This window comes from Epilithonimonas hispanica (genome assembly GCF_003385395.1).
In the GTDB taxonomy this organism is placed as follows: Bacteria; Bacteroidota; Bacteroidia; order Flavobacteriales; family Weeksellaceae; genus Epilithonimonas; species Epilithonimonas hispanica.
The window spans coordinates 1-50,188 of sequence record NZ_QNUG01000027.1 but is presented as its reverse complement, the minus strand read 5'-3'; the positions used below and the strand labels follow the sequence as shown (position 1 = coordinate 50,188).

The 50,188-nt window shown below is 35.2% G+C and carries 51 protein-coding genes; 27 read left to right on the top strand and 24 right to left on the bottom strand.

Annotation, left to right across the window (positions count from 1 at the left end):
• Positions 1-531: 531 nt before the first annotated feature.
• Together DRF58_RS12520 and DRF58_RS12515 are read left to right on the top strand one after the other, a co-directional pair.
• The gene (locus DRF58_RS12520; protein WP_116035917.1) at positions 532-936 is read left to right on the top strand and encodes a hypothetical protein; all 405 of its coding nucleotides are present in this window, start codon (positions 532-534) and stop codon (positions 934-936) included.
• 215 nt (positions 937-1,151) lie between these two features.
• Complete coding sequence (locus DRF58_RS12515) at positions 1,152-2,696, top strand: IS1182 family transposase (protein WP_116035916.1); 1,545 nt, start codon at positions 1,152-1,154, stop codon at positions 2,694-2,696.
• Positions 2,697-2,825: 129 nt separating this feature from the next.
• Here DRF58_RS12515 and DRF58_RS12510 read toward each other — a convergent pair whose 3' ends face one another.
• A complete protein-coding gene (locus tag DRF58_RS12510; RefSeq protein ID WP_116035914.1) occupies positions 2,826-3,866 on the bottom strand; it encodes a PA0069 family radical SAM protein in 1,041 nt (346 codons plus the stop codon).
• A 204-nt stretch (positions 3,867-4,070) separates the two neighbouring features.
• Positions 4,071-4,265 carry a hypothetical protein gene (locus DRF58_RS12505; protein ID WP_116035913.1) on the bottom strand — a complete coding sequence of 65 codons (195 nt, stop codon included), beginning with the start codon at positions 4,263-4,265 and terminating at the stop codon, positions 4,071-4,073.
• Positions 4,266-4,422: 157 nt separating this feature from the next.
• Here DRF58_RS12505 and DRF58_RS12500 point away from each other — a divergent pair, with 157 nt between their 5' ends.
• From DRF58_RS12500 to DRF58_RS12480, 5 genes are read left to right on the top strand one after another with little or no spacing between them, the layout of a single operon-like run.
• On the top strand, positions 4,423-5,751 hold the full coding sequence (locus tag DRF58_RS12500) for a 2TM domain-containing protein (RefSeq protein WP_116035911.1): 1,329 nt from the start codon (positions 4,423-4,425) through the stop codon (positions 5,749-5,751).
• Positions 5,752-5,756: 5 nt separating this feature from the next.
• Positions 5,757-6,056: a 2TM domain-containing protein gene (locus tag DRF58_RS12495; RefSeq protein WP_116035910.1), complete on the top strand. Its 300-nt coding sequence runs from the start codon at positions 5,757-5,759 to the stop codon at positions 6,054-6,056.
• Complete coding sequence (locus DRF58_RS12490) at positions 6,043-6,345, top strand: 2TM domain-containing protein (RefSeq protein WP_116035908.1); 303 nt, start codon at positions 6,043-6,045, stop codon at positions 6,343-6,345. Before DRF58_RS12495 ends, DRF58_RS12490 begins: the two co-directional genes overlap by 14 nt.
• Positions 6,346-6,351: 6 nt before the next feature.
• Entirely contained in the window at positions 6,352-6,651 is a 300-nt protein-coding gene (locus tag DRF58_RS12485) for a 2TM domain-containing protein (protein ID WP_116035906.1), read from the top strand.
• Between the two features lie 42 nt (positions 6,652-6,693).
• Positions 6,694-7,440, top strand: a complete 747-nt coding sequence (locus DRF58_RS12480; protein ID WP_116035905.1) for a LytR/AlgR family response regulator transcription factor — start codon at positions 6,694-6,696, stop codon at positions 7,438-7,440.
• A gap of 53 nt (positions 7,441-7,493) precedes the next feature.
• On the opposite strand, the gene DRF58_RS12475 is transcribed toward DRF58_RS12480, so the two are convergent.
• A complete protein-coding gene (locus DRF58_RS12475) occupies positions 7,494-7,802 on the bottom strand; it encodes a hypothetical protein (protein ID WP_123902409.1) in 309 nt (102 codons plus the stop codon).
• A gap of 196 nt (positions 7,803-7,998) precedes the next feature.
• Positions 7,999-9,186, bottom strand: a complete 1,188-nt coding sequence (gene mnmA / locus DRF58_RS12470) for a tRNA 2-thiouridine(34) synthase MnmA (RefSeq protein ID WP_116035901.1) — start codon at positions 9,184-9,186, stop codon at positions 7,999-8,001.
• 295 nt (positions 9,187-9,481) lie between these two features.
• Between mnmA and DRF58_RS12460 the strand changes: the two genes are divergently transcribed.
• Positions 9,482-10,006 carry a hypothetical protein gene (locus DRF58_RS12460; protein WP_116035898.1) on the top strand — a complete coding sequence of 175 codons (525 nt, stop codon included), beginning with the start codon at positions 9,482-9,484 and terminating at the stop codon, positions 10,004-10,006.
• A 115-nt stretch (positions 10,007-10,121) separates the two neighbouring features.
• Here the strand turns inward: DRF58_RS12460 and DRF58_RS12455 are convergent, their stop codons facing one another.
• Positions 10,122-10,700 (bottom strand): Crp/Fnr family transcriptional regulator, encoded by a 579-nt coding sequence (locus DRF58_RS12455; protein ID WP_116035896.1) that lies wholly within the window; start codon positions 10,698-10,700, stop codon positions 10,122-10,124.
• 48 nt (positions 10,701-10,748) lie between these two features.
• Complete coding sequence (locus tag DRF58_RS12450) at positions 10,749-13,283, bottom strand: ATP-dependent Clp protease ATP-binding subunit (protein WP_116035895.1); 2,535 nt, start codon at positions 13,281-13,283, stop codon at positions 10,749-10,751.
• A gap of 169 nt (positions 13,284-13,452) precedes the next feature.
• Here DRF58_RS12450 and DRF58_RS12445 point away from each other — a divergent pair, with 169 nt between their 5' ends.
• From DRF58_RS12445 to DRF58_RS12435, 3 genes are all read left to right on the top strand, one after another.
• On the top strand, positions 13,453-13,668 hold the full coding sequence (locus tag DRF58_RS12445) for a uroporphyrinogen decarboxylase (RefSeq protein WP_116035893.1): 216 nt from the start codon (positions 13,453-13,455) through the stop codon (positions 13,666-13,668).
• Positions 13,669-13,670: 2 nt separating this feature from the next.
• On the top strand, positions 13,671-14,777 hold the full coding sequence (locus tag DRF58_RS12440) for a glycosyltransferase (protein ID WP_116035892.1): 1,107 nt from the start codon (positions 13,671-13,673) through the stop codon (positions 14,775-14,777).
• A gap of 70 nt (positions 14,778-14,847) precedes the next feature.
• On the top strand, positions 14,848-15,363 hold the full coding sequence (locus DRF58_RS12435) for a DUF4251 domain-containing protein (protein WP_116035890.1): 516 nt from the start codon (positions 14,848-14,850) through the stop codon (positions 15,361-15,363).
• Here the strand turns inward: DRF58_RS12435 and meaB are convergent, their stop codons facing one another.
• The gene (gene meaB, locus DRF58_RS12430) at positions 15,364-16,350 is read right to left on the bottom strand and encodes a methylmalonyl Co-A mutase-associated GTPase MeaB (protein ID WP_116035889.1); all 987 of its coding nucleotides are present in this window, start codon (positions 16,348-16,350) and stop codon (positions 15,364-15,366) included.
• 88 nt (positions 16,351-16,438) lie between these two features.
• On the opposite strand from meaB, the gene DRF58_RS12425 reads away from it, so the two are divergent.
• Positions 16,439-16,747, top strand: coding sequence for a c-type cytochrome (locus tag DRF58_RS12425; RefSeq protein ID WP_116035887.1), 309 nt, complete (start codon positions 16,439-16,441; stop codon positions 16,745-16,747).
• A gap of 23 nt (positions 16,748-16,770) precedes the next feature.
• Here the strand turns inward: DRF58_RS12425 and rnhA are convergent, their stop codons facing one another.
• Positions 16,771-17,247, bottom strand: a complete 477-nt coding sequence (gene rnhA / locus DRF58_RS12420; RefSeq protein WP_116035886.1) for a ribonuclease HI — start codon at positions 17,245-17,247, stop codon at positions 16,771-16,773.
• Between the two features lie 75 nt (positions 17,248-17,322).
• A complete protein-coding gene (gene dnaB, locus DRF58_RS12415; protein ID WP_116035884.1) occupies positions 17,323-18,894 on the bottom strand; it encodes a replicative DNA helicase in 1,572 nt (523 codons plus the stop codon).
• A 183-nt stretch (positions 18,895-19,077) separates the two neighbouring features.
• Between dnaB and DRF58_RS12410 the strand changes: the two genes are divergently transcribed.
• Together DRF58_RS12410 and DRF58_RS12405 are read left to right on the top strand one after the other, a co-directional pair.
• Positions 19,078-20,541 carry a DUF5687 family protein gene (locus tag DRF58_RS12410; RefSeq protein ID WP_116035882.1) on the top strand — a complete coding sequence of 488 codons (1,464 nt, stop codon included), beginning with the start codon at positions 19,078-19,080 and terminating at the stop codon, positions 20,539-20,541.
• A gap of 42 nt (positions 20,542-20,583) precedes the next feature.
• Positions 20,584-21,294, top strand: coding sequence for an ABC transporter ATP-binding protein (locus DRF58_RS12405; protein ID WP_116035881.1), 711 nt, complete (start codon positions 20,584-20,586; stop codon positions 21,292-21,294).
• 71 nt (positions 21,295-21,365) lie between these two features.
• Here the strand turns inward: DRF58_RS12405 and DRF58_RS12400 are convergent, their stop codons facing one another.
• From DRF58_RS12400 to fumC, 3 genes are all read right to left on the bottom strand, one after another.
• The gene (locus tag DRF58_RS12400; RefSeq protein ID WP_116035879.1) at positions 21,366-21,695 is read right to left on the bottom strand and encodes a DMT family transporter; all 330 of its coding nucleotides are present in this window, start codon (positions 21,693-21,695) and stop codon (positions 21,366-21,368) included.
• A gap of 72 nt (positions 21,696-21,767) precedes the next feature.
• Positions 21,768-22,328 carry a Crp/Fnr family transcriptional regulator gene (locus DRF58_RS12395; RefSeq protein ID WP_116035877.1) on the bottom strand — a complete coding sequence of 187 codons (561 nt, stop codon included), beginning with the start codon at positions 22,326-22,328 and terminating at the stop codon, positions 21,768-21,770.
• 79 nt (positions 22,329-22,407) lie between these two features.
• Positions 22,408-23,802, bottom strand: a complete 1,395-nt coding sequence (gene fumC / locus DRF58_RS12390; protein WP_116035876.1) for a class II fumarate hydratase — start codon at positions 23,800-23,802, stop codon at positions 22,408-22,410.
• Positions 23,803-24,087: 285 nt separating this feature from the next.
• On the opposite strand from fumC, the gene DRF58_RS12385 reads away from it, so the two are divergent.
• Complete coding sequence (locus tag DRF58_RS12385; protein ID WP_116035874.1) at positions 24,088-24,363, top strand: hypothetical protein; 276 nt, start codon at positions 24,088-24,090, stop codon at positions 24,361-24,363.
• 394 nt (positions 24,364-24,757) lie between these two features.
• Positions 24,758-25,846: a peptide chain release factor 1 gene (gene prfA, locus DRF58_RS12380; RefSeq protein WP_116035873.1), complete on the top strand. Its 1,089-nt coding sequence runs from the start codon at positions 24,758-24,760 to the stop codon at positions 25,844-25,846.
• 137 nt (positions 25,847-25,983) lie between these two features.
• Here the strand turns inward: prfA and DRF58_RS18750 are convergent, their stop codons facing one another.
• From DRF58_RS18750 to DRF58_RS12350, 7 genes are all read right to left on the bottom strand, one after another.
• The gene (locus DRF58_RS18750; RefSeq protein WP_245955440.1) at positions 25,984-26,583 is read right to left on the bottom strand and encodes a RagB/SusD family nutrient uptake outer membrane protein; all 600 of its coding nucleotides are present in this window, start codon (positions 26,581-26,583) and stop codon (positions 25,984-25,986) included.
• Complete coding sequence (locus DRF58_RS18745) at positions 26,577-27,563, bottom strand: RagB/SusD family nutrient uptake outer membrane protein (RefSeq protein WP_245955438.1); 987 nt, start codon at positions 27,561-27,563, stop codon at positions 26,577-26,579. The genes DRF58_RS18750 and DRF58_RS18745 overlap by 7 nt, the downstream gene beginning before the upstream one ends.
• 62 nt (positions 27,564-27,625) lie before the next feature.
• A complete protein-coding gene (locus tag DRF58_RS12370; protein WP_245955430.1) occupies positions 27,626-28,201 on the bottom strand; it encodes a hypothetical protein in 576 nt (191 codons plus the stop codon).
• A gap of 267 nt (positions 28,202-28,468) precedes the next feature.
• Complete coding sequence (locus DRF58_RS12365; protein ID WP_116035871.1) at positions 28,469-28,891, bottom strand: DUF6646 family protein; 423 nt, start codon at positions 28,889-28,891, stop codon at positions 28,469-28,471.
• Between the two features lie 88 nt (positions 28,892-28,979).
• A complete protein-coding gene (locus DRF58_RS12360) occupies positions 28,980-29,990 on the bottom strand; it encodes a cytochrome d ubiquinol oxidase subunit II (RefSeq protein WP_116035870.1) in 1,011 nt (336 codons plus the stop codon).
• Entirely contained in the window at positions 29,990-31,330 is a 1,341-nt protein-coding gene (locus DRF58_RS12355; RefSeq protein ID WP_116035868.1) for a cytochrome ubiquinol oxidase subunit I, read from the bottom strand. Before DRF58_RS12355 ends, DRF58_RS12360 begins: the two co-directional genes overlap by 1 nt.
• 125 nt (positions 31,331-31,455) lie before the next feature.
• A complete protein-coding gene (locus DRF58_RS12350) occupies positions 31,456-32,463 on the bottom strand; it encodes a quinone-dependent dihydroorotate dehydrogenase (RefSeq protein ID WP_116035867.1) in 1,008 nt (335 codons plus the stop codon).
• Positions 32,464-32,762: 299 nt separating this feature from the next.
• Here DRF58_RS12350 and DRF58_RS12345 point away from each other — a divergent pair, with 299 nt between their 5' ends.
• The 3 genes from DRF58_RS12345 to DRF58_RS12335 all read left to right on the top strand — a co-directional run bounded on the left by DRF58_RS12345 (position 32,763) and on the right by DRF58_RS12335 (position 36,816).
• The gene (locus DRF58_RS12345; protein ID WP_157966730.1) at positions 32,763-34,343 is read left to right on the top strand and encodes a tetratricopeptide repeat protein; all 1,581 of its coding nucleotides are present in this window, start codon (positions 32,763-32,765) and stop codon (positions 34,341-34,343) included.
• A gap of 185 nt (positions 34,344-34,528) precedes the next feature.
• Positions 34,529-36,121, top strand: coding sequence for a sialidase family protein (locus DRF58_RS12340; RefSeq protein WP_116035863.1), 1,593 nt, complete (start codon positions 34,529-34,531; stop codon positions 36,119-36,121).
• A 185-nt stretch (positions 36,122-36,306) separates the two neighbouring features.
• Positions 36,307-36,816, top strand: a complete 510-nt coding sequence (locus DRF58_RS12335) for a T9SS type A sorting domain-containing protein (protein ID WP_116035861.1) — start codon at positions 36,307-36,309, stop codon at positions 36,814-36,816.
• Between the two features lie 85 nt (positions 36,817-36,901).
• Here DRF58_RS12335 and DRF58_RS12330 read toward each other — a convergent pair whose 3' ends face one another.
• On the bottom strand, positions 36,902-37,603 hold the full coding sequence (locus DRF58_RS12330) for a pseudouridine synthase (protein ID WP_116035860.1): 702 nt from the start codon (positions 37,601-37,603) through the stop codon (positions 36,902-36,904).
• Positions 37,604-37,791: 188 nt separating this feature from the next.
• On the opposite strand from DRF58_RS12330, the gene DRF58_RS12325 reads away from it, so the two are divergent.
• Both DRF58_RS12325 and DRF58_RS12320 read left to right on the top strand, forming a co-directional pair.
• Entirely contained in the window at positions 37,792-39,333 is a 1,542-nt protein-coding gene (locus DRF58_RS12325; RefSeq protein ID WP_116035858.1) for a glycine--tRNA ligase, read from the top strand.
• Positions 39,334-39,412: 79 nt separating this feature from the next.
• Positions 39,413-39,886, top strand: coding sequence for a YdeI/OmpD-associated family protein (locus DRF58_RS12320; RefSeq protein ID WP_116035856.1), 474 nt, complete (start codon positions 39,413-39,415; stop codon positions 39,884-39,886).
• Between the two features lie 38 nt (positions 39,887-39,924).
• On the opposite strand, the gene DRF58_RS12315 is transcribed toward DRF58_RS12320, so the two are convergent.
• Positions 39,925-42,045: a carboxy terminal-processing peptidase gene (locus tag DRF58_RS12315; protein ID WP_116035855.1), complete on the bottom strand. Its 2,121-nt coding sequence runs from the start codon at positions 42,043-42,045 to the stop codon at positions 39,925-39,927.
• A gap of 170 nt (positions 42,046-42,215) precedes the next feature.
• Here DRF58_RS12315 and surE point away from each other — a divergent pair, with 170 nt between their 5' ends.
• Positions 42,216-42,980 carry a 5'/3'-nucleotidase SurE gene (gene surE, locus DRF58_RS12310; RefSeq protein WP_116035853.1) on the top strand — a complete coding sequence of 255 codons (765 nt, stop codon included), beginning with the start codon at positions 42,216-42,218 and terminating at the stop codon, positions 42,978-42,980.
• 9 nt (positions 42,981-42,989) lie between these two features.
• The gene (locus DRF58_RS12305) at positions 42,990-43,559 is read left to right on the top strand and encodes a Crp/Fnr family transcriptional regulator (RefSeq protein ID WP_116035852.1); all 570 of its coding nucleotides are present in this window, start codon (positions 42,990-42,992) and stop codon (positions 43,557-43,559) included.
• Between the two features lie 133 nt (positions 43,560-43,692).
• On the opposite strand, the gene DRF58_RS12300 is transcribed toward DRF58_RS12305, so the two are convergent.
• The 3 genes from DRF58_RS12300 to lysA all read right to left on the bottom strand — a co-directional run bounded on the left by DRF58_RS12300 (position 43,693) and on the right by lysA (position 46,253).
• Positions 43,693-44,202 (bottom strand): hypothetical protein, encoded by a 510-nt coding sequence (locus DRF58_RS12300; protein ID WP_123902408.1) that lies wholly within the window; start codon positions 44,200-44,202, stop codon positions 43,693-43,695.
• Between the two features lie 49 nt (positions 44,203-44,251).
• Positions 44,252-44,989 (bottom strand): energy transducer TonB, encoded by a 738-nt coding sequence (locus tag DRF58_RS12295; RefSeq protein ID WP_116035848.1) that lies wholly within the window; start codon positions 44,987-44,989, stop codon positions 44,252-44,254.
• A 64-nt stretch (positions 44,990-45,053) separates the two neighbouring features.
• The gene (gene lysA, locus DRF58_RS12290) at positions 45,054-46,253 is read right to left on the bottom strand and encodes a diaminopimelate decarboxylase (RefSeq protein ID WP_116035847.1); all 1,200 of its coding nucleotides are present in this window, start codon (positions 46,251-46,253) and stop codon (positions 45,054-45,056) included.
• Positions 46,254-47,116: 863 nt separating this feature from the next.
• On the opposite strand from lysA, the gene DRF58_RS12285 reads away from it, so the two are divergent.
• From DRF58_RS12285 to DRF58_RS12270, 4 genes are all read left to right on the top strand, one after another.
• Positions 47,117-48,145 (top strand): methionine ABC transporter ATP-binding protein, encoded by a 1,029-nt coding sequence (locus tag DRF58_RS12285; protein ID WP_116035845.1) that lies wholly within the window; start codon positions 47,117-47,119, stop codon positions 48,143-48,145.
• On the top strand, positions 48,135-48,788 hold the full coding sequence (metI, locus tag DRF58_RS12280; RefSeq protein WP_116035843.1) for a methionine ABC transporter permease MetI: 654 nt from the start codon (positions 48,135-48,137) through the stop codon (positions 48,786-48,788). Before DRF58_RS12285 ends, metI begins: the two co-directional genes overlap by 11 nt.
• A gap of 60 nt (positions 48,789-48,848) precedes the next feature.
• Positions 48,849-49,649 (top strand): methionine ABC transporter substrate-binding lipoprotein MetQ, encoded by an 801-nt coding sequence (gene metQ / locus DRF58_RS12275; RefSeq protein WP_116035841.1) that lies wholly within the window; start codon positions 48,849-48,851, stop codon positions 49,647-49,649.
• 258 nt (positions 49,650-49,907) lie between these two features.
• Entirely contained in the window at positions 49,908-50,063 is a 156-nt protein-coding gene (locus DRF58_RS12270) for a T9SS type A sorting domain-containing protein (protein WP_116035840.1), read from the top strand.
• Positions 50,064-50,188: the final 125 nt, after the last annotated feature.

The window sequence follows — 50,188 nt, the reverse complement described above, 5'->3', positions numbered from 1 at the left end:
AGTGCTTTGAATTATCAAACTATTGAAGAGTTTAACAATCAAAACAAAATTTATCAAAATGTAGCTTAACTTATACTGGAATTTTTATTTGCATATCCACATTGGCAGATTCAAAAGATGTTAATAGTTATGATTTAAGATTTTATGCTCAAATCATTGATCTATTTTTCATAATAGCAGTATTTCTAATAGTGAAATTTTATGATATAGAACATTATGTGTTTTTTTCTATTATTATATCTATACTGATTTTCTTTTTCTCAATTATCTTGTGGAAACAGTCAATTGGGCAAAAATTTATGCATTTAAAAGTTTATTATTGGAATGGAAAAGTAGCTTTGGATTATAGATTTCTATTTTTAAGATATATTTTTAAGTATATATTCTTTCCATTAAGCTTTATTACTTTTTTAACAAGTAAGATGCTTATACATGATATAATTTTAAAGACTTATGAAGCACCAAAATAGAAAAATTATTGAATAAGTTTAATTTAGCCACTCTTCATTTAGAGTGGTTTTCATTAAAAATATGAATATTAATCTTCCATTTGCAATAGGTGCAGACTATGAAATTTGGGAATATCAGTTGGAAATTAAAGAAGTTAAATTAAAAAATTATGATAGTTACATTTACTTTGGAAATATAGATTTCTACAGTACACAGACAGATAATATTGAACTAATTTTTAATTATGATATTCTAGAATTAGTTATACTGACTTATGAAAAATTGAAAAAAGAAGATTTAGAAACCTTCAAAGATTTAATTATTTCAAAGTTAGGAGAAAGTAAGCCACTAACATATAAAAGTTCTACAATAGAAATTTATACATTAGATGGAGAGTTGGAATTATGGTTTATACATAATCCTTCAGAATATACATTAGAAATAAGATATGGAAATAGTAAGATTTTAAAAGAATTATATCTCTAGAATATTACTTTAATATGATACTTACCTGACTAAAAAGGCATAGTTTTAGGCATACTACAGAAATAAACATATATAAAATAAAGATTATCAACAATTTGTGAAAATATGGAGAGCCCAGCAAGAGGAGCAGAATCCGTCTCACAACTGAGGCGGATTTTTTTTGGTTATTATTGAGGGTTTTTGTATATTTATATCTGATAATCAGACAGTTGTTTATGAATTTTAAGCATTACAATCAAAATCAGTTGGTTTTGTTTCCTTATAGTTTTGAGGATTTGATTCCCGAAAATCATCCTGTTCGGATCGTTAATGATATTTTGGAGAAGGTAAACATTGACCCGCTCCTGAAAGCTTACAGCAAAGAAGGAAATCCCAGTTATCATCCCGTGATGATGCTCAAGGTGATGGTTTTTGCGTATATGAACAATATTTATTCATCGCGGAAAATCGAAAAAGCGCTTCGTGAAAACATCAACTTCATGTGGCTCTCCAACATGAGCATCGTGGATCACAATACCGTGAACCGTTTTCGTACCCATAAACTTGAAGCCGCCTTCAAAAATATTTTCTCACAGGTGGTTTTGCTTTTGGCAGAAGAAGGTTTGGTGAGCCTGAAACAGGTGTTTGTAGACGGAACCAAAATTGAAGCACAGGCGGGTCGCTACACTTTTGTCTGGGCAAATGCCATCAAAACCAACAAAGAAAAAATGCTTCGTCAGCTGGAAGAGCTCTGGAAATACGCTCAAAGTGTGGCAAAGGAAGAAGATAAAGACCCTGAACCGCCGGAGTTCAAAGAGATCAGCAAAGAAAAAATCCGGCAAACGGCAGAAAATATCAATGCCAAATTAAAAGGCAGCGGGGGTAAAACCGATTCCGACAAAAAAGCCAAAGCCAAACTGAATTACATTAAAAAAAATTTTGAGAAAAACCTCGATAAATACGAAGCTCAGGAAGCTATTTTAGCAGAGCGGAATTCCTACAGCAAGACCGATGAAGATGCTACTTTCATGAGAATGAAGGACGATCACATGATGAATGGACAGCTCAAACCGGCTTATAATGCACAGATTTCCACAGAGAATCAAATCATCGTCAATTATACCATCCATCAGCAAACCAATGATATCAATACTTTGGAGCGTCATTTGGAAAATTTTGAGAAATTGTTTGGTAAAAAAAGAATGGAAGAGTTGGAAGAACTCACTGCTGATGCGGGGTACGGAAGCGAGCAGAACTACGAATTATTGGAACAGAACAATATTACACCATTTGTAAAATACAATACTTTCGACAAAGAGCAGAATGCCCGTTATCAGGCGAAACACAAGATTTTCAGCAAAGAAAATCTGCATTACAACGGGGAAGACGATTTTTACGTTTGTCCGATGGGACAAAAGATGGAAAAAACGCACGAAAGCACGCGCAAAACCAAGACCGGTTATCCTCAAAAGCTCTCCCATTATCAGGCTAAAAACTGCGATGGATGCCCAATTAGAGGCGTTTGCCACAGTTCCAAAGAAAACCGAAGCATCGAACGGAACCATCATTTGGAAGATTACAAAGAGAAAATACGAAAACTTTTAAACAGTGAAAAAGGCATTAAAAAAAGAAAACAACGCTCGGTTGAAGTAGAACCTGTGTTTGCACATCTCAAACATTGCAATAATTTTAAGCGGTTTACCCTCAAAGGTCTGAAAAAAGTAGAATTGGAGTTCGGTTTACACGCTTTAGCACACAATCTAAGAAAGAAAGTTGCCTAAAGAGGACAACTTTTTCTATTTTCCAAAATAATATACATTTTACTGAAATAAAAAATCCGCCTCAAATTTTGTTGTGAGACGGATTCTTTTTTATTAGGTTGTAGCTTGAATATTTTATATTTTTAAGGATCAAAACAATCTCAGTTGTTGTGTCTTGTTTCCTGTAAAATGTTCGGTTGTGAGGATTGCTCTTTCTCTGTTATTAAAAAATTTCTTCTTCCCAATTTCAAATGTTTTATGAATCATTTCTGCGATGTTTCCTTCGCCTTGATAACGTTGGACAAATCGTTTTTCACCGAGATTTCCGCCTCGCATTGAGCGGATGAGATTCAGGACTTTATCCTTTCTGTCTGGGAAATGTGCTTCCAACCATTGAACAAAAACAGGTTCAACAGTGTCATTCAGTCTGACTAAAGTGTAACCGCAACTTCTTGCACCGGCTTCGGAAACGGATTTCATAATGGATAAACTTTCGTCACTTGTCAAAGCCGGAATGACAGGTGCAATCATCACATTCACAGGAATATTTTTCTCAGATAAAACTTCAATGGCTTTCAATTTGTTTTTTGCGGTGGAAGTTCTTGGTTCCATTACTCTTCTCAAATCTTCATTAAGCGTCGGAATGCTCATCGAAACCGAAATCAAATTTTTCTCCACCATTTTTTCAAGAATATCCAAATCTCTCAAAACCAAAGCATTTTTTGTAATAATGGAAACCGGATGTCTGTAATCCAAACAAACCTGAAGCAATTTTCTTGTGATTTCGAATTGTCTTTCAATGGGTTGATAACAGTCTGTATTTCCAGAAAGCATAATTGGTTTTGGAATGTAAGATTTCTTTTGAAATGTTTTTTCCAGAAGTTCTGGCGCATTTTTCTTGACCATTAATTTTCTTTCAAAATCAACTCCGGCGCTGTAACCCCAAAACTCGTGAGTTGGTCGCGCAAAACAATAAGAACAGCCGTGTTCGCAACCTTGATATGGATTCATAGAATAATCCATTGAAAGATCCGGACTTTTCAAAACATTGATAATCGTCTTTGGAAAAACTTCTGTAACCTGCGTTTTGATTTTATCCAATTCATAGTCTTCCGGTTCGAAAGTATATCTGTCGAATCGGTTGATGACATTACGTTGTGCACCTTGACCTTTTGGAATTAAATCTGACATTAGAATCTAATTTTCTCGCAGATTTAATTGATTTTAGCAGATTTACAATGAGAAATAATTTGCGCAATCTGGAAAATCAGCGAGAGAATGAGTTCAAAATTATCACTTGGAAAATGAAAAATATCTTAAAATTCTTGAAAGTTTTCCACAAAAAAATCCGGCACATAAAGAACCGGAAATTTGTATAATTAAAATAGTGTGTGTTTAAAGGAATGCGTCCAACTCTACACCATCATTTGGAGAAGCATAACATTTCTTTGGCGATCCAAATAGCAAATGATGGTCAGAATAATCACTTTTATAAATTCTGTTTTTTAAATATTTCCTTACTGCAATTGCGCTCAGGACCGCGGCTGTACCAAATAATCCTGCAAATATTATTTCGATATTTCTGTTCATACCAATATTAATTTCAGTTCTCAAAAGCAAATAGTGTTCCTTTTTATTTTATCCGAAATAACAATTTTTGCAATTCAGTTGGTTTTTTCTACAGTTCGGTCACTATTTATTGCTTAACTTCTGTTATTGAAATAATTTTGAACCAACAAATTAAAATATGAATAAGAAACCATTAATAACACTCACGTGGATTACACTAGGCTCATCCATTTTTTTCTTTACTTTTTTCTCTGATGAAAAAACTTTGGAAAGCTTTGGTTATAACTTGCTTATTTCAGGAATGTATGCTTTTGGATTAGGCTTAAGTAATGGTTTTTTAAATGATTTCCTCAACAAAAAATTTTCATGGACGGAACAGACCAGAGTTAGAACCATTTTAGGAATTGTACTAACCGTTATTGTCAATTTTATAGTTGTTTATGCTTGTAATTATATCAACTATGTCATCATCCAAAAAGTGGCTACACCAGAAGTATTTTTTTCCGGGAAGTACAATTTTGTCAACTGGTTTATGATAAATTTCGCCTTGATGATTTCTGCTTTTCTACACGCCAAAGGTTTTATGGAGGAATTGAAAAAGAACACTAAACAAGAAGTTGTAGAACAGAAGTTAATCGCAAAATCTGCCAACGCACAATTCGAATCTTTGAAGAATCAATTGGATCCGCATTTTTTGTTTAATTCTCTGAATGTTTTAACAGCTTTGATAGATGAAAATCCGGAACAGGCTCAGAAATTCACGACATCGATGTCAAAGATTTACCGTTACGTTTTGGAACAGAAAGATAAGGAGATGGTAAAAGTGGAGGATGAGATAGAATTTGCTAAAATCTATTGCAACCTTTTAAAAACCAGATTTGAAGACAGCGTTGATTTCACTTTTGATATTAATCCAGATGATTTGCAAAAGTTAGTTGTTCCGCTTTCGTTACAATTATTGTTGGAAAATTGTATCAAACATAATTTCGCAACCTCATCAAAACCATTGAATATCAGAATCTTCACAGAAGGAAAATTTCTCTCCATCGAAAATAATCTTCAAGTAAGAGAACAACTTAAAGAAAGTGCAGGGATTGGTTTGGCTAACATCGTTCAACGTTACGCACTTCTTACAAAAGACAATGTTTTTATAGAAAAAACAGAACAGACATTCAAAGTAAAAATACCAATATTAATAGAAAAAAAATCTCAGACAATGACAACTTACACTACACAAGAAACAGAAAGTATTGCTTACGAAAAAGCAGTAAAAAGAGTAAAAGAAATCAAAGGATTCTACGGAAATCTTATCTCATATTGCATTATCATTCCGTTTTTGGTAATCGTTAACCTTATGACTTCTCCAAGACAACTTTGGTTTTATTGGCCAATGCTAGGCTGGGGAATCGGACTGTTAGCTCACGGGATGAACGTCTTCGCAATCGGGAAAAACTGGGAAGAAAAGAAAATCCAAGAGATAATGAACAAGGATCAATTCAAAAAATAATCACAATGGAAAATATTAACAAAGAAAATCCACGTTACGAAATGGCGGTGGAAAGAGTGGAAAAAATCAAAAACTTCTATTCTGGATTGCTTGTTTTTGCAATCGTATTCGGAGTAATTTACGGTGTCAAATTCTTCAAACACGGTTTTCCTCAAAATCTTGGCGATACGAAGGTTTCTTGGATTTTCATCATTTGGGGATTGATTTTAGCAATCAAAGGTGTCAAATTATTTTTCTTCAATTCCGACTGGGAAAGTGATATGATTAACAAAGAAATAAAAAAACAAAACAATGGAAATTATTAATAAACAAGACGATATCAAATATCTTGAAGCTAAGAAAAGAGTAAAAAAACTCAAAGGTTTTTATTCACATTTAACGATTTATATTCTTGTCAATCTGTTTATTGTATTTATCAATATTCAGGATTTGAAACCTGGCGAAAGTTATTTTCAATATAAGAATTTCATCACTTTGATTTTTTGGGGAATTGGTCTGGTAGCTCACGGAATGAGTGTTTTTGTTCCGCAATTTGTTTTGGGAAGAAACTGGGAAGAGAGAAAAATTAAAGAATTGATGAATAAAAATAAATAAACTCTTATGGAAAATCGAATGCCCGAAGGAAATTCAGATGAAAAAATCCGTTATCTGAATGCGCAAAAAAGAGTAAAGGAAATTAGAGGTTTTTATGCTCATTTAATTTCTTTTGTCGCTGTAAATATTGTAATTATAATTTTCAATATACTTTATCACGAGCTAGGTTATATGAAGATAAAAATAAATCAATTTTACAGTCTTATAATTTGGGGAATTATTGTTTTGATTCACGCTGGATTTGTTTTCTTAGGAAATGATTGGGAAAAACGGAAAATTCGCAAATTAATGGACAAAGAAAAATAATAAATTACCTAATTTCGATTCATAAAAAAGTAAACTATAAAAATGATAAGAACGATAATCATCGAAGACGAAAAACCAGCAGTCAGAAGGCTTGAAAAATTATTAGGCTTATTTTCTGATTTAGAATTAGTTGCGAGTCTTAATTCCGTAGAAGAAGCAGTCGATTGGCTTCAGAACAATGAACATCCACAACTGATTTTTTCTGATATTGTTTTAGGTGACGGATTATCGTTTGATATATTTGATAAAGTCTCAACCAAAGCTTTTATCATTTATACGACGGCTTTTGACCAATATACTTTGAAGGCTTTCAAACTCAACAGTATCGATTATCTTCTGAAACCAATTGAAGAAGAAGACTTAGCAAAAGCCATTGAAAAATTCAAATCGTTTTTACCAGAAGAAGGTTTGGTTAATTCGCAGGAAATCAGACAAATCGTTCGGAAAGAGAAATCGACACTTTCTAGAATTTTAGTCAAAATCGGGTATAATTTGAAAGTAGTCTCTATTAATGAAATTAGTTGTTTCTACAGCGAAAATAAAATCGTTTATCTCCAAACCAAAGAGCGAAATTTCCCAACAGATTTCACATTAGACGAATTGGAAAATGTGCTGGATGAAACCAAATTTTTCCGTGTAAATAGACAATTCATCATCAGTTCAGATTACATCAAAAACATCCATACTTCCCCCAATTATAAAGTTGATTTGGAATTTCAACCCAATGAAGAAATTTCGGTCAGCAGAGAAAGAGTGAAGGATTTTAAAGATTGGCTGGCTGGAAATTAAAACAAAACTCCCAAAATAATTCAGGAGCTTGTGAAAAATATAATTGATTGTGTTTATCTTCTTGAACCATTCATTGCAAAATCTCTGTCTTTTTTCCAGTCTTTGTGCTGGTAAGCCATATAACTCTCATATTGTTGTTTGTTCAGGATTTTTCTGATTCTGGCGTCATATTCTCTTTCGCTCAATCTTTCTCTTGACAACATATCGATTTTCTTTTGCTGAGCCGGATTCAATCTGATTCCTGCAAAATCTTTTTGATATTGATGAGTTTCAACTTTTACGTTTCTCATTCCATTGTCTCTTTTCTGTGCACTAGCAGTGAATGCGATAACTAAACTTACTGCTAAAACTAACTTTTTCATAATTTCTAAAATTTTAATGTTAATATTCATTAGCGTTCTTGCTTAGTAATATCCAATATTGATGCCTGAAAGTGCCATTAATAGAGAGTTATAGATGAATTGAAACTTTTCACCGACGAAGAAATCGAATGTATAGACAAAACCGGCTTTACGAAAATTTCATAAAGCCGGTTTTAAAATTTTATTCTGATTATTTCTAAGAAATCACACCACTTCCAATCAATTCATCATCGATATACCAAGCAGCAAATTGTCCTTCAGCAATCGCAGATTGTGGGTTTTCAAATTCCATAAAAAAACCTTCTTCGAATTGATAAATTGTTGCTTTTTCCAAAGTTTGGCGATAACGGATTCTTGCCATAACTTCCATAGATTCTCCGTTTTTCAACTTCAAATCCTCACGAACCCAATGAACTTCAGAATTATCGATTTTCAAAGCTTTTCTGAAAAGACCAGGGAAATTTCTTCCTTCACCAACAAAAATAATATTGTTTTCCATTTCTCTGGAGATGATAAAACAACTCTCTTTGTGTCCGCCGATTCCTAAACCTTTGCTTTGCCCAATGGTAAAAAACTGCGCACCCTGATGCTTGCCAATCACTTTTCCATCTTCTTTTTTATAATTGATTTTTGCCGAAAGATATTCCAATTCTTCTTGTTTTGAATTGAAGCTGGGTTGAGGTTTATGATATTCAGCAAAATCATTAAAGATTTCTACAATTTCGCCTTCTTTCGGAACCAACTGTTGCTGAAGAAAAGTCGGTAAACTCACTTTGCCAATGAAACAAAGTCCTTGAGAATCTTTTTTATCAGCAGTTACCAAACCTTGTTTTTTCGCAATTTCACGAACTTCAGGTTTTGTTAATTCTCCAATTGGAAATAACGCTTTTGATAATTGGTCTTGGCTTAATTGACAAAGGAAATAACTTTGGTCTTTGTTATTATCTTTCCCTGCCAAAAGATGAAAAATTTCTTTCCCATTTTCATCCGTTGTAGAATGAACTCGTGCATAATGTCCTGTCGCCACTTTCTCTGCACCAAGCGATAAAGCGGTTTTCATAAACACATCGAATTTCACTTCTCTGTTACAAAGTACATCAGGATTTGGCGTTCTTCCTTTCTGATATTCATCGAACATATAATCTACAATTCTTTCTTTGTAGAGTTCACTCATATCAATCACCTGAAACGGAATTCCTAATTTTTGTGCGACAAGAAGCGCATCATTACTGTCTTCTATCCAAGGACACTCGTCCTCCAAAGTTACCGACGCATCATTCCAATTGCGCATAAAAAGTCCGATAACTTCGTGACCTTGTTGTTGTAAAAGATAAGCGGTCACGCTAGAATCTACGCCTCCTGAAAGGCCTACTACTATTTTCATTATTTTTCAATTTTACGAAACTCTTGACGGGAGTTCTTAGTTTGAGGTTGCAAAAATACAACTAAAAACTTTCGAAAAAAAACCATAATTTTAAACATCGATAAAAACAATATTATCGGAAAAATAATTATTGATAAAAATTTGGGCAGCTTAATCCGCCTTCCGCTCCCAATCTTTTTTGCAGACGATTTCAGTTTAAATAAAACTTGATGAATACGCAAAAAAGGATTTCCGCTCAAGTCGGGCTGCAGATTTTGACTTTTGAATAAGATGTAACTATAAAAACACCTTTATTATGAAAAAATTATTTATTCTTTCCTTAGTTTTAATAAGCTTTTTAGGCTTTTCACAAATCGTTATGAGTTCCGGAACTCAGACTAATCGCTGGACTTTTGGTGGTGGATTAGGTTTGGCATTCGGAAGTAACTCTTATTTTAATTTTCAAGTTTCACCGAGAGTTGGTTACAAAATTACAGAGCAATTAGAAGGGGGAATCATCGGAAATGTATCTTGGCAAAAAGATGATTATTACAGTTCTACAATGTTTGGCGTTGGTCCTTTTATGAATTATTATTTTGCTCGCTCGTTTTTTGTTGGAGCTAATCTTCAACAGTATTTCATTAATACTAAAGAAAAATTTACAGGCTACAAATTTGATACGGATGAAACTGCGCTTTATCTGGGAGGAGGTTATATGCAGAGTATTGGAAACAATGCATATATGCAACTAGGAGTTATGTATAATGTTTTGTGGAAAAAGAACGAAAGTATTTTCAGTAATGGATTTATCCCAACTGTAGGATTTGTGGTAGGGCTATAAAAAAAGAACCCTCTTTTAGTATCACCATTTGTGTTTAGAAATATTAAGAGGGCTCTTGTTTGAGACTGCAAAGTTAAAGTGAATTTTTGTAATAAAAATTTACATTTGTTAATTGTTACTTAGAAATTCTTTTTTTTATTCTACTGAGTGACACTGGAGTAATCCCGAGTAATGATGCAATATATTTTGAAGGGACTTTCTGCAGGGCTTTTGCGTTTTCTTCTAGGTGTTTCTGATACCTTTCTTCTGGTTTGAGAAGTACAAAATCCTCGATGTTGTTTAAAAGAATTCCAATCATCATTAGAAACATATTTCCACGCAAATTATTAAGTGAAATACTTTTCTGAGCACCTTTGTGTATAGCATCATAAGTCAATTCAAAGACTTCTGTTTCTCCAACAGTTTGATAAAAAAATCTTGATGCACGACTAAAAATAATACCGCCATAATTACCAACAAAGCTTTTTTTATTGTGAAAAAGCATTGTTTTTTCTGTGCCATTGTCCAAAAGATGATAAACACGGATAATACCACTTTTAATAAAATAAACCTTGGTATTGTTGTCACCAGGAGAAATAAGACTCTCGCCCGATTTGTACTTTTTGAAGGTTATTGATGGTAATAATAATTCTAAATCCTCTGGAGTAAGTCCTGGGATGTTTCTTAATAAGTAATCTTTTAATTCTGTTGTCATAGTTATATAAAATGACCACCTAAATTTTTAGGTGGTCAATATTTAGTTTTATTCTTTAACGCTTTCTTTAGGGCTTTTCTCTTTTTGAGATTCGCCTTCTAGTCCGTCTTTGGCTTCATTGACTTTCAATACAACTTTTTGACCTTCGCTGAATTGTTTGTTAACCAGCATTTCGGCTAACAAGTCTTCGATATATTTCTGAATTGCTCGTTTCAGAGGTCTTGCTCCAAAGTCTTTGTCCCAGCCTTTTTCAGCAATGAAGTCTTTGGCTTCATCTGTCAATTCTACACCGTAACCCAATTTTTCTAATCTGCTGTAAAGTTTTCCAAGTTCTAGGTCAATGATTCTTCTGATATCTGTCTGCTCAAGAGAGTTGAAGATAATAATATCATCGATTCTATTAAGGAATTCTGGGGCAAAAGCTTTCTTCAAAGCACTTTCGATGGTTGATCTTGCTCTTGCATCTGTATTGGTTTTCTTAGCAGAAGTTCCAAATCCTACACCGTCTCCGAAATCTTTCAAATCTCTGGTTCCGATATTCGAAGTTAGAATAATGATTGTATTTCTGAAATCAATTTTTCTTCCAAGAGAATCTGTTACGAAACCTTCGTCCAAAATCTGCAATAAGATATTGAAAACATCTGGATGAGCTTTCTCGATTTCGTCCAAAAGAACTACTGCATAAGGTTTTCTTCTAACAGCTTCGGTCAATTGTCCGCCTTCTTCGTAACCAACATATCCTGGAGGCGCACCAACTAATCTTGATACAGCAAATTTCTCCATATATTCACTCATATCTATTCTGATTAACGCTTCATCAGAATCAAATAATTCGCGAGCCATTACTTTCGCCAATTCGGTTTTACCAACACCTGTAGTTCCAAGGAAAATGAATGTTCCAATTGGTCGGTTTGGATCTTTAAGACCCGCTCTGTTTCTTTGGATAGCTTTCACTACTTTTTTAACAGCGTCTTGCTGACCAATAACTTTACCGTTCAGTTTTTCATCCATCTGAGCCAATTTATCAAGCTCATTTTTACCAACTTTGGTTACAGGAACACCGCTCATCATAGAAACAACTTCTGCTACATTTTCTTCTGTAACATCTTCTTTTTTCTCTTTGACGTCTTTGTCCCATTGTTCTTGAGCAAGATTCAATTCGATTTGAAGTCTTTCTTCCTCGTCCTTCAATTTTCTTGCTTCCAGATAATCCTGAGCTTTTACTGCCTGTTGTTTCAAGTCCTTAACTTCTTCTATACGAGCCTCGTGGTCGATGATTTCTGTAGGGACCTTCATATTCTTGATATAAACTCTAGAACCAGCTTCGTCCATTGCATCAATTGCTTTGTCTGGAAGGAATCTATCCGTAATATATCTTGCAGTCAAGTTTACACAAGCATTAATCGCTTCATCAGAATAATGAACATTGTGATGATCTTCGTATTTATCTTTGATCTGGTGAAGAATTTGAATCGTTTCCTCGATAGAAGTTGGTTCAACCATTACCTTCTGGAATCTTCTTTCCAAAGCTCCATCTTTCTCTATGTATTGGCGATATTCGTCCAAAGTAGTAGCTCCGATGCATTGAATCTCTCCTCTTGCCAAAGCCGGTTTGAACATATTGGAAGCGTCCAAACTTCCTGTTGAACTTCCTGCGCCGACAATTGTATGTAACTCATCAATGAAAAGAATGACATCTCTATTTTTTTCCAATTCCGTCATTATCGCTTTCATTCTTTCTTCGAATTGTCCACGATATTTGGTTCCTGCAACAAGGCTTGCAAGATCTAGTGTGATAACACGTTTGCCAAAAAGAACTCTTGATACTTTTTTCTGCTGAATTCTCAAAGCCAAACCTTCTGCAATTGCAGATTTACCAACTCCAGGCTCACCAATCAAAAGGGGATTGTTCTTTTTTCTTCTTGATAAAATCTGAGAAACACGTTCGATTTCTTTCTCACGCCCAATAACAGGATCCAATTTTCCGTCTCTTGCAAGAGCTGTCAAATCACGACCAAAATTATCTAGCGTAGGTGTTTTACTTTTCTGAGCACCAAGATTACCCGTTGGCTTCTTCATTTGGCTGTAAGGTTCTTCTTTTTCATCCTCATCATCGTAAGCACTATTTTGCGGCAATTGATCTGTGTTTTTCAACATCGTTCTATATGCCTTTTGAACTGCGTCATAATCTATGTCGTAAGCTTGAAGAATACTTGAACTAGGATCTTCTTGTTTATACAATATCCCTAATAAAAGATGGACAGTATTGATATCGGCAGATTGATACTGGCGACATTCCAATTCTGATCTTTTAACAGCTTGGTCTGCCATTTTTGTAAAAGAAATGCTTCCCATATTTGCGGTAAATGGATTAGAATTCACAGCACTTAGGGTTTCTATTTTTCTTTTTATCTGAGTAAGGTCCGCGCTTAAGTTTTCGAGGATTTCCTTTGCAGAATTTTCAGTTTTGATGATTCCTAGAAGGAAATGTTCTGTATTCAGAAATTCACTCTGCAAACGCCTTGCTTCATTTTTGCTTTGCTTGAACACGCGGTTCAAACCGTCTGAAAATTTATAATCCATAATTAAAAATTATACACTAAGTTATGTTTTTTATGATAAATCCTACAATTATTTATTGTAAAATTTAAATATTTGTTTGCAAATAGATTGCCATTAGAAAAAAATGGACTTTATGACCTGATTTTTTTTAAAAAATTGTTTAGGTTTGTAATTCTTAAAAAAACCATTAATGGAAAATTGGTCAGAATATGTGGGTTATTTAGCTTCTGCCTTTGTGGTTGCTAGTTTTCTGCTGAAAGATATTAAAACGATCAGAACTGTTAATTTATTGGGTTGCATCTGTTTTGTTATTTATGGAGTCTACAGTGGAATGCTTTGGCCAATCATTATTCCTAATGGGATTCTTGCTTTGATCCAAGTCTATAACATCTTTAAAAAGGATTAAAAATGAAAGTTATCGTAAGTGTTTTCAATAATTTATATACCGACCAGCGAGTGGAAAAGGTATGTAAAACACTTTATGATAATGGCTACGAACCTATTCTTATTGGCTGTAATTGGCTTGGAGCGCCGGAAATGGAGCGTCCTTACCGATTTTTCAGGATTGAATTGAAATCGAAAATACTGCGTTTTGCATATATCGAATATCAGAGGAAACTTTATAAAGAGCTCTTAAAACATACTGACAATAAGACCATTTTGTTAGCCAATGATTTAGAAACTTTAATGCCAAATTATCTCATTTCCAAAAAACTCAATATTCCAATCATCTTTGACAGCCACGAGATTTTTACAGAAATGCCGACAATCCAAGGACGTTGGGTGAAACACGTTTGGAAAAAAATAGAAAAGACATTTGTTCCAAAAATCAAACGAATGATTACCGCAAGTAACTCATACGCTAATTGGTTTGTGAAAGAATATGAAATCAATAAACCGGTTGTAATCAACAATCTTCCTAGAAAGATTGAGTTTACAGGAACTAAGGAAAATTCAAAAAAAATAATTCTTTATCAAGGTTGGCTCAATTATTCCCGAGGAATTGATAAAGCGATTCTTGCGATGCAATCGATTGAAAATGCAGAGCTTTGGATTGCTGGAGGAGGTCCTTTGGAAGCTGAATTTCGGGAAGTTGCAAAAACCGCTAATGTTTTGGATAAAGTCAAATTCCTTGGAAAACTTTGTCCTGCTGACCTTCGTGAGATTACACCAAAAGCTGATGTTGGATTGAGCATCGAAGAAAATAATGGCTTAAGTTATTACTATTCTTTGCCCAACAAAATCTCCGATTACATCCAGTCGAGAGTTCCTGTTGTGGTTTCCAATTTTCCAGAAATGACGAACATTGTCAATTCTTTTGAAGTCGGAGAAATTATTGAAAATCATTCTCCTGAGCATCTTGCGGAGAAAATAAATCTGGTTTTAAATAATGGAAAAGCCTTTTATCTTCATAACTTAAATGTCGCTTCTGATGAACTTTGTTGGGAAAATGAGGAAGATAAAATTCTGAAAATCTTCAGCGATTCTAGAAAAGAATTGGAACACAGTTATTAACTTTTTCTTGTTTTTCATATCTAAAGCTTGTACGATTTTTGATACAATACTACTCTAAAAAATAAATAAAATGAAATCTTTTATATTAATAATAAGCTTTGCCTTGATGACTGCAAGTTGTGGTAGTCAGGTTTATCTGGATCCAGCAACATTAGGCTCCGTTGTGGAGAAAAAGGAATTTGATTTCAACGCAACTAAGGCATTTCCTACGAATTATGATGTCATTAATGTAATGAATTCGATGCCAAATTCTACAGGAACTCGAATTCTGAATCTTGATCCGGGTTATGGATTCAATCTGAAAAAAGATTTATTCAGTGTGGCTTTGCCTTATTTTGGAAGAGCGTTTACGGTTAATCCGGGCGATGCGAATAATGGTGGAATTAGATTCGAATCCAAAGAATTTTCTATAAAACAATCTACGAGCAAAAAAGGAAAAACACTTTTTGTGATTACACCAAGAGACCAGCGAGAAAATTATGTTTTCAATCTGGAGATTCTCAAAAATGGAAGTGCGTTTTTATCAATAAATTCGAATAACAGACAACCAATAAGTTTTGATGGAAACATTTCATCGCCGAAATAATTAATTACCCAATAATTTCTTTACAAAATCACTCGCTTCAGAACTTGGATTAGAAAACAGTTCTGAAGCATTTTTTTTATGTTCTTGGAAAGAATTTTCCAGCAAGTGGTCATTTTTTGCCTTTTCAAGAATGTATTCTTTGACCCAAAATTCGAAGCGTTTTTGCGCTTGATTTTTTCTGGTTTCTAGGAAAGTTCCGTTTTTTATTTTTAACGAAGTATAATCTTCAATTTTATTAAACACTTCATCCAATCCCGTTTTTTCCAAAGCTGAACCAAGAATCACAGGGATTTTCCAATTTTTTTCTTTCGGAGTAATAAATTGTAAGGCTCTTGTCAATTCGGTTTTCGTCATTTTAGCTTTTGAAAGATTCTCAGAATTGACTTTATTAATGAAAATCAAATCCGCCATTTCCATTATTCCACGCTTGATTCCCTGCAATTCGTCGCCAGTTCCGATGACTTTTAGAAAAAGAAAAACGTCCGTAATATCATTGACGAGAGTTTCACTTTGACCAACGCCAACAGTTTCTATTAATATGTAATCATAACCTCCGGCTTCACAAATCAAAAGACTTTCAAAAGTTGTATTCGCAATTCCTCCCAAAAATCCGGAGCTTGGACTTGGACGGATAAACGCATTTGGATCTTTAGCGAGTTCTTCCATTCTGGTTTTATCACCGAGAATACTTCCTTTGTTGATGGATGAACTTGGATCAATTGCTAAAACAGCCACTTTTTTCCCTTGTCCAATTGCTAATTTCCCAAAATTTTCAATAAATGTTGATTTTCCAGCACCAGGAACTCCGGTAATTCCAACTCGAACAGATTTTCCTGTGAATGGTAAGATTTCTTTCAGTAATTGATCTGCGATTTTTCTGTGCTCAGGCTTTTTACTTTCGACAAGAGTAATCGCTTTTCCCAAAATCCTTTTGTCCGAAGATTGGATTCCATCGATATAATCCTGCAAGCTGAGTTGTTTTGTCATTGGGAATTTGGAATAATTACAAATTACGATTGGCTAGTTTTATCTGCAACCAAATTGATTACTTTTGATAAAATCAAATTCAAAAATAATGAAAAAATACATATACAGTTTGTGTCTATTGGGCGTAATTGTCTATTCTTGTAAAACGCAACAAACAACATCTCCAACTTCTGAAACCAATTCTGCAATTGCCAATCTTTCTAATGAAGAGATTCTTAAAAAAGGAGAAGATTTGTACAGCCTACGTTGCGGGAGATGTCACGGCTTACCAACACCTTCTGATTTCACAGTGGAAGATTGGAAACCTATTATGGCAGCAATGGCACCAAAAGCAAAATTAACAGCGGAAGAAACCAACTGGGTTTTAGCTTACGTAAATGCTAATGCGAAGAAATAAGCTTATGAAATAATCGGCATAGATTAAAAAATCCCTCCATCACTCTGATTCTCAAAATAAGAGTCAATCTCCAATTTTCCAGATTTGGCTGCAGCCACGGCTAATTGGTCACAAATTTCATTTTCTGGATGACCAGCGTGACCTTTTATCCAATGGATTTTAGGATTGTGAAGTTGATAGAGTTTATAAAATACTTGCCAAAGGTCGGGATTTTTCACATTTTTCCAACCTCGTTTTATCCAACCGTAAATCCATTTTTGATTAATGGCGTCTGCAACATATTTGCTATCAGTATAGATATGGACATCGTTATCGGAAGTTCTCAGATTTCCAAGAGCTACGATCACAGCCATCAATTCCATTCTGTTATTCGTGGTTTTCCGGAATCCTTTGGAGTAGGTTTTCTGATATTTTTTTTCGGGAACACGCATTAGAATTCCGTAACCGCCAGGTCCGGGGTTTCCACTGCAAGCGCCATCTGTAAAGATTTCGATTCTCAAATTAGAAAAAAATTAATGATTAATTGTTGTTTTGTATTCAAATCAATTATCAACTATTATTTATCAATCATTACATTAGAAAGGCATATCATCATCGTCATCATTCATTGCAGAACCAGACAATTGATTGTTGTTAGGTAATCCAAAGGCTGCGCCGGGGTCAATGGTGATATTTATTTTATCAAATCCAGAAGGCTCGTCTTTTTGTCCAAAGTTGGAAGGCGTATATTCGTAATTCGTTCCAAGGTCGGCGAATTTACCAATGTTTTTGTGGAAAGCTAAACGAACGTCTGCCGTTGCACCATTTCTATGTTTTGCAATAATGATTTCGGCTTGGTTTTCTGTACTCGTTTCCGCGCCTTCTTCGTCATTGTCCCAAAACGCAATTTTATAATATTCTGGTCGAAAGATGAAAGATACAATATCCGCATCCTGCTCAATCGCTCCGGATTCCCTAAGGTCAGAAAGCATCGGTCTTTTGCCTGGTCTTGTTTCCACACTTCTGGAAAGCTGAGACAGGGCGATTACAGGGACATTCAATTCTTTTGCGATGGCTTTTAAGGAACGAGAAATCATAGAAATCTCCTGCTCACGGTTTCCTCCTCCTTTTCCGGAACTAGCGGTCATCAGCTGGAGATAATCTACCATAATCATCTTAACGCCATGTTGCATTACCAATCTTCGGCACTTTGCCCTAAAATCGAATATAGAAAGCGAAGGCGTTTCATCAATATAAAGTGGCGCATTTTCCAAAGCAGAAACGTTGGTGAAGAGTCTTTGCCACTCATCATCTGACATTTGACCTTTTCTCAATTTCTCAGAAGAAATCCCAGTTTCTGAAGAAATCATCCTTGTAATCAACTGTACCGATGCCATCTCCAAAGAGAATAGTGCCATTGGAATATTGTGGTCAACACAAATGTTTCTTGCCATAGAAAGGATGAAAGCCGTTTTACCCATCGCAGGTCTTGCTGCAATGATGATGAGGTCAGAGTTTTGCCAACCTCCGGTTTCTTTGTCAAGGGCAGTAAACCCAGATGGAACTCCGGATAATCCTTCTTTATCTTTTAGCGCTTTGATTTTGTCAATCGCTTCTTTTACTAATGAATTCGCGGTATCGAAACCTTTCTTAATGGTTCCATTCGTGATTTCAAAAAACGATTGTTCAGCTTTGTCCAACAATTCGAAAACGTCGGTTGATTCTTTGTAAGAACTATCGATAACATTGGCTGAAACATTAATCAAAGAACGAAGAATATATTTTTCAAGAATCACACGCACATGGTATTCGATATGCGCAGAAGAACTTACACCCATTGTCAAATCGATGATGTAATGGTCACCGCCGGCAAGATTCAGTTTTTCATTCTTTTTTAAATCCTGAATAACAGTCATCAAATCAATTGGTGAATTGCTTTCATACAGTTTTAGAATTGTAGCAAAAATCGTCTGATGTCTCGGGTCGTAGAAAACTTCGGGTGTCAATAAGTCAATAGAATGATCTAGACCCTTTCTATCGATTAGAAAAGTTCCGATGACGATTTTCTCAAAGTCTAATGCATTGGGTGGCATTTTGCCATCTGAAATAGAGAGTTCCTTTGCAAAATTACCCTGCGTAAGCGATGATAATGTGTCCTTTTGTGCCATTGTACAAAGATATAATTTTTGAAAGTTTTATCAATTTTAGTTATATGCAAACAACTAACATTTTACGTATTCAAATGTTGATAAATTAAAATAATTTGTAACATTTTCTCGAAAAATGGAACTTAATAGATAGAAATATTAGCAAATTCCGAATTTATTAAATTTAACAAAAATATTAGTCCTATGCTGCAACGATTTATCAGATTAGAATTCAAAAGTTTTTTCAGGTCCAGTTCTTTGGCAGCCAATATCATTGTTAAGATTTTCCAACTTTTGGGAGTATTGTACATTTTAGCATTATTTGTTTTTCTGGCATTTGGTGCATTTTATTTCCCAAAAAAAGAATTACATATCAATCCATTGCCTTTCATTAGCAAGTTTCTGATTTATTGGTTGATGGCAGATTTGTTTCTGAGATATTTTTTCCAGCAGATGCCGACTCAGAACATCAAACCTTTTCTCACGATGAACATCAAAAAAAGTACACTGGTCAATTATATGATTAGCAAAACTTTTACGTCGTTTTTCAGCTGGGGTGGACTTTTTGTTTACCTTCCGCTTTTAGGAATTTTACTTTACAATGGCTATTCTGTTGCCGGAAGTTTTTCTTGGATTTTTGCAATTATCATTATCACGTTTTTCAGCAATTTTGTGAACATTCTTCTGAATGGAAAAGATGCAGTTGTGTGGATTGTGGGTGGACTTTTGGTTCTTGCAGGAGGATTAGATTATTATAAAATCATTTCATTATCAAGTGTTTCCGAGATGGTTTTTATGAGTTTCTATAATCATTGGTGGCTCATTGTTGTTCCGATTTTAATGATGATTGTCGGTTTCGTTTTCACGAGAAAATACATCCGAGACAATTTCTATCTAGACAAAGGTCTTGAAATGAAGCAGGAAGTTGGAAAGACAGAAAATATCCAATTCCTGAATAAATACGGCGTTCTTGGAACTTTCATCAACAACGATATCCGAATGATAAAACGTAGCAAAGCAGCAAAATCCATTGCTTTGGGAAGTTTTCTGTTCTTATTTTACGGTTTGCTTTTATTCAGTTCTCCTGCTTACAAAACAGCTTATATGCAATTGTTTATGGGACTTTTCGTAACAGGTGGATTTTTGTTTTTGTTTGGGCAGAGAGTTCCTTCATTTGATAGTTCCTATTACCCGCTGATGATGACGCTTAATGTTCCTTACAAAGAATATCTGAAAGCAAAATGGTGGATGATTGTGAGCGCTGTTGCCGTGAGTATGGTTTTGGCGGTTGGTTACGCGTTTGTGAGTTGGGATTTGTATTTCACGTTTCTAGCGGCTAGACTTTACAATATTGGTGTTAATTCACAAGTCGTTTTGCTGTCTGGAGCCTATAACAAAAATCCAGTTGACCTGAATGCGAGAGGGAAATCGATAGGGAAAAAGAATAATTTCAGTTTCAAAAATATCATATTGATGTTGCCACAAATGGTTTTACCAATGGCCGTTTTCGGAGTTTCAAAATATTTTTTCGGAACAACAGCAGCTGTGACGAGTTTGGGTGTTTTGGGATTGATTGGTTTTTTCCTCAGAGAAAAATTCTTCGATTTCATTGTAAAATTGTATAAAAAAGAAAAATATTCAACCATCAAAGCCTTCAAAGGAAACTAAAAAATCTAAAATCTAATCTCTCACTTCTAATATCTAAAATAAATGATAACAATAAATAACCTCTCCAAAGTTTACGAAACAAAAAAAGTCTTATCCATCGAGAACCTAAAATTTCCAAAAGGTCAAACCATTGGCTTAGTCGGGAATAACGGTGCCGGAAAAACTACCTTATTCAGTTTGATTCTGGATTTGATAGAACCAAGTTCAGGATTTGTTTCCATAGACGAAGAAAAAGTCAACGAATCCGAAAACTGGAAAAACAAAGTCGGTGCATTTATCGACGAGACTTTTCTTATTGGCTATTTGACTCCCGAAGAATATTTCTATTTCTTGGGAGAATTAAGAGGACAAAGCAAAGCGAATGTTGACGAATTCCTGAAAAACTTCACTGACTTCTTCAACGGAGAAATCCTGAATGCGAAAAAATACATCCGCGACCTTTCCAAAGGAAATATGAAGAAAGTCGGAATCATCGGTGCGTTAATTGGAACGCCTGCAATTATCATTCTCGATGAGCCTTTCGCAAACCTTGACCCTTCAACTCAAATCAAACTGAAAAACCTCATCAGAGATTGGTCACAAAACTCAGATTCCACTTTCCTGATTTCCAGTCACGATTTGGCTCACACGACAGAAGTTTGTGAAAGAATTGTGGTTATTAACAAAGGTGAATTGGTAAGAGATATCCAAACTTCGCCGGAAACGCTAAGAGATTTGGAGCAATATTTTGCAGACCAAGTAACTTCGAATTAATTTTTAAACCACATAGACACATAGTTTTATTATATTTTCTATGTGTCTATGTGGTTAGATTTTTTAGCATTTTAATGCGAAAAAACGGCTTTCAGTCCAACAATGGAAGCAATTAATGTGAAAATAAAAAATAATCGCCAGAATGTTGCTGGCTCTTTGAAGATAAAAATCCCGACCAAAACAGTTCCAACAGCGCCAATTCCCGTCCAGACTGCATAAGCTGTTCCCAGTGGAAGTGTTTGTGTTGCTTTGATTAATAGAAGCATACTTGCAAGCAAAGAAATTCCGAATCCTGCGTACCAAAGATAAGATTCTGTTCCCGATGTTTCTTTGGCTTTTCCCAAACAAGATGTAAATCCAACTTCAAAAAGACCTCCAAGAATTAAAAAAATCCAGTTCATTTATTCATTATTTTAATGATGCAAATTTCCGAATCAAATGCTTTGAATCTTTTTACAAATGTTAAAAAATAATCAGATTTCACTTCGGATTCTGCTAAGACTAACTTGAGTAATTCCAAGATAAGAAGCAATATAACCCAATTGAACTCTCTGGATAATCTCTGTTTGTTTTGTCAAAAGTTCTTCATAACGCTGACTCGCAGTTTTGAACTGTCTGGAAATAAATAATTCTTCAGTTTTTACCAATTCTTTCTCGGCTAATTTTCTTCCCCAATTCGCAATATTGATATCGGTTTCAAATAATTGTCGCAAGTCATCGATTTTCAATTGATACAAAATACAATCTTCCAAAAGCTGAATATTTTCATAATTCTGATTATTATCAACATAGCTTTTCATTGGTAAAACGACAGCACCTTCTTTTCCGAACCAAAACGTCAAATCTTGATTTTCTTGTGGAACAAAAGCTCTCACAATTCCTTTTTTGATGAAATAAATTGTTTTTTCTACTTTTCCGGCTTTGATAATAATACTGTCTTTCGGAAACTCAACTTTTGAAATTAGATTCTTTAAAACTGATTTAGATTGTTCTGGAAGAAGAAATATTTGGTCAAGAATTGTATCAATATTCATAAGTGAAATTTAATAAAAATAAAAACTCCGAGAATTACCTCGGAGTTTGTCTATTATATAGTGTCTGAAATCTCAAATCTTATTTCAAGCTTCCCACCATATCTTCTGGTTTTACCCATTCATCAAATTGTTCTGCTGTCAATAATCCAAGATTAACCGCTTCTTCTTTCAAAGTAGTTCCGTTTTTGTGTGCTGTTTTAGCAATTTTTGCTGCATTTTCGTAACCGATGTGCGTGTTAAGCGCGGTCACCAACATTAATGATTTATCAACCAATTCCTTGATTCTCGGTTCGTTTGGCTCAATTCCAACCGCACAATGGTCGTTGAAAGAAATCATCGCATCAGCTAACAATTGTGCAGACTGCAAGAAGTTCGCTGCCATTACAGGTTTGAAAACATTCAGTTCATAATTTCCCTGCGTTCCTGCAAAAGAAATCGTTGTATCATTTCCAAGAACCTGAGCGCAAACCATTGTCAAAGCTTCGTTCTGTGTAGGATTCACTTTTCCAGGCATAATAGAAGAACCAGGCTCGTTTTCTGGAATATGAATTTCGCCAATTCCAGAACGCGGACCAGAAGCTAACAATCTAACATCTTGAGCAATTTTATAGAGAGAAACGGCCAATTGTTTCAATGCACCGTGAGTTTCAACAATTCCGTCGTGTGCTGCCAAAGCTTCGAATTTATTTGGAGCTGTTACAAAAGGAAGACCTGTGAAATCTGCAATATATTTTGCCACCACAACATCATAACCTTTTGGCGTGTTCAATCCTGTTCCAACTGCAGTTCCACCAAGAGCTAACTCTTTCAAATGGTCAAGCGTATTATTAATAGCTTTTTTCGCATAATCCAATTGAGCAACGTAACCAGAGAATTCCTGTCCAAGCGTCAAAGGCGTTGCATCCATAAGGTGCGTTCTTCCGATTTTTACAATATTCTGGAATTTCTTCGCTTTTTCGTCCAAGGTATTTCTCAACTTTTCCAAAGCCGGAAGCGTATCTTTTACAACTTTAGTATAAGCAGCAATGTGCATCGCAGTTGGATAAGTATCGTTGGAAGACTGAGATTTGTTCACGTCATCATTTGGATGAACTTCAGTTTTTTCGCCTAATTGTCCTCCGCTGTTTACGTGAGATTTGTTGGCAACAACTTCGTTCACGTTCATATTAGACTGCGTTCCGGAACCGGTTTGCCAAATTACCAAAGGAAATTGGTCATACAATTCTCCTGCAAGAATCTCGTCGCAGACTTTTCCGATTGCATCTCTTTTTTCGTTGCAAAGCACTCCCAATTCTGCATTAGTAAAAGCTGCTGCTTTTTTCAGGTAAGCAAATGCATCGATAATTTCGCGAGGCATACTTCCTTCCGGACCGATTTTGAAATTATTTCTAGAACGCTCCGTTTGCGCACCCCAAAATTTCTCTGCAGGCACCTGCACTTCGCCCATCGTGTCTTTTTCGATTCTGAAACTCATTGTATAATTTTTAAATTTTATCTAACCACAAAAGTCACAAAAGCTCGTTGAATAAGTAAAGAAATATCTTTCCTTGCTAAGTTTTACGGTTTTGCGACCTTAAAAACAGATTGTTTAATTATAATTCTTTGCGGACTTTGCGTTAAAAAATCCCAGCAAAGCAAACATTTTTAAAACCTTACGAAAATACTAAAAACTAAAAATTCGGCAAAATGAAAAAAATCAATTCAGAAATTTTGTGAGATAGAATAAAAACCTTTATTTTTGCTCAAAATATATAGCATTATGATGTTATCAGCATTCTGGCCGTTTTACCAATTTCTTTGGACTGTTTATTTCTTCACCATGATGATTTGTGGATTTTGGTGTATTTTGATGTTCTTCGGATTCATCGTACCACTTTGGTTAACAGAAGGAGTCGCAGAATATTTTGGGAAAATCAACAAAAATTTTGACCCAGAAAAAATCAGATATAAGAAATTGTATGAGCAGGAAGGTGTGGAAGTACTTTACCAAAGACCTGCAGGAGAAAAACCGGCTTCTCACGGTCACCACCACTAATTTGGCAATTTTCTTTTCGTGAGAGATTGCACTCAAAGCGAAACAATATATAATAAATCCATTCTTTCGGGAGTGGATTTTCTTTTTTTTACCACATAGACATATAGTTTTGTATAGATTTAAGATAAAATAGGAATGTGCTTAGTTCTATTTTATCTTTTTTAAAAGTAAATATTGCATTTTCTATGTGTCTATGTGGTTTTATTAATTTTTAAATTGTTTCTAAGATATTCACAAAGAACACAATTAATGTCAATTTCTAAAGATTAACTTAGTGAACCTCGTATAAAAACTTTGTGCCTGTGTGGTTGAAAAAAATCAAACTATTTTTCTTGATTTTTGCCTCTTTCTTCTTGTTTCTTAATTCCGTATCTTTGCAAACTAAAATTTACCTATGTCTAAGTCATTAATTCCGAAACTGGAAGCGATAAAACAACGATATAACGAGGTGGCAGACCTCATCATCCAGCCAGATGTGATTTCTGACCAAAAAAAATATTCTACACTTAACAAAGAATACAGCGATTTGGGAAAAATCGTGAAAGTATTCGATGAATATAAAGGCGCGCTTGATACTATTGCTGAGTCAGATGAAATCATTGCTGACGGTTCTGATAAAGAATTTGTGGAAATGGCAAAGCAGGAGAAATATGAAGCAATGGATAAACTTCCTGCTTTTGAGGAAGAATTAAAATATCTCCTGATTCCGAAAGACCCAGCCGATGATAAAAATATCATTCTGGAGATGCGTTCCGGAACTGGTGGAGATGAAGCTGCAATTTTTGTGGAAGATATGTACAGAATGTACACGATGTATTTCAAAACAAAAGGTTGGAAACACGAGGTTACCGATTCTAGTGAAGCGTCCAAAGGTTACAAAGAACTGATTATGAAAGTACAAGGCGAAAGCGTGTACGGAATTATGAAATTCGAATCTGGAGTTCATCGTGTGCAACGTGTTCCTGAAACCGAATCTCAAGGTCGTGTTCATACTTCTGCAATTACGATTGCGGTGTTGCCGGAAGCTGAGGAAGTGGATGTGGAAATCAATCCTGCTGATATAGAAATGCAAACTTCTCGTTCTGGTGGTGCAGGTGGGCAAAACGTAAACAAAGTTGAAACGAAAGTTCAATTAACACACAAACCTTCCGGATTGGTTGTAGTTTGTCAGCAAGCACGTTCTCAGTTGGCTAACAGAGAATTGGCTATGGAAATGCTGAGAGCAAAATTGTACGATATCAAACTTCAGGAAGTAGTTGGCGATATTGCAGCACAAAGAAAAACGATGGTTTCCACAGGTGACCGTTCTGCAAAAATCAAAACTTATAATTATCCGCAAGGTAGAGTTACTGACCATAGAATTAATAAATCTATCTACAACCTTGATGCTTATATGAATGGAGATATCCAAGAGATGATGGACGCTGTGATTATGGCAGAAAATGCTGAAAAACTGAAAGGAGAGGAAGAAGGAATTGCGTAGAAGATGTTAGAATCTAGAAGTTAGATATTAGATTCTTAACTTAATTAATAAGAGAAAGGCTCAATGAAATTTCATTGAGCTTTTTCTTATTTTTATGTCCCGTCCTAAAATAAGTTTAATCATTAATAAGCGGGATTCTACGGAAAATTTTTATTTTGATTAAGATCAATTACAATTTGTGGAATTGGTCTAAGAATTTTTAACTGTCCATTGTTTCCATTGAAGTTTGCTGCACTTGGAATCCTGTAGTTGTGCATCACAGCACGCTCTACCAATTTCCCTGTTCTTTTGAGGTCGAACCATCTTGTGTATTCGCCCAGCATCTCTCTACCTCTTTTGTCCAAGATATAATCGATATTGAACTCGGAAGCCGTTGCCGGAGCTACACCAGCTCTCGTCCTTACTGCATTTAACCTTAGTAAATCTACTGCTGGATTTCCAGCTTTCAGATAAGCTTCAGCTGCGATCAAATAAGTCTCTCCTAATCTTGCAGTAATAATGTCTCTTGTGCTCACAGGACCTGTGCTAGATGGTGTGGTAAGCGCTGGATCATCAAATTTCTTAACCGGAATGGTCTGATAATCTAAATTTTTCGTAAGTGTATAAGCTGCATCATAAGTTCCCCAATCATGATATACAAAACCAGTTGCCAACTTTGCTTCATTTGTTGTCAACCAGGTCGTTTTATCTGCCACAGTAAACCATTTTGGAGAATAGAAATGTTTGATCTTCAGCACATTCTTATCCGGCGCTCTATAAAATCATAATATTTTTCATAAACCACATTCATAAATGTAGCCGCCCATCTTGAGTCTTCTTTGGTAAATAAACTCAAAGCATAATTAGTAGGACAAAGATTGTAGCTTCTAAGTGGTGCAGAACCTCCTGTTTCAGAACCTCCAAGATAAGAACTGAAATAGTAGAACTGTTTATTTCCTAATGTTGTTGGCGAAGTAGAAGTAGATTTTGGGTCGTATTGAACAGAGAATATTGTTTCTGCATTCAAGTCATTTCCCGGAGCAAACAACTGATCATAAGACAACGACAAAGCTTGTCCAGCAATTGCCGCATCTGCATATGTAGCCGCGGTTGCAAAATCCGTCGGCTTTCCGAAGCTTTCATATCCACGTGTCAAGTGTACCTTTGCTAATAAATCATTTACAGCTTTTTTGTTCACTTTGTCTGTAGCGCTATATGCGGATGTTCCAACACTCGCCAAAGAAGCTTCTAATTCGGCTATGAAAAAGTCATAAACTTCTTCTGCACTATTTCTGTCAAACTGAAGAACAGGCGAAGTAAAGTTTTCTGTCACAATAGGAACCCCACCGTAAGTTTGTACTAATAAGAAATAGGCATTCGCTCTTAAAAATCTAGCTTCCCCAACTAGAGCTGGAACATTAGTATTTTGCTCAATAAGTGTAGAATAATAAACCGTTTTATTAACAGATTGAATCAATTGATAGCAAGTAGTATACAATTGCTCTACACCTTCAGCAGACGGGATCAACTGGGTATACTGGCTCAACCCGGCAGGTTCTGGAGATCTCCCTTCGGCATACATGTCTGTACCTGCAACGAAGAGACAAGGATCACCACCATAGATGCCTTTTTGCCACGCATAGTTTGTATTCACAAGCAATTGGAAACCAGCTGCTGTTTTGTATGTTTCATCAGCAGAAACAAAGATAAGTTGTCTTCCTCTATAAAATCGTTGCACGAACTAAACAACGCAACAAGGACACCTAATATGAATATTGATTTTTTCATGAGATTTAATATTTAGAATTTAGCACTTAAACCAAATTGTGTAGTAATAGATGCTGGCCTATTGATACCAAACGGAGAAGCTGCCCACTCCGGATCATAACCATCAAACTTTGTGAATACGAAAGGATCCAATACATTCACATAGATTCTCAATCCATTGATTTTCAAATCGCGCAACAGATTAGAACTAAAGGTGTAGCCCAAAGATATATTTTTAACCTTTACAAATGAAGCATCCCTGTAAAAAGCCATTCCTGATGCCCAGAAAGCTCCTGCTCCAGTAGCTTGTGGTCCCGGCCTAGGATTTTCTGTATTAGGATTAGCTTCTATGCCAGCGCCATTGGTAGGAATAAAGTAATCCATCACAATTTTCTGTCTTCCTCTATCTGTAGTATCTGCAAAGTTTCTATGAAAAGTACTTAGTACAGTTTGTCCCTGACTTGTGATTACAGAGAAATTGAAGTCAAAATTTCCGAATGTCAATTTAGAATAAAAACTACCTTGCCATTTCGGAACAGAGCTTCCGATAACGGTTCGATCGTTGGCATCAAATTTACCGTCACCATTCAAATCCTTTGGTCTTGCCATTCCTGGCTTCTGCCTCAAAAATGAAGTAAAAACAGAAAATAACCGAAAAAACAAAAATTATGACGAAAATCATAACCCTGTAAAGTATTATCAAAATCTAGATGATTTTAGTCACAAATACCAATCAATATCTTATTTTTTTTGAAAGGTAGAATTAATTAATAAAAACACTACTAAATGATGTTTAATTAAAGATTGCTCATCCAAATATTAAACAAAAAAAACATCCGAGATTTCGGATGTTTTACTATGATTATTTTTGTTCTTTTAGAAAGAATAAGAAACCCCAAAACTTCCATTGTTTCCAGCTTCTACAAATGCGCCCCAGTTTTCAGTAAAAAAATATCTTGCTCCAAGATAAACGCCTAAACCGAAATTTCTACCAGCAACTCCAACATTAACGCCAGGATAGATATCTATCTCAGAAGGTAATGTCAAAGCCTCTTGCAAATGAAACCCAACACGCCCGAAAACAAAAGGATTATCATCATCTTCATTAAAATAAACATTCGCTCCACCACCAACAGAGATGAGCTTAGAAAGTCCATAATCATAACTTCCAGCAATACCTGTCCCAAATCCCCAAATATTAAGACCTCCCTGAACTTTTTGGTCACCTGCACCGTTCCAAGCTTGTGAGTAAGATAAAACTCCAGCAAACAAGCCCATTGTCAATAGCAACTTTTTCATACTTCTTTATTCAATTTTAAATTGGTTTTCCATATCAAAAATAAAACCACTATCAGAGAAACGACCGTTATTATGGATTTATTATTCTTTATTTTTTCCGACTTTGGTCACCAAATGAAGTTAATAGATAGAAGAGAAAAGGCAAAATAAATATACTTCCTAAAACCAAAGCCCAACCTAGAGCAGAAATTGTTTTGGGAGCTGCACTCTCATCAAACAAAGAAAGATGACTGCCATTGGCGAAAAGAATGATATTAGGGTTGTGTTGATAAGTAGCTGCTACTAGAATCATTATAATTTGAAAACCACCTAGAAATCTAACAATTAAAAACTTCTCTCTCTTGATAGCTTCGTTTGTAAAAAGTAAACTTACCGTTGCTGCTGTAATTACAACGATTCCTAAAGCTTTGGAAAATACCCATTTTAGCAAAGGAATATCCGAATAATAGGCACTAATAAAAACCAAAATCCCAGTAATGACTACATAGACCACGGTTTCTCTTGCTTTTTTTATCATAATTGGTAAAGCATCACTGAATCTCGCTTCGTGAAGGGAAAACAATGAAGCTAAATAAGCACAAAGGGAAACTGTAAAAAAACCTACACATACACCAAAGAGATTCAACCAACTGAAAATGTACAGACTTAAGAAATCTTTTGCGTCAGTATCAATACTTCTCGAAATAGTTGCAGCGGCAATAATTCCCAAAAAGAAAGGCGTCAATAAACTAGAGTAGTAGAAAATCTGTGTATAAATCTTTTGCCAACTGTCTTCCACAGCATCATAGTTTCGAAAGGTGAAAGCTGTTCCGCGTGCGATGATTCCAATCAACATCAAAACCAAAGGAATATGAAGATAGGTAGAAACTGTAGTATAAATTGTAGGAAATCCGACAAACAAAATTACAACCGCAATAATCAGCCACATATGATTGGCTTCCCAAATTGGTGCGATGGATTTGGACATAATCTTTTTCGTCTTGTCACGATATGATTTTTTCGAAAACAATTCGATGATCCCAGCTCCGAAATCTGCACCACCTGTAATAATATATAAACAGATGGAAACCCAAAGAAAGGCAATAACTACGTAAATCATTATTTCTTGTTTTTAGGATTATAATTAGGGTCGGTTGGGTCGTATAATTTCGGAACCATTTTCAGCTGTCTTAATAGTAAGAAAATGATAATTAATGATAACGAAATGAAAATCAATGTGAAGAAGTAAAAAGAATATTGGATTCCCGGCATCGGAGTTACGGCATCAATGGTTTTCATAATGCCATAAATAATCCAAGGTTGTCTGCCTACTTCTGTCACCGTCCAGCCCGCTTCCAAAGCAATATAACCGAACGGAATTGCTGCAACAAAGGTTTTCAGATACCAGCTTTTGGTGAGCCATTCTTTTTTCCAAAAAGTGGCGATGAGGTATATCACGCCAATCAGCATCATTATGCTTCCAAAAAATATCATAATCTGAAACGCATAATGAACCACCGCAACCGGAGGCCAATGATCTTTTGGAAAATCTTTCAGCCCTTTGACTTCTGCATCAAAATCGCCCCAAGCAAGGAAACTCAAGACTTTTGGAATTTTGATAGCATATTTGATTTGTTCATTTTCTTCATCTGGAATTCCGCCAATTACGAAACTTGCACCTTTTTCAGTCTCGAAATGCGCTTCCATTGCGGCTAATTTTATGGGTTGTCTCACAGCAACAGATTTTGCAGCAACATCTCCGCTGATAGGAGCGAGCAATGCCCCAATAATCGCAAAACCTGCAGAAATCCTAAAGGCATTTGTATGGAAATTGACATTTCGTTTTTTCAAAATCATCAGAGCGTGAATCCCCGCAACTGCAAATCCTGTAGCGGCAAACGCTGCAACCGTCATATGAAAAGCCTGTGGAAACCAAGCCTCGTTGAACATCGCTTTTATGGGATCGATGTTAAGGTATTCTCCATTAATATAATCAAAACCGGCCGGACTGTTCATCCAAGCATTAGCTGCTACAACCAAAATACCGGAAGCTAATCCACTTACTCCAACTACAAAGCCGCAAAACCAATGAAACCATTTGTTGAACTTATCCCAACCATAAAGGAAAAAACCTATTGCAATTGCCTCAATAAAAAAGGCCGTTCCTTCTAGAGAAAATGGCATCCCAAAAATCGGACCTGCATGTTCCATAAACTTTGGCCACAACAAACCAAGCTCAAAAGACAACATCGTTCCAGAAACCGCACCTGTTGCGAAAAGAATGGCGACACCTTTGCTCCAAGCTTTGGTGAGTCCTTTGTAAACCTCGTCTTTGGTCGTGAGATATTTGTAATGTGAAAATGCCATCAGAAAAGGCATCACCATACCTACACAGGAAAATATGATGTGAAAGCCCAAGGACATAGCCATTTGAGATCTGGCAGCTAGAAAATCATCCATAAACTACATTTTGCTTATGTAAAGTTAGGTTTAATTTCAATGTTTCATTTATGTTTGGTCAAGACAATTGTCATACTTCTCGAACTTATTTCTCTAATATTAAATTTTTAAGTGCAACGAATCTCTTATTTCCCTTGCAAAATTGCCTTATTGATTTCATTAATCAACTCTGGACCTTCGTAAATGAATCCTGTGTAAAGCTGAACAAGAGTTGCGCCTGCTTCCAGTTTTTCAATCGCATCTTGCGCGGTATGAATTCCACCAACACCAATGATTGGAAAAGATTTTCCACTTTTTTCTGATAAAAATCTGATGACTTCCGTAGAACGTTTTGTCAATGGTTTTCCTGATAATCCGCCCATTTCAGATTTATTTTCTGAAACCAAATTTTCTCTGGACAACGTTGTATTCGTTGCGATTACACCAGCAATTTGAGTTTCTTTAACGATATCAATAATATCCAAAAGCTGAGAATCAGTTAAATCCGGAGCGATTTTCAAAAGAATTGGCTTTTGTTTTGGCTTTTCAAGATTGAGGTTTTGAAGTGTTGATAACAATTCTGTCAACGGTTTTTTATCCTGAAGTTCACGGAGATTGGGTGTGTTTGGAGAACTGACATTGACCACGAAATAATCCACGTAAGGAAATAATTTCTCAAAACAGATTTTGTAATCGTTAACCGCTTCTTCGTTCGGTGTGACTTTATTTTTCCCGATATTTCCGCCAATCAGAACATTTTTGTTTTTTTTCAGACGTTCAATTGCTTCGTCAACACCGCCGTTATTGAAACCCATTCTGTTGATAATCGCAGAATCTTCTTTCAGTCGGAACAATCTTTTTTTATCGTTTCCAGCTTGAGGTTTCGGCGTCAATGTTCCGATTTCTATGAATCCGAATCCAAGGTCAGACAACTCATTAAACAACTTGGCGTCTTTATCAAAACCAGCGGCTAATCCAACCGGATTTTTGAATTTCAATCCGAAAACTTCACGTCCCAGACGTTTATCCTCAATTGGTTTTGGTAGAAATAATTTGGCAAGAAATCCGAAATTCTTCAGAATAGAAAATGTAAAATGATGAACTTCTTCGGGGTCAAATTTGAAAAGAAGCGGGCGAATGAGGCTTTTGTACATCGGAGAAAAGTTTTACAAATTTACGTTTTTGTGAGGATAATTAATTAAAATTAAAGGGAAAATTAAACACAAATGCACAATGAATACTTTTTTACCACAAAAGGCACAAAAGAAATCTGTGGAAAATCTTTTGTGCCTTTTGTGGTTTAAACAACATTTTCAGAATTCAGGAAGAATAATCTAAAATCTTTATATCTTTACTTAGATTTTATCCGAAATTTTAAATGATTCCACATACTTTTTATAAAAGTTTAATTCATATATTTTTCCTTTTGTTTTTGCCTTTTCAAGCTTTTGCTATGACGCCAAAAGACTGCGAAAAAATGGTCATCAAGGCTGTGGAAGCGATGAACAAAAAGGAATTTGTAAAGTCGCTGCAAATCCTTAGCAAAACCAAAAAAATTGCGCAGGACAACCATTGGTATCGGGAAGAATTTCTGGCTGTCAACAACATCGGCGCCAATTACTATATGATGCTGGATTATGGCGAGGCGCTGAATAATTATTTGGATGCTTACAAAATTGCCGTTGCTCATTTAGATGAAAAATCGGAAATGACAGTTCTGAACAACATCGCAATTCTCTATTCCCGAGACAACAAAATTGATAAAGCCAAAGATTATTTTTCCAAAGCTTATGAATTAGCCGGAAAAGTTAACAACAACATTTCCAAAGGATTATACGCCATTAATCTGACTATTGTTTATAATGAAAAAGGCAGTTACAAAACAGCCAAAAAATATATTGATGAGGCTCTGAAGCTGACTGCTGATTCGCCGTATTATCTACTGGCAAAGTCAACGTATATGGAAACATTGGTCAATCTCAAACAATATGATGCAGCAGAAAAAATAGCCAATGAACTGCTTCCGAAACTGAATGGTGTGGAATATGCCGAGTATAGAACGCAGGTTTATTATAATCTTTCAACAATTGCTGAGCAAAGAAATGACCTTCAGAAAGCGTTTCAATTTTTGCAAATGGCCGAGAAAAACAATCTCAACTTCGATTTTAAAGAAAACCTTTTCGAGAGATTCAGCGCGCTATACAAAAAAGCGAATAATATCGATCGCGCTGTGTCTTACAAAGATTCGATAATGGCGGTGAAAGATTCGGTGAACAGGATTAAAAACGGGCAACTTTTCGAGAACAGTAAAATCAAATTCGAGCTTCACAATTCGCAAAAGGATTTGGCAGAGAGCAAAGGTCAGCTGACCTCGCAACGTTCTTTTTTCATCAAAGGAATTTTGCTCGCTATTTTCATTGTTCTGATTATTTTCTGGGCCTTGAGAAACAGCATCGTCAAAAATAAGCAGCAGAAAATCATCGAACAGAATAACGCAGAAATTGCCAAACTGGAACTCGAAAAAGAAAAAAAGAATAAGGAAATTCTTGAAAATCAATTAAAAGAAAAAGAGGTTCTGGCGCTTCTGGAACAGGAGAAATTCAAAAACGAACTGGAAGCCAAGAACAGAAAACTCACTACTAAAGCACTTCAACTCTCGACAAAAATCGAATTGATTGATGACCTCATCAAAACTTTGTCCCGAGAATCTGATGATTTGAAAAATGTGGACCTCAGCAATATCATTCAGCAATTTAAAATTCTCCAGAAGCAGACACACGAGGAAGAAAGTTTTCTGGTTCACTTCGAAGAGGTGAATCAGGGTTTTATCAACAAACTGAAACAGCTGCATCCGGACCTTAATTCCAATGACATCAGATTCCTGTCTTATGTTTATATGAACCTTTCTATGAAAGAAATCTCAATTATTTTCAACATCACGCCGGAAGCCTGTCGCAAACGAAAGAAACGGATTGTTAAGAAAATGGGATTGGACGAGAATATTGACCTATATCATTATATAACAGTTATTTAGCGAAAATGTCACGCTTTTTCTAAGGGAATGTCCTACTATTTCTGCATTAATTTTTTGTATTGCTAACATTTATCATAACATTTGTTTGATAAAATTAGATATATGAAATCGCCGTGATTTGGAAAATTAAATTCCAATTAAAAATGAGCGATTGCATAAGGCAATTAAAAAATCAAAATTTACTTATGAAAAAATTTACTCTTTTAGCGGGATTTTTATTGGCGCTTTTTACCAATGAAACAGATGCACAAGTTCAGGTTTTGGGCAAAAATGAATTCGGGAGAATTTTTGAGGTGACATACAGCACTGCTGAACAAAATACCATTTATGCAACAACGATTACCAACCATATTGTGGTTTCCAAGAACAATGGCTTTTCCTGGGAAGTCTTTTATTCGGTTCCAACGGAAATCGGAAATATCACCAAACTGAATATTAGCAAAAATGGCTCATTCCTTACGTTTTCTACTTTGAAGAACGGAATTGGTGAAGTTCACATTTTTGACATTGCTACCAAAACGATTACGCGAACCTTCTCAATGCCAAATTATTCAGAAGGCGCTTATGTTTCGGCTTATAATTTCTTTGGCGATGATCAAGACAACCTGATTGTGAGTTCGCAATTTCCTTTGGGTTTCGGAACTGCCAACCGTGTTTTCACTACCAATGACGGCGGACAAAACTGGAAAGAAATCTACTATTCTATGGATAATAACAAAATTATCACCAGTTACGTCGCCTTCAACCCGGCTGATAAAAACAAAGTTTATATTGCAAATGGCAACGGTAGCCAAGGTGTTTATGGCGGTTTGATGATTTCTGATGACGGTGGTAATACTTTCGCTACAAAGCTTGAAGGCAGTGTTCTCGCAACGCTGGAGTTCAACCCAAATAACCCGAACGAAATCTACGCTGGGACAGGAATCAGCTTTGGAGCGAGTCCGGAAAAACTGCATCATTCTACAGATGGTGGCGCAACCTGGGAAGATAAAAATATCACCTGGGGAAGCAATGGAATTCTTAACAACATTATTGATATTAAATATAACCCACTGGATAACAACCACATCATTGTTTTAGAAGAAGATGAAATTGTAACTTCCAAAGACGGCGGCGCAACCTGGCAAAATGTAGAATATCCTTATGACAATCTGGACAGCTATTATTACGGAATCAAAGCAAGTTTTAACCCATTCAAGGCAGGAGAACTATTTATTACAGCGAATTACAAACCATTATTCTCCGTAGACAACGGAACGACGCTGACGCAGATTCAGACGCCGTTTTTCAGTTCGACCGGAAGAGTAACATTGTTCGAAAAAGACAATTCGAAACATCTTTTTTACAGCGTTCAGAATGGTTTTGTACACAGAAATCTGGCGGATAATTCTGAGAGTGCTTTTGACATTCAGGCTCTTAATATTTTTACCAATAATAACGGTCCAGCTTACATTCCGGATTCTAAAAAAGAAGGCAGAGTTTATTCTTACAAAGGCGGATTTTTGGGTTCTACTTTGGCGGTAAGTGATAATTTTGGTGCTGATTTTTCTCCAATTTTCGAAACATTTACAAATGGCTTGACTAATGTAATTCCTGATCCGCAGGTTAACAATCAGGTTTACGCAACATTCAACAATTGGGACCAAGGCGAATTGGATAAAATCAACTTCAACAATCCGAGTGATATTATCGTGACCAATATTCCGCTTCCAACTCAAGGTGCAGTTTACAAAATCCTGCATCCAAATAATATTTCGGACGAGTTTTTCATTCTGTAGGTTCAGAAATTTATAAAACAACCAATGGCGGAACAGATTGGACAGCAGTTACCATTGACGCTAATTTCCCATTTGATGCTGTAGTTTTTGATATTTGTCAAAATCCTAAGAACACAAATCAGCTGGCTCTCGCAACCTCACAAGGTGTTTTTGTTTCTAATGATAAAGGTGTAACGTGGAATCAGGTGTCAGATTTTGTAGCCTTCAAGGTGGATTATTCTGATGTCAATAATGGCGTTCTTGTGGCAGCGACCTACACATCGATGTATACAACTTTCAATATTTTCTATTCCGTGGACAATGGCACTAACTGGAAAAATGTTGACCGTGATGATTTGCTACAAACCGAAACTAATTCTATCTCGGTTGATTTCTCAGACAAAAAAGCCTTCATTTACATTGCGTCTGCAGATTTGGGATTGTTAGGCTATAATTTGAATTTGGACGTTTTGGCAACCGGCGAAGCTTCCGGAGACAAAGCAAAAGTACTGGTTTACCCGAATCCTGTTGTTGATGTTGTACACGTTGATGACAAGAATCTGAAATCTATTGCACTTTACAGTATGGAAGGCAAAAAACTAGTGGAAACTCAATCCAACGAACTGAATGTTTCCAAACTTCCAAAAGGTGTTTACGTGCTAAGAATCGTAACATCTGACAACAATATTGTAAGCAAAAAAATCATCAAAAAGTAATAGTTAGTAAAAATGAATTGATGAAAATTGATTGGAAAAGCTTCTCGAATTGAGAAGTTTTTTTTGTTTTTATAATCTTCAAAAACTAAATAAATTCCTCGAGATTAAAATTCAAAATTTTCCCTATTTCTAAAAAATTAGGATTCACATTCAGACTTGCGTTGATGGAAATAGTTTGATTGGTAATTGGATGTTTAAAATTAAGTTGATGAGAATGCAAAGGCATTGCAGTAATATTAAAAGTATTGACCCATAACTTATTTTGTTTATTGCATCCGTGTTTTCTGCAACCCAGAATCGGATGCAAAATATGTTTGAAATGTTTTCTTAACTGATGAAATCTCCCGGTTTCGGGAATGGCTTCTACGAAAGAATAACGAGAAGTTGGATGTTTTAGAAATGGCAAATCTATTTCGGAAGTTTGCAGACGACGATAATAGGTGATTGCGTTTTGGACAATTTCATTTTCATTGGTCAAATCGTAGTCAATTGTTTCTTCCTCTTTTGTCCAACCACGCAGAATCGCCAAATATTTCTTTTCAACTTCACGATTCATAAACTGGTCACTTATTAATTTGAGGGTTTCTTTATCAAAAGCAAATAGCAAAACGCCCGATGTTTTTCGGTCCAAACGATGAACAAGATGAACATTTTTGCCAATTTGATTCGTTAATTTCTCTACCGCATATTCGTCTGCTGGACCTGCATATTTTGACTTATGAACTAAAAGTCCGCTCGGTTTATTGATGGCAATAAGATAATCGTCTTGGTAAAGAATTTCTAACATTGGGCAAAAGTAGAGATTTCCGACTAAACTCTAGCCCTGATTGTAGCGGCATCCTTTTGTCTGCCTTGCACAACGGAGTGGAGAAAGGCAGACAAAAGATATAGCGGAAAGCAGGTTCCCGGCTCCTAAAAAAAATCATTCAAAATCACTTAAAATCGTTATTTTTGCACTTCAATTCAACATAAATTATGGCAAAGCAAGAAGATGTTTTCAAAAAAGTGGTTTCCCACGCTAAAGAATATGGTTTTATTTTTCCTTCCAGCGAAATCTATGACGGACTTTCGGCAATCTACGATTACGGACAGAACGGCGCGGAACTGAAAAATAATATCAAACAATACTGGTGGAAAGCGATGGTTCAGCTGAACGAAAATATCGTGGGGATTGATTCTGCCATTTTTATGCATCCAACCATCTGGAAAGCTTCCGGACACGTGGATGCGTTCAACGACCCGTTGATTGACAACAAAGATTCTAAAAAACGTTTCCGTGCGGATGTTTTGGTGGAAGATTACTGCCTGAAAATTGAAGACAAGGAAAATAAAGAAATAGAAAAAGCGGCAAAACGTTTTGGTGACGCTTTCGACAAAGCTGAATTTGTAGCAACCAATCCTAGAGTTTTGGAGTACAGAGCAAAAAGAGAGGCTATCCTTTCCAGACTGGCAAAATCTCTTGAGAAAGAAGATCTTGCAGATGTGAAAGCTTTGATTGAGGAATTGGAAATTGCTGACCCAGACACTGGTTCTAAAAACTGGACGGAAGTGAGACAATTCAACCTGATGTTTGGGACCAAATTGGGCGCTTCCGCAGATTCTGCAACCGACCTTTACTTAAGACCAGAAACAGCTCAAGGTATTTTCGTGAATTATCTTAACGTTCAGAAAACTTCTCGTCATAAATTACCTTTCGGAATTGCTCAGATTGGTAAAGCATTTAGAAATGAGATTGTTGCGAGACAGTTTATTTTCAGAATGAGAGAATTTGAACAAATGGAAATGCAATATTTCGTTCCGCCGGGAACTGAGTTGGAGTTCTATGAAAACTGGAAAAAAACACGTCTTAACTGGCACTTGGCGCTTGGTTTAGGCGAAGATAATTACCGTTTCCACGACCACGAAAAATTGGCGCATTATGCTAACGCTGCTGCTGATATCGAGTTTAATTTCCCATTCGGATTCAAAGAATTGGAAGGAATTCACAGTAGAACGGACTTTGACCTTTCAGCTCACGAGAAGCATTCTGGTAGAAAAATCCAATATTTTGACCCAGAAAGAAATGAGAATTATGTGCCTTATGTTGTAGAAACTTCTGTTGGTTTGGACAGATTGTTCTTAGCAATTTTCTCAACTTGTCTTAAAGATGAAGTTTTGGAAGATGGTTCGGAAAGAACAGTTTTAAGTTTGCCACCAGCTTTGGCTCCTGTAAAAGCAGCAATTCTTCCATTAGTTAAAAAAGATGGTTTGCCTGAATTTGCTGATAAGATTTTCAATGATTTGAAATTTGATTTCAATGTGATTTTTGAAGAGAAAGACAGCATCGGAAAACGTTACAGAAGACAAGATGCAATTGGAACGCCTTTCTGCATTACAGTTGATCACGATTCTTTGAATGACAACACAGTAACTTTGAGATACAGAGATACAATGGAGCAGGAAAGAGTTCCTGTTTCTGAATTGAGAAGAATTATTGATGAGAAAGTGAATTTCAGAACTTTGCTTTCTAAGATTTAAGTCTTCGAGAACCTCAGACTGACAATTTTAATAAAATAAAAATCCCGACATTTGAGTTCGGGATTTTTTATTTTAAGCCATGAATCAAACAATTAAATTCTCTGCAGAAATCCAGCAACATCAAAATATTAATGCGGCTTTTGTCAATTTTCCATTTGATACAGTTGAACTATTTGGAAAGAAAGGACAAGTTAAAGTCAAAGTCTTGTTTGATGATAAAGTTGAATATCGTGGAAGCCTTACTAAAATGAAATCTGATTGTCATTTACTTGGTTTAACACAGGAAGTCAGAAAAGAATTAGGAAAAACATTCGGAGATACAGTAGAAGTTAAACTTTGGGAAGACAAAGAAGAACGAATCGTTATTATTCCAGACGATGTTCAAGTATTGCTCAATCAAAACGAAAAAGCGAAAGAGTTCTACGAAAAAATGTCCTATACACACAAGAAAGAATATATCCGTTGGATAGAAGAAGCCAAAAAAGAGGAAACACGCGAACGTCGAAAAATCAAAATGATAGAAATGCTTTTGGAAGGTAAAAAAGGAATTTAATCAAAAAAAAGGAACTCAGTTTTGAGTTCCTTTTTTTATTATTTGATTTTCGAAAGCACGTCTACCGTTTCTTCCAGATAGAAATCTCTTTCAAGATTTTTTCTCCAGTTTTCTGTTTTCTTAGCAAATGCTTCGTCTTTTTTGATTCTTTCTGCTTCGTCCGGATGAATGGTAAATTTCAATCCGTTATTGAATTTATCCAAACCTTTGAACTTATCAATTTGCGCTTTACGTGTTTTCATCAGCTCATTGAATTTAGTTTGATTCAAAGTGATTGTTTCTTCTTTGTCAAGCGCTTCTTTCCATTCCGCAGATTCCTGTAACATTTTGTAATTCTTGTTATCAGCCAATTGCTTGTCTAATTCTGCCTGCAGTTGAGGAATATTAAGTCCAGTCAATTTTTTATAAGAAGTTGTTTCGATTTTGTCCCAAGGCAAAGCGAATTGGTCAAAACGTTCTCCAACCTCTGAGTAAGAAAAGAAATCCTTCATCTTAAGGTCAGATTCCACGCCTTTTCTTTGAGTAGATTCTCCTGTGATTCTATAGAATTTTTGAATTGTCAGTTTCAAAGCTCCAAAATCATCATTCGTATTCAAGAATCTGTTAAGCTCTACAAAAGTCTGAACCGTTCCCTTTCCGAAAGAACTTGGCGAACCAATTACAGCCGCTCTTCCATAATCTTGAAATGCTCCTGCCAAAATCTCTGAAGCCGAAGCCGACAATTCATTTTGCATCACAACAAGCGGTCCTGTCCAGATTGGTTCGTTGGATTTATTACTCAAAGTCTGAACTTTTCCGCGACTGTCTTTTACCTGAACATAAGGTCCAGCATTCATAAACAATCCTATAATATCGCCAACTTCTGTCAAAGAACCTCCACCATTACTTCTAAGATCAAGGATGATTCCTTCAACGTTTTCTTTCTTAAGCTTGATTAATTCCGCTTTAATATCGTCAGAAGCATTTCTGCCTTTCGGGTCTTCAAAATCTACGTTGAAACTTGGAAGATAGATAAATCCATATTTTTTTCCGTTTTTCGCAGTCACAGCAATACTTCTTGCAAAAGTGTCTTCAATAGCCACTTCTTCACGAATCATCGTTACCTCTTTGATGGTTTTATCTTTTTTCTCAACAGTCAAAGTTACAGGCGTTCCTTTTTCTCCTCGGATTAATCTCACAGCTTCATCGGACAACATTCCAACAACGTTGACTGGTTCTTCATTTGGTTTTGATTTTACTTTAAGGATTTTATCCCCAGAAGTCAGTTGTTTTGATTTCCAAGCCGGTGCACCGATTGTCAATTCTCCAAGATATAAGTAGCCTCTTTTTTCTTGAATCAAAGCACCAATACCAATTATTTTTCCGGTGAATTGAGCATCAAATTCTTCCTTGTTTTTCGGCGAGAAATAGTTTGTGTGCGGGTCAAAAACTTCTGTGTAAGCGTTCATGTAAACTGTAAACCAGTCCATTTTCTTTCTCTTTTTGAATCTTCTGAAAGAGTCCGTAATCAAGTCTTTAACTTCTGCAGTTGCTTTCTCGCGCTTCTTTTCCATAGAAAGTGGCGCATACTTGATAGTGTCTTTCAGTTTGTTGTTGACAACAGAATCTTTCTTCTTTTTCTGAGCTTCTTCTTTGCTGTTCAACGTTTCAATTTCCTGAAGGATATTATACTTGATGTATTTTTTCCATTCTTCGCGTTGTTGTTTAGCATCAATTGGGTTCACTCTCTTCTTTGGCTCAAGAATCAATTCGTCATTTTCTTCCAAATTAATAGGCTTGGAAAGAATATCCTGAGTCATTTTATCAATCTCATCAACACGCTGATAAAGTCTGTCAATAGTCAATTTATAAAAAACTAAATTTCCTTGATTAAGATAATCATCCAGCTTTGTATAATGCTTTTTGAACTCATCCATATCAGACTGTAGAAAATATCTTTTGGAAGCATCTACGCCTTCAAAATATTTGTCATAAACATCCTGGGAATAAGCATCATTAATTGGTTTTGGACTATAATGAAGATAAGAGAGTGTATTTTTAACGCTTACCATGATGGTCTGCATTTTTTCATCATCATTTTGTGGAGAGTTGAAACAGAACATTAGCGTCATAAGAGGCGCAAACATCAATAGTTTCTTTAACTTGATTTTTTTGAACATATATTTTAAATCTGTACTAGGATTAGTATTTTTTTTCTTTTGAAAGTTACGAGTACATTCAAAAACAAAACCAAATTTAACACCTTATTTTAATTAAAGTATTATAAATTGGTTATTTTTGAAAGAATTATGAAAATATCGCAAAAAGCAAAAAATATTAAAGAAAAATTATGAGTAAACCTTTGATACTGGTAACCAATGATGACGGAATCACAGCACCGGGAATTAGAAAATTAATCAGCATAGTCAACCAAATAGGAGATGTAATTGTAGTAGCACCCAATTCTCCACAAAGCGGAAAAGGACACGCAATCACAATCAACTCCACTTTAAGCTTCGAGGAACTGAATCTTGATGGACCTCAAAAAGATTTCTCTTGCTCTGGAACACCTGTAGATTGTGTGAAAATGGCATTAGATAAAATTCTTCCAAGAAGACCAGATTTGGTGGTTTCCGGAATCAATCACGGTTCTAATTCTTCCATTAATGTGATCTATTCAGGAACAATGTCTGCGGCGGTAGAAGCTGGAGTAGAAGGGCTGCAAGCAATTGGTTTTTCACTTTCAGATTTGAAATGGGACGCAGACTTTGACCAAGCAGAAGAATTTATCAAAGAAATTATTCTTAAAACACTCGAAAATCCAATGCCTAAAGGTGTAGTGCTAAATGTAAACATTCCTAAACTACCTAAAGAAGATATAAAAGGAATCAAAGTTTGTAAACAAGCCAACGCAAAATGGGAAGAAAGCTTCGATGAGAGAACCAACCCACACGGTAGAAAATATTATTGGCTCACGGGTTATTTCAACAATATGGATCAATCCGAAGATGCAGATGAAACAGCTTTAGCAAATGGATACATCAGCATTGTTCCTGTAAAATTTGATTTGACTGCTTATGAGTACATGAATGAGCTAAACTCTATTTATCAATAAAATTAATGAATGGAGATTATCAAACAATATCTTCTTTCCAAAGGCATTCCTCTGGAAGAAAAACAATGGGCAGAATTTTCCAAAAAAAACATTAGAACCGAGTATAAAAAAAAGGATATTATTTTAAAAGTAGGAGAAGTAGAAAATTATCTTTCCTTCGTGGAGTCTGGTGTTGCTCGGCTTTTTTTTGAGAAAGAAAACAAAGATTTGACCATTAGATTTGTTTTTAATTATCAATATCTTACCGTCTATGATTCTTTTACACAAAGAACACCTTCTAGATGCAATGTAGAAGCTTTGACAGATATTGTAGTGTGGCGAGTTCATTACAACGATTTGCAGGAACTTTACAAATCTCACACTGTTGGAAATCTCATTGGAAGATTGACTGTGGAAAACTTGTATGTGGAAAAGCTGAACCGAGAGTTTTCTCTTTTGAGTGAAAGTGCAGAAGAACGCTATCTGAAAATTATGAAAGAACAACCCAATCTATTTCAGATACTTCCGCTAAAACATATTGCTTCCTATATGGGCATAACTCCACAAGCGCTTAGCAGAATCAGAAAACGAATTTCTTAACCGAGGTTCATTTTATTTAACATAAAATTGTTCTATTTTTGCAGAAATCAAAAGGTTTAAGAATCCAAATGATGGAAAAATAAATAAAAAAGCATTCAGTTTTGACTGAATGCTTTTTTTTTTACTAAATTTCTTAATTGAAAGCATTGTCATAAGTCATCGATGAGAAATCGATTTTTAAAATAGCTTTTGAATCAATTGGGTTTCCATTGCATTTTGCAGGAATCCAAGTTTTATTAACCTTTGTTGCTGCATCTTTCAAATCTTTCAGAAAAGGTTCGCTGTTCGCCACTTTTGGTCCTGCTTCAACTTTGGATAGAACGCCATCTTTTGTGATGTCCATTTTTACAAAGAATAATCCATTGATGGTATAAGTATTCCAGTTGACATTTTGCTGCAGTTTTTCTTTCAATGCTTTGATATAAGCATCTGTTCCACCTGGAAATCTCAGACTTTTAAAGTCAGAAGGATTACAATTGGCGTCTTTGATTTGATAAACACCTCGAACATTATAAGTCACAGAACTAGCAGTTGCATCCATCATAGGAATATCGATATTCATAGATTCTTCTACATCATTATTGGCTTGAGCAAAAGAAAAAGAACCAATTAATAAACTTAACGAAAATAATATTGATTTCATAGTATTTGATTTTGTAAAAATGATAAAAGAAAAGTTGCTAGGAATAAATCTATCTTTCATTAAAACTTACCGAAAATTTTAAAGGAAGTGATTTTTTTTGTTTTATAGCTATGCCATCAAGATAAGCTGGATTCCATTTGCCATTCATTCTTTTTAGTGTTCGAAATATCTCTTTTTTAAAATCTGCATTGTTAATATCTGGAGAAAGAATAGGATTGATAATTTCTCCGTTTTCATCAACAACAAAATCCAAATAGATACTTCCGTTCACATGATAATCTTCAAAAATAGACATAAAATTATCATGTACATCTTTATTAAGTTTTTTTTCTCCTCCTTTATAGGTTGCAGGAATATAGTACTGGTAAGGATTATAAGAATCTTTATAACTTCCGAAAAGATGACTAGGGACAATGAACAATCTTACAATAGCATCGTATTTTACATCTTTTACAACAGCCGGTTTCCAGGATTTCTCATTCTTTAATTCTTTTAATAAATCTAACGTTAATTCGTAAGCACATTTATTTTTAGTAATATTGACTGTGTCGAAGTCTGTTATAAATTTCAACTTAGAATCTTTCGTTAATAATAATTTAGCCTCATAAACTTCCTTTTTGCTATCACAAGGCTTAAGATTTTTATGATGAATGATACGGTTAATTTCTTGATAGAGTTTGGAAACACCTCCTTCATAATAATCCTGATCTTGTGGAAATGATTCCAAAATTTGAGCGTTGGCAAAGTTTATAAACAAGAAGAAGATGCCCAAAAAAAAAGTTTTCATTGATATAAAGTTATTAGTTTCTAAAATTAAAAAAACTTTGCTTTTCGAGCAAAGTTTTTAAAAATTACAAAACTTCTATCTGATTTTTTAACAAATCCTCGAACTCGTCTCTTTTTCTTATCAAATGTGCTTTTCCGTCAAGGAACATTACTTCCGCAGGTTTCAATCTAGAATTGAAATTAGAACTCATTTCAAAACCATAAGCTCCGGCATTTCTGAAAACAATAATATCACCTTCTCTCACTTCATTGATTTTTCTGTCCCAAGCAAAAGTATCTGTCTCACAAATGTTTCCAACCACAGTATAGATTCTTTCTGGACCTTTTGGATTGGAAAGATTCTCGATAATATGATAAGAATCGTAGAACATCGGACGAATCAAATGATTGAATCCGGAATTAACACCCACAAAAACAGTCGCAGTTGTTTGCTTGATAACATTCGATTTTACTAAGAAATGTCCACTTTTGCTTACCAAGAATTTCCCCGGTTCAAACCAAAGTTGGAATTTTTTTCCTGTAGATTCTTCGTGTTTTTTAATCGCAGCGTTAACTTTTTTCCCAAGAGATTTCACATCCGTTTCGATGTCACCGTCTTGATAAGGAACTTTGAAACCGCTTCCCATATCCAGATATTTTAGATTTGGAAAATGTTCTGCCAATTCGAACATAATTTCCAGACCTTGCAGGAAAACATCCGGGTCTTTGATTTCGCTTCCCGTGTGCATATGAAGCCCTTCAACATTGATGTTGGTAGATTTCATAACACGCTCGATGTGACGAAGCTGGTGAATAGAAATTCCGAATTTAGAATCAATATGTCCTGTTGAAATTTTATAATTTCCTCCTGCAAAAATATGTGGATTGATTCTCACAAAAATCGGATAAGAACCACCGAATTTATTTCCAAATTGCTCCAAAATCGAAATATTATCGATGTTAATGTGAACATTCAGAGACATTGCTTCCTCGATTTCTGCAAGGTCAACACAATTTGGAGTGAAAAGAATTCTATCGTTTGAGAAACCTGCTTTCAAACCTAGTTTAACTTCGTTGATAGAAACGCAGTCAAGAGAAGCGCCAAGTTTTTCGACGTATTTCAGGATATTGATATTGGTTAAAGCTTTGGCTGCGTAGAAAAATCTTGTGTTCTTCGAGAAAGAAGAAGTCAGTTTTTCGTACTGTTCGCGTATCGAATTAACGTCATAAACATAAACGGGTGTCCCGAATTCTTTTGCTATACTTAGCAAATCCTGATTTGTCATAAGGTAGATTTTTAAAAATAAAAAGGCAGATTCTTGTAAAAAGAGTCTGCCGCAATAGATATCTTATGCACGCAACTCTTTATACATTCCAAACCTTAGAGAACCTTACAGCTCCCTTTTTTCCGATTTTGCTTTGTTTAAAATATTGCATTGCTTTTGTTAAAATTTTTCGCAAAATTAGAGTTTATCTGTAAATCCTGCAATGTTTTGGGTTGATTTTTATTTTGGGCAGCTTTATCCGCCTGTAGTTTATCCTAAGTTTATCGAAGGGCTCCCAATCTTTTTTGCAGACGATTTTCCATTTAAATAAAATTCGAAGGTTGGCAAAAAAGGATTTCCACTCAAATCGAGCTGTGGGATTCTACATAAAACATTAGTTCCCATAAAAAATATACTTTTGTCATTTCTTAGGAATCTAGACAGTCTAGATTCCTAAGAAATGACAAACTTCACGGTAAATACTATGCTAAAATTTGAAGTCGTATTGTCGCGACCTGACTTACCTCATCATCTTTTATATTTTTTTATTTGAATCGATGAATCTCGTTCCTCGCTTTGAGCAGACTCTTCGAGAACCTCAGAGTGACAAGCTCGGAATAAACTACAGACGGAAAAAGTAGCCTGAATCAATATTTCAAAAACTGACATTTGTCATTTATTTTAAATTATACTTGTTCAGTATGAATTGAGTTTTTACTTTTGCACAGGCTTTTTTTTAAAACACTATTATGTCAGGAAGAATGTTTTGTTGCTACGATTTAACTTTTCAAATATATATGAAGAAGTAATAATAGTGTGTTTATTTTGAAAACCTTTCATACTTCTATGTGAAAGGTTTTTTATTTTTTAACTAATGAATAAAAATGATTGAACTGATAAACGTTTCCAAACGTTTTACTACTAAAAATAAGGTTGTCCAAGCCTTGTCGGACGTTTCCCTGACTGTTGAAAAAGGGGAAATATTCGGTGTAATTGGAACTTCGGGCGCAGGAAAAAGTACGCTTATCCGATGCGTGAATCTTCTGGAAAAACCAAACGAAGGAAAGGTAATTGTTGATGGAATTGAATTGACAAAACTTTCAGATTCTCAACTGACCTTGGAACGAAGAAAAATTGCGATGATTTTCCAGCATTTTAATTTGTTATCATCAAGAACTGTTTTTGATAATGTGGCTTTTCCGTTGGAATTAGAAGGAAAATCTAAGTCGGAAATTAAGGAGAAAGTGAATTCTCTTTTGGAATTGGTTGGACTGAAAGAAAAAGCAAAAGATTATCCCGCGAATCTTTCTGGCGGACAAAAACAGAGAGTTGCGATTGCAAGAGCTTTGGCAAATGACCCAAAAGTTCTGCTTTGTGACGAAGCAACGAGTGCACTAGACCCAGCAACCACAAAATCGATTTTACAACTTTTGAAATCTATCAATCAAAAACTAAATCTTACAATTCTTCTCATCACTCACGAAATGGAAGTGATTAAAAGTATTTGTGATAAAGTTGCCGTGATTGACAATGGACAATTGGCAGAACAAGGAAAGGTGGAACAGATTTTTATTCATCCGGAAAAAGAAATCACAAAAGGTTTCATTCAATCTTCTCTGAATGTGGAATTGCCTTCGATTTATCAGAATTCTATCAGTAATATTAATAGTGAAGACAACAATCCTTTGGTCAAAATTCTCATTAGTGGAAACGAAGCTCAGAGTTCTGTTATCATTAATTTATACGAAAAATTTAATGTTAAAGCAAAGATTATCAGCGCCCAACTGGAATATGTTGGTCACTTGAACTTCGGAGTTTTGCTTTTGGAACTGAAAGAAGGAAATACCAATGAAGCATTGGCATACTTGGAAAATGAATATACAAACACAGAAATTTTAGGTTATGTCGGATAGTATTATCAATTTGTTATTTCAAGGAACAATTGAGACGATTGTAATGACCTTGGTTTCAGGATTTTTCGGATTTGTTTTAGGACTACCGACGGGAATTTTTCTTTTCCTCACAAGAAAAGGCCAATTATTGGAAAATAAGATATCACACCAAATCGTATCAATTATAGTCAATGTTTTCCGCTCGATTCCATTTATCATTCTCATTGTCTGGATGATACCTTTCACTAGAACTATTGTCGGAACGTCGATTGGCGTTGCAGCAGCATTGGTTCCACTGAGTGTAGGTTCCGCTCCATTCATTGCGAGATTGGTAGAAAACAGTCTGTTGGAAATACCTTCAGGTTTGATAGAAGCAGCGAGAGCAATGGGCGCAAAACCGCTTCAAATCATCCGAAAAGTCCTTTTACCGGAAGCTTTGCCGTCATTAATCAATAATGTGAGTATTACATTAATTACTTTAGTTGGTTATTCTGCAATGGGAGGCGCAGTCGGCGCTGGTGGATTGGGACAAGTTGGTTATCAATACGGTTATATCGGATACGATTTTGCGGTAATGAATTCTGTCCTCATATTATTAATTGTGCTGGTTTTCATTATTCAGATTTCTGGAGACCTGCTTTCGAAAAAATTCAATCATAGATAAATAATTTGCAGCTAGCAATTAGCTTTTTGCTTTAAAATTAGAATTATAAATTATAAAAAAATGAAATCGAAAATATTTGCTTTAGCATTGGCTATTATTACTTTATCAGCCTGCAACAAAAAAGAATCAAACCCGAATGTTCTAAAAGTCGGAATCGCAACCGGACCTGAACAAAATCTTGCCGAAGCCGCAAAAAAAGTAGCAAAAGAGAAATATGGTTTGGATGTAGAATTGGTTACATTCAACGATTATGTTGTTCCCAATGAAGCTTTAAGTCAAGGCGATGTGGATGTGAATGCTTTTCAGCATTTGCCTTATTTGGAAGAACAATCTAAACAGCGCGGTTATAAATTAGCTGTTGTGGGGAAAACTTTTGTATTTCCAATTGTTGCTTATTCTAAAAAGATAAAATCAGTTTCCGAGTTACAAGCCGGTCAAACTATTGTGATTCCAAATGATCCAACCAATGGCGGACGTTCTTTATTATTATTACAAAAACAAGGTATTTTAAAGTTGAAAGACAGCGTTGGATTATTGCCAAAAGTAACTGACATTGTCGAGAATCCTAAAAATCTTAAAATCCTAGAATTGGAAGCGCCACAAATTCCAAGAGTTTTGGAAGATAAAGAAGTGGTTTTGGCAATCATCAATAATAATTTTGCTGCTCAGGCTGGCCTTGACCCTGCAAAAGAAGGCTTATTTTCTGAAGATAAAAATTCGCCTTACGCAAATCTAATTGTTTCTAGAGAGGACAATAAAAATGATGAAAAAGTCAAAAAATTTGTACAAGCTTATCAATCTCCGGAAGTAGAATCTGCTGCTAAACAAACCTTCAAAGGAGGTGCTGTAAAAGCGTGGTAAAACTTTCACGTTATATCTAGTTTTTTTTAAGTTGGCGATTCTGATTGAATCGCCAATTTTATTTATAATTCATCAAAAATTAATTATGATTTATAAATTATAATTAGTTAGAAATCAAGTGATATCAATTATGAATGTTTTTGAAAAGCTATTAGTTATTCTTTCTCAAAAAAAACAGATTATGATTTAAATTATTTTATTATTTTTATTAATTCTAAATAAATGAGTTTGCACAAAATTTAGAAATATGAGAATGCTTTGAAATCTGTAGAAGTTCTTTCCATAACAGGACAAAAAATTCTTGAAACTAAAGAGACTAATGTCGACGTTTCTCGTTTGACTTCAGGAAACTACTTCATCAAAATAATTTTTGAGAACGGAAAAACTACAACTAAGAAGTTCGTAAAGAAGTAAAATTCTTTTCATTTAATTATTAATAAAAAGAATCCGTCTCACAACTTGAGGCGGATTTTTTTTGGTTATAATTGTTATTTTTTGTATATTTATATCTGATAATCAGATATTTGTCTATGAATTTC

Bases quoted from the DNA above. Each gene is read 5' to 3' on its own strand.
- metQ (WP_116035841.1), top strand. From the start codon at position 48,849: ATGAAATCGAAAATATTTGCTTTAGCATTGGCTATTATTACTTTATCA.
- mnmA (WP_116035901.1), bottom strand. From the start codon at position 9,186: ATGAAAATAGTAGTAGGCCTTTCAGGAGGCGTAGATTCTAGCGTGACC.
- DRF58_RS12355 (WP_116035868.1), bottom strand. From the start codon at position 31,330: ATGGATGATTTTCTAGCTGCCAGATCTCAAATGGCTATGTCCTTGGGC.
- DRF58_RS12320 (WP_116035856.1), top strand. From the start codon at position 39,413: ATGAATCAAACAATTAAATTCTCTGCAGAAATCCAGCAACATCAAAAT.
- DRF58_RS12385 (WP_116035874.1), top strand. From the start codon at position 24,088: ATGATGTTATCAGCATTCTGGCCGTTTTACCAATTTCTTTGGACTGTT.
- DRF58_RS12365 (WP_116035871.1), bottom strand. From the start codon at position 28,891: ATGAAAAAGTTGCTATTGACAATGGGCTTGTTTGCTGGAGTTTTATCT.
- dnaB (WP_116035884.1), bottom strand. From the start codon at position 18,894: ATGGCACAAAAGGACACATTATCATCGCTTACGCAGGGTAATTTTGCA.
- DRF58_RS12515 (WP_116035916.1), top strand. From the start codon at position 1,152: ATGAATTTTAAGCATTACAATCAAAATCAGTTGGTTTTGTTTCCTTAT.
- lysA (WP_116035847.1), bottom strand. From the start codon at position 46,253: ATGACAAATCAGGATTTGCTAAGTATAGCAAAAGAATTCGGGACACCC.
- DRF58_RS12460 (WP_116035898.1), top strand. From the start codon at position 9,482: ATGAAAAAATTATTTATTCTTTCCTTAGTTTTAATAAGCTTTTTAGGC.
- DRF58_RS12490 (WP_116035908.1), top strand. From the start codon at position 6,043: ATGGAAATTATTAATAAACAAGACGATATCAAATATCTTGAAGCTAAG.
- DRF58_RS12425 (WP_116035887.1), top strand. From the start codon at position 16,439: ATGAAAAAATACATATACAGTTTGTGTCTATTGGGCGTAATTGTCTAT.
- DRF58_RS12445 (WP_116035893.1), top strand. From the start codon at position 13,453: ATGGAAAATTGGTCAGAATATGTGGGTTATTTAGCTTCTGCCTTTGTG.
- DRF58_RS12480 (WP_116035905.1), top strand. From the start codon at position 6,694: ATGATAAGAACGATAATCATCGAAGACGAAAAACCAGCAGTCAGAAGG.
- DRF58_RS12395 (WP_116035877.1), bottom strand. From the start codon at position 22,328: ATGAATATTGATACAATTCTTGACCAAATATTTCTTCTTCCAGAACAA.
- DRF58_RS12500 (WP_116035911.1), top strand. From the start codon at position 4,423: ATGAATAAGAAACCATTAATAACACTCACGTGGATTACACTAGGCTCA.
- DRF58_RS12400 (WP_116035879.1), bottom strand. From the start codon at position 21,695: ATGAACTGGATTTTTTTAATTCTTGGAGGTCTTTTTGAAGTTGGATTT.
- DRF58_RS12360 (WP_116035870.1), bottom strand. From the start codon at position 29,990: ATGATTTACGTAGTTATTGCCTTTCTTTGGGTTTCCATCTGTTTATAT.
- DRF58_RS12305 (WP_116035852.1), top strand. From the start codon at position 42,990: ATGGAGATTATCAAACAATATCTTCTTTCCAAAGGCATTCCTCTGGAA.
- DRF58_RS12450 (WP_116035895.1), bottom strand. From the start codon at position 13,283: ATGGATTATAAATTTTCAGACGGTTTGAACCGCGTGTTCAAGCAAAGC.
- DRF58_RS12485 (WP_116035906.1), top strand. From the start codon at position 6,352: ATGGAAAATCGAATGCCCGAAGGAAATTCAGATGAAAAAATCCGTTAT.
- DRF58_RS12325 (WP_116035858.1), top strand. From the start codon at position 37,792: ATGGCAAAGCAAGAAGATGTTTTCAAAAAAGTGGTTTCCCACGCTAAA.
- DRF58_RS12505 (WP_116035913.1), bottom strand. From the start codon at position 4,265: ATGAACAGAAATATCGAAATAATATTTGCAGGATTATTTGGTACAGCC.
- DRF58_RS12440 (WP_116035892.1), top strand. From the start codon at position 13,671: ATGAAAGTTATCGTAAGTGTTTTCAATAATTTATATACCGACCAGCGA.
- DRF58_RS12410 (WP_116035882.1), top strand. From the start codon at position 19,078: ATGCTGCAACGATTTATCAGATTAGAATTCAAAAGTTTTTTCAGGTCC.
- DRF58_RS12475 (WP_123902409.1), bottom strand. From the start codon at position 7,802: ATGAAAAAGTTAGTTTTAGCAGTAAGTTTAGTTATCGCATTCACTGCT.
- prfA (WP_116035873.1), top strand. From the start codon at position 24,758: ATGTCTAAGTCATTAATTCCGAAACTGGAAGCGATAAAACAACGATAT.
- DRF58_RS12495 (WP_116035910.1), top strand. From the start codon at position 5,757: ATGGAAAATATTAACAAAGAAAATCCACGTTACGAAATGGCGGTGGAA.
- meaB (WP_116035889.1), bottom strand. From the start codon at position 16,350: ATGACAAAACAACTCAGCTTGCAGGATTATATCGATGGAATCCAATCT.
- DRF58_RS12370 (WP_245955430.1), bottom strand. From the start codon at position 28,201: ATGGCAAGACCAAAGGATTTGAATGGTGACGGTAAATTTGATGCCAAC.
- DRF58_RS12330 (WP_116035860.1), bottom strand. From the start codon at position 37,603: ATGTTAGAAATTCTTTACCAAGACGATTATCTTATTGCCATCAATAAA.
- DRF58_RS12295 (WP_116035848.1), bottom strand. From the start codon at position 44,989: ATGAAAACTTTTTTTTTGGGCATCTTCTTCTTGTTTATAAACTTTGCC.
- DRF58_RS12315 (WP_116035855.1), bottom strand. From the start codon at position 42,045: ATGTTCAAAAAAATCAAGTTAAAGAAACTATTGATGTTTGCGCCTCTT.
- DRF58_RS12340 (WP_116035863.1), top strand. From the start codon at position 34,529: ATGAAAAAATTTACTCTTTTAGCGGGATTTTTATTGGCGCTTTTTACC.
- DRF58_RS12455 (WP_116035896.1), bottom strand. From the start codon at position 10,700: ATGACAACAGAATTAAAAGATTACTTATTAAGAAACATCCCAGGACTT.
- DRF58_RS12285 (WP_116035845.1), top strand. From the start codon at position 47,117: ATGATTGAACTGATAAACGTTTCCAAACGTTTTACTACTAAAAATAAG.
- DRF58_RS12350 (WP_116035867.1), bottom strand. From the start codon at position 32,463: ATGTACAAAAGCCTCATTCGCCCGCTTCTTTTCAAATTTGACCCCGAA.
- DRF58_RS12510 (WP_116035914.1), bottom strand. From the start codon at position 3,866: ATGTCAGATTTAATTCCAAAAGGTCAAGGTGCACAACGTAATGTCATC.
- surE (WP_116035853.1), top strand. From the start codon at position 42,216: ATGAGTAAACCTTTGATACTGGTAACCAATGATGACGGAATCACAGCA.
- metI (WP_116035843.1), top strand. From the start codon at position 48,135: ATGTCGGATAGTATTATCAATTTGTTATTTCAAGGAACAATTGAGACG.
- fumC (WP_116035876.1), bottom strand. From the start codon at position 23,802: ATGAGTTTCAGAATCGAAAAAGACACGATGGGCGAAGTGCAGGTGCCT.
- DRF58_RS12300 (WP_123902408.1), bottom strand. From the start codon at position 44,202: ATGAAATCAATATTATTTTCGTTAAGTTTATTAATTGGTTCTTTTTCT.
- DRF58_RS12405 (WP_116035881.1), top strand. From the start codon at position 20,584: ATGATAACAATAAATAACCTCTCCAAAGTTTACGAAACAAAAAAAGTC.
- DRF58_RS12435 (WP_116035890.1), top strand. From the start codon at position 14,848: ATGAAATCTTTTATATTAATAATAAGCTTTGCCTTGATGACTGCAAGT.
- DRF58_RS12520 (WP_116035917.1), top strand. From the start codon at position 532: ATGAATATTAATCTTCCATTTGCAATAGGTGCAGACTATGAAATTTGG.
- DRF58_RS12345 (WP_157966730.1), top strand. From the start codon at position 32,763: ATGACGCCAAAAGACTGCGAAAAAATGGTCATCAAGGCTGTGGAAGCG.